The sequence below is a fragment of the Modestobacter versicolor genome, assembly GCF_014195485.1.
Lineage (GTDB): Bacteria > Actinomycetota > Actinomycetes > Mycobacteriales > Geodermatophilaceae > Modestobacter > Modestobacter versicolor.
Map to the genome: position 1 here is coordinate 113,868 of NZ_JACIBU010000001.1, position 56,018 is coordinate 169,885.

The following is a 56,018-nucleotide window of genomic DNA, read 5'->3' on the forward strand; positions in this document are numbered from 1 at the left end:
GGTGTGCCGCCGGTCGGTCAGCCCTGGCCCGCGCAGCCGCAGCAGGCGTTCGCGGGCGCGCCGAAGCCCAAGCGCCGGTGGCCGTGGGTGGCCGCAGCCATCGTCGTCGCCTTCGGGGTGGGCGCGGCCGCGAGCGGCAACGACAAGGCATCGGAGGCCGAGGCGGGTGCGGCCGCTCCGGCCGCCACGACCACGGTCACCATCACCGAGACGGCGCCTGCCCCCGCGCCTGCCCCTGCCCCTGCAAGCGAGACCGCTCCGGCCCCGCTGCAGGGCGCGCCGACGACCGCGGCGGACGTCGCGGCAGTCGTGGACTTCGCCATGCCGGACCTCGTGGGTCTCGACCTGCAGACCGCCCAGGACACGGTCCAGGGAAACGGCGTCTTCTTCAGCGTCTCGCACGACCTGCTGGGCACCCGTAACCAGGTCGTGGACTCGAACTGGATCGTCTGCTCGCAGAACGTCGCGCCCGGGCAGCAGGTGACCGGTGACGTGGAGGGCCAGATCGACTTCGGCGTCGTCAAGCGTGGCGAGGGATATCCCTGAGCCAGCGCTGACCGAGCTGCCCGGGGCTCGCTCCTCGGGCAGCTCGGCCGCGATGTCGGTACCCGATGGCACGGTGCAGCGGACGGGCGGAGGGCTGACGGGGGAGTGGCATGGACGAGGGCTGGATGCCGGGCGACGCGGGCCTGGCTGAGGCGCTCGGCGTGGACCCGCGGACGGCGCTGCGTGCGCTCGGCGGTGGCTGGCGACCCGCCGAGGTGCACGGACGCGCGTGGCCGCTCGACCGATGGAGCGACGCCCGGTGGTTCGTCACCGGCGAGCCGCACCAGGTCCTCGCCGGCATCGACCACGCCGCGCTCGTGCTGGCCCGGCCGGTCCTCCGCTGGGAGCCGCAGCCGGTGCTCGGCTGGACGGACGAGCGCGAGTTCTCCCGCGACGACGTCGTCTACCAGCCGGACCTGATCGCCGAGACGGTCGAGGAGATCGCCCGGCAGAGCCGCCGGCGCTTCCGGTGGTGCCGCACCTGCCACACCGTCCACGCCCCCGGCGAGATGGCCGACCGCGACGACTGCCTGAGCTGCGCAGCGGCCTACCGCGGCGTCGTCCTCCACACCCGGAGCGCCTGACCGTGCGCTTCCGGCTGGCCGACCTGATCGACCCACGGCTGCAGCCGCTCGTCGATGAGACGCGCGCCTTCTACGCGCAACGGACCCCGGGTCGCGGCCCCAGCAGCTGGGCGGACCTGCAGCAGGTCCGCGCAGCGACGCCAGCGCCCGCAGCGTCCGACCCGCCGGCGGTCGAGGAGGTCGTCACCATCGACGGCCGGAGCGTGCCCGTCCGCATCCACGTCCCGACCGGCAGCAGAGCAAGGGGCGTGCTGCTCGAGGTCCACGGTGGCGGCTTCTACCTGGGGTCGGCCGCGGCCAGCGACGTCCGCAACCGGCAGCTCGCGGACGCCCTGGGCATCGCGGTCGTGAGCGTCGACCACCGGCTCGCCCCGGAGCACCCGTGGCCGGCGGCACCCGACGACTGCGAGACGGCAGCCCGCTGGCTCGCCGCGCACGCCGAGCAGCGCTTCGGCACGACGACCGTCGCCGTCAGCGGCTTCTCCGCCGGCGCCACCCTGGCCATGACCACGCTGCTGCGGCTGCGCGACCGGGGCGCCGTCCCGTTCGCCGCCGCGGTGCTGCAGTTCGGCACCTACGACTTCAGCGGCCGCACGCCGGCCGGCCGGCTCATCGCCGACGAGTACTTCCTCGACGCCTACGCCGGGGTGGCGCCGGACCGCACGCACCCGGACCTCTCGCCGATCTACGTGGACCTGACCGGGCTGCCGCCGGTGCTCGTCGTCGTCGGCGCGGACGACGTGCTGCTGCAGGACGACCTGGCCATGGCGACGCGGCTGTCCGCCGCCGGGGTCGACGTCGACCTGCGGGTCTACCCGGCCGCGCCGCACGGCTTCACCGGCCACCCCACCCCGATGGCGCAGGCCGCGAACCAGGACATCGAGACCTGGCTGGACGCCCACCTCGACGCGGCGCGCTGAGCTCAGCTCAGAGGCGCAGGGCCGACTGGACCAGCTCTGCGACCGGCCTCGACCGGCTGTGCGGCGGCCAGGCGATCACCGTGGTGACGGGTACCGCGTCGACGACCGGGACGGCGACGAGGTCGTCGTGCAACTGCAACCGGCACGAGTCGGGCGCGACCATCAGCGCCCGGCCGAGGGAGACCAGCTGCAGCAGCTGGCTGTGGCTCTGCACCTCGGGGCCGGCGCCCGCCGGGTAGCTGCCGTCGACCCCCGGCCAGCGGGGCTGGGGCAGGTCCGCCAGCTCGCTCAGCTCGGCCAGGCGCAGCTCGCTGCGGGTGGTGAGCGGGTGCCCGGCCGGCAGCACGGCGACCTGCCCTTCGGTGACGAGCTCCTCGACGTCCAGCCCGGTCGTGTCGTCGAACGGCTGGTGCAGCAGCGCCACGTCGGCGCGGCCGGTGCGCAGCAGCCGTCCCTGCTCGCCGGGGCGGCAGAGCAGCACCTCGACGTGCACCGACCGGGGCTCCGCGGCGTAGGCGTGCAGCAGCTTCGCCAGCAGCTCGCTGGAGGCGCCGGCCTTGGTGGCCAGGACGACGCCCGGCGAGCCCGCCGCGGCGCGGGCCGCCCGCTGGGTGCGCTGCTCGGCCGCCTCCATCGCGTCCAGCGCCGCACGGCCCTCGTGCAGCAGCACGGCACCGGCGTCGGTCAGCGTCACCGAGCGGGGAGTGCGCTCCAGCAAGGGCACGCCCAGCCGGCGCTCGAGCTGGCTGATCGCCCGGGACAACGGCGGCTGCGCGATGCCCAGCCGCTCCGCCGCCCGGCTGAAGTGCAGCTCCTCCGCGACGGCGACGAAGTACCTGAGCTCGCGCGTCTCCACGGCCCGACCCTACGCGGCAGCCATACCCTCGCGGTATCGCTCCCGACCAGGACGGTCTTGGACGGTCCCGCGGCGCGCGCCGACGATCGACACCATGAACGAGAAGAGGACCGCCCTGGTCACCGGGGCGAACAAGGGCATCGGCTACGAGATCGCGGCAGGGCTGGGTGCGCTGGGCTGGCGCGTCGGCGTGGGGGCCCGGGACGACGACCGGCGGGACGCGGCGGTGACCCGGCTGCGCGAGAGCGGCGTCGACGCGTTCGGCGTGCCGCTCGACGTCACCGACGACGCCAGCGTCGCCGCGGCCGCCGAGCTCATCGCCGACCGCGAGGGCCGGCTGGACGCGCTGGTCAACAACGCCGGCATCACCGGTGGCGGGCCGCAGCAGCCGACCACCGTGGACCTGGACCTCATCCGCCGGGTGGTGGAGACCAACGTCATCGGGGTCGTCCGGGTCACCAACGCGATGCTCCCGCTGCTCCGCCGCGCGGCGTCCCCGCGGATCGTGAACATGTCCAGCAGCGTCGGCTCCCTCGCCCGGCAGTCCGGGCCGGGCGGCGAGACCACCACCGGCCCGATCGCGGTGGCGTACTCGCCGTCGAAGACGTTCCTCAACGCGGTGACCGTCCAGTACGCCCGGGAGCTGGCCGGCACGAACGTGCTCATCAACGCCGCGTGCCCGGGCTTCGTCGCCACCGACCTCAACGGCTTCCGCGGTGTGCGCACCCCGCAGCAGGGCGCCGCAACCGCCATCCGCCTGGCGACCCTGCCCGACGGCGGCCCGACCGGTGGGTTCTTCGAGGACGACGGCGTCGTCCCCTGGTGACGACGGGCTCCCGGGCGACTCGTGAGGTCCGTGTGGCGGGTGGGATGACGGCTCCGCAGCGTCGTCGCGTCGTGACCGTTTCCGGGCCGATCGGGCGCTGACGTCCTCCAGGATCCGCGCAGGGACCACCGAGAGAGACAGGACGTGGCGGGGATGCGCGGGATCGTCGTGATCGACCAGCCGGTCGAGGACCGGGTCGTCGGTTGGCAGGTCAACGTGGGCGTGGGGCGGCCGTCGGCCATGGCCGGGGCCTGGGTGCTGCCCGCTGACGATCCGCGGATCCCCAAGCTCCTCGACGGGCGGGTGCTGGTGACCACCGAGCGGGCTGCCCACCGGTTCGGCCGCGGCGCCGCCGTCCACCACCTCGCGATGGCCATCCTCGCGGAGACCAGCTGGATGACCGCTGTCGCGCCGCTGAACACCCCGCGGATCCCGACCCGGCCTCGGGCGCGGGCCGCCGCCGACCCGCGGGCCAGCGCCGCGCTCACCCTCGCCACCTGGGTCGCCGAGCTGCTGGGGGCCTGGGACCGGATCGAGCAGCAGCGCGTGGCCGAGCCGCTCCTCGTCGCGCGCGGCGGCGCGACCGCCCGGCCGCTCCCGCCGGGCTGGGCGCCCGCCGAGTCGGCCCCGCCGACCGAGGCCCCGCTGGCGGCCTGACCTCCCGACGCTCGTGCTCTGCTCCCGCCCGGTGAGCAGAGCACGAGCTCCCGGGAGGGCACCCGGTCAGCGCAGGGCGTGCTGCCCGAGGAACTCCGCCACCAGCGGCACGAACTCCTCGGCCCGCTCCATCCCCAGCGCGTGGCTGGACCCTGGGCCGGTGAACATCTCCAGCCGTGCCCCCGGGATGGCCTCGGCGACCTGCCTGCCGTGCCACGGCGGGGTCAGCAGGTCCTGCTCGCCGGCCACCACCAGGGTCGGCGCCGTGATCTGACCCAGCCGGTCCAGGGTGTCGTGCGCCAGGTCGGCGTCCCACTGCTCGGCGCAGGTCCGGATCTGCTCCGGCGTCGACGGGAACAGCGGCAGCACCTGGCCGATCAGCTCGCCGAACTCCGGGCTGTCCAGCAGCTGCGGGGAGAACGCGACCCCGAGCACGCCCAGAGCCGCCTCCAGGTCGCCGGTCCGCCACGGGTGGGCCAGCCCGGTCAGCATCGCCCGCTGGAAGCCGTCGGTGCGGGCCCAGGTGCAGTACAGGACCAGCGAGGCCACCCGCTCCGGCGCCGCCAGCACCAGCTCCTGGGCGATGGCACCGCCCAGCGAGTAGCCGAGCACGTGCGCGCGCTCGACCTCCAGAGCGTCCATCAGCGCCAGCGCGTCGGTGGCCAGCGACGCCACGCTGAACGGGTCGGCGCCGCGCTCGCTGCCGCCCATGCCGCGCAGGTCGTAGGTGATCACCCGGTGGCGGCCGGCCCACACCTCGGCCATCTCGCCCCAGAAGCCCAGCGACTGGCTGGTGCCGTTGATGACCAGCAGTGGTTCGCCCTCGCCGTACTCCTGCACCGCGACGGCGATGTCGCCGACCTGAAGTGTGCGCGGCGGGTGCGTCGTCGGTGTGCTCATCGGGACTCCCGAGCTCGGCCAGGAACGGACCCAGAGCACAGCACAGGACGCGCCGTCGCGGCTAGACAAAATGTGAGCCACGCCACAATCCGTCGGCCGACGGTGGTAGGAACGACCCCGGGACGGCGCACGACGAGGTGGGCCTCTCGCCGCGGACTGGGGGAACGGTCATGACGATGACGCAGCCGGCCAGGACGGCGCTCGACGAGCGGGTCGAGCACGTCGACGTGCTGATCGTGGGGGCGGGCATCTCCGGCATCGGGGCCGCCTACCACCTGCGCGAACGGTTCCCGGACCGGAGCCTCGTCGTCCTCGACGCGCTGGAGAGCCACGGCGGCACGTGGTGGACCCACCAGTACCCCGGCGTCCGCTCGGACAGCGACCTGTTCACCTTCGGCTACCGGTTCAAGCCGTGGCGCGGGCCCTCGATCGCGACGTCGGCGGAGATCCTGCACTACCTGGGCGAGGTCATCTCCGAGAACGGCCTGGACGCCTACATCCGGCACCAGCACCGGGTCACCGCGGCCAGCTGGTCGACCGAGGACCGCCGCTGGACCGTCGAGGTGACCCGCGGTGAGACGGGGGAGGAGCTGACCTTCACCACCGACTTCCTCTGGATGTGCCAGGGCTACTACCGGCACGACCAGGGCTACACGCCCCAGTGGCCGGGCGTGGACCGGTTCGGCGGCGACGTCGTGCACCCGCAGAAGTGGCCGGCCGACCTCGACCTCACCGGCAAGCAGGTCGTCGTCATCGGCTCCGGCGCGACGGCCGCGACGCTGATCCCGGCGATCGCCGACAGCGCGGCGCACGTGACGATGCTGCAGCGGTCGCCGACCTTCTTCTACGCCCGGCCCAAGACCCACGACCTCGCCGTCCAGTTGCGCGCCCTCGACGTCCCGGAGGACTGGACGCACGAGATCCTCCGGCGCGCCTACATCGCCGAGCTCAACGAGCTGACCCGCATCTCGGCGGAGTCGCCAGACCTGGCGCGCGAGTTCCTCATCGAGTCGATGCGCCCGCAGCTGCCGCCGGACGTCGACATCGACAAGCACTTCAACCCGACCTACCGGCCCTGGCAGCAGCGCATCGCCGTGCTGCCGGACGGCGACATGTTCACCGCCATGCGCGAGGGCAAGGCCTCCGTCGTCACCGACACGATCGAGACCTTCACCGAGACCGGCATCCGGCTCTCCTCCGGCGAGGAGCTGCAGGCCGACGTCGTCGTCACCGCCACCGGCTTCGACCTCAGCGTGTTCGGCGACATCGCCTTCACCGTGGACGGCGAGCCGGTCGACTTCGCGCAGACCGTCACCTACCGCGGGCTGATGTTCACCGGCCTGCCCAACCTCGCCTACGTGTTCGGCTACTTCCGGCACAGCTGGACGCTGCGCGCCGACCTGATCAGCGACTTCGTCTGCCGGCTGCTGGCGCACATGGAGCAGAAGGGGGCGTCGATGGTGGTGCCGCAGCTGCGGCCCGAGGACGCCGGCATGCCGCTCGGCCCGTGGGTCGACCCGGAGAACTTCAACCCCGGTTACCTCGCCCGCTCGATGCACCTGATGCCCAAGCAGGGCGACCGCGAGCCGTGGACCCACCTGCACGAGTACGCCGAGGAGAAGGACCTGCTGCCCGCCGCCGACCTGGACGACGGGACGCTCGTCTACCGCTGAGCGGAGCGGTCAGAGGTCGGCCCGCTGCCACTCACGCGGGGTCAGCCCGTAGGCGGCCTTGAAGCGGCGGGCGAAGTGGCTCGGGTCGGCGAAGCCGCAGGCGGCGGCGGTCGCGGCGATCGACCGCCGCCGTCCCGCGGGCGAGACGAGAGCAGCCCGGGCCCGCTCCAGCCGCGCGGTGATGACGTGCTGCTCCAGGCTCAGGCCGGCCTCGCTGCACGCCTGGTAGAGCAGCCGCACCGACACGGCGTGCGCGGCGGCGATCGTCGCCGGGGTCAGGTCGGGGTCGGTGAGGTGCTGCGCGACGTAGGCCCGCACCCGGCTGACCAGCGTCTGCTCGCGCACCGCCGCGGACAGCCGCGTCTCCCCGGCCGCCGAGACCAGCAGCGCCCGCACCAGCTCGACGGTCGCCGTCCCCAGCGCCGCAGCGCCGGTGGCCGCGGCGAACTCGTCGGCCCGGTTGCAGACCTGGTCCAGGTGCGCGCGCACCAGCCCGTGCAGCGGGCTGGACCGCAGCCGCGGGACCGCCCGGCGGACGACGTCCATCGGCAGGGCCAGCTGGTCCTGCGGCACCTGGAACGACCGCGACCCGCCGCCGGTCGCGCAGCCGAACGAGTAGGGCGCGGTGAGGTCGACCAGCATCAGGTCGGCGCCGCGCACCACCTGCTCGTGCCCCCGCTGCGCGTACTCGCCCCGACCGGCCTGCTGGAACGCCAGGGCCACCATCGGGACGCTCTCCTGGCGCACGTGCCGCGGCGTGCGGACCAGCCGGAAGCCGGAGGCGTCGGTGTTGAAGACCGAGGCGGCACCGAGGGGCACCAGCGTCATCCGGGCGTGCAGCCCGCCGGTGCGCGGGCGGTGCTCGACGCGGCACGGCACCGAGGCCTCCTGCATGGCCACCCGGAAGGCCTCGAGGCGGTCGGTCCGGGGGAGGGCGCTGGTGTCGAGGAGCAGCATCGGCGGTCCCTGGGTCGGCGACGTCCCCGTGATGGTGCTCAGCCTGGCAGCCGGCCGCGCGCCCGGGAACCACTCCTGGCACCCAGGGACCACAGCCGTGCACGCACAGCCGATCGGCCGCCCGGAGCCGCTGCCAGGGTCGCTCTACCTGACCCACCAGCAGAGGAGATGCCATGAGCGCGCCCGACACCATCGTCCTGGTCCACGGCTTCTGGGTGACCCCGCGCAGCTGGGAGGGGTGGCAGGCGCACTACGAGGCGAAGGGCTTCCGCGTGCTGGCCCCGGCCTACCCGGGGTTCGAGGTGGAGGTCGAGGCGCTGAACGCCGACCCGACGCCGGTCGCCGAGGTGACGCTGCCGCAGATCGTCGACCACCTGGCCGGCGTGATCGGTGCGCTGGACAGCCCGCCGGTGCTGATCGGCCACTCGGCCGGCGGCGCGGTCACCCAGCTGCTGCTCGACCGGGGGCTGGGCGCGGTCGGCGTCGCGCTCAACTCCGCGCCCACCGAGGGCGTGCGGGTGCTGCCGCTGTCGCAGCTGCGCTCGACGTGGACGGCGTTCAAGAACCCGGCGAACCGGCACCGCGCCGTCCCGCTCACCGAGGAGCAGTGGCACTACGCCTTCACCAACACCTTCGACGCCGAGGAGTCGCGGCGGCTCTACGAGCGGTACGCCATCCCGGCGCCGGGGAACATCATCTGGAGCGGGGTGCTGGCCAACCTGATGCCCGGGCCGCAGGACGCGCACGTCGACTACGGCAACGCCGCCCGCCCGCCGCTGCTGTTCGTCTCCGGCAGCGAGGACCACATCATGCCCCCGTCGGTGCAGCGCTCGAACGCCAAGCACTACCGCGGCGGCACGGTCACCGAGGTCATCGAGTACGAGGGGTACCCGCACCTGCTGCCGGCCTCACCGGGCTGGGAGCGGATCGCCGACGAGGTGCTCGAGTGGGCGCTGGCGCACGCGGCCCCGGCGAGGGTCACCGGCGCGCAGTGAGGCTCACCCACATCGGCGGGCCGACGCTGCTGGTGGAGGTCGCCGGCTGGCGGCTGCTGACCGACCCGACGTTCGACCCGCCGGGCCGGCGGTACGCGTTCGGCTGGGGCACCAGCTCGCGCAAGCTGATCGGGCCGGCGGTGCAGCCCGCCGACCTGCCGGACGTCGACGCCGTCCTGCTGACCCACGACCACCACGCCGACAACCTGGACGACGCCGGCCGGGCGTACCTGCCCTCGGTGCCGGTGGTGGTGACGACGGCGTCCGGGGCGGCGCGGCTCGGCGGGACCGCGCGGGGCGTGCGGCCGGGGGAGTCGACGGTGCTCGAGGCGCCCGGCCGGCCCGCGCTCACCGTGACCGCGACCCCGGCCCGGCACGGCCCGCCGCTCAGCCGGCCGGTCGCCGGGGACGTCGTCGGGTTCGCGCTGCGCTGGGACGACGGCTCGCTGTGGGTCTCCGGGGACACGGTGCTCTTCCGCGGGCTCCGCGAGGTCGCCGAACGGCTGCACGTCGACACCGCGGTGCTGCACCTGGGCGGGGTGCGGTTCCCGGTCACCGGGCCGCTGCGGTACTCGATGACCGGCCGCCAGGCGGTGCGGCTGTGCGGCGTGCTCGACGCGCGCACCGTCGTCCCGGTGCACGTCGACGGGTGGAGCCACTTCGCCCAGGACCGGGCCGGCGTCGAGCGGGACCTCGCCCGGGCGCCGGCGGACGTCCGGCGGCGCTTCCGCTGGCTGCCGGTGGGGCGGGCGGTGGAGCTGGAACCGGCCTGACCTGACGGCCCCGGCGGTGGGATGGTCTCGATCATGAGCATCCGGATGGTGGTCGCCGGCGGGACCGGCGTGGTGGGTCGGCACGTGGTCGAGCAGGCCCGGGCGGCGGGGCACGACGTCGTCCCGCTGTCCCGCAGCAGCGGGCAGGACGTCGTCGCCGGTACCGGGCTCGCCGAGGCGCTGGCCGGGGCGGACGTGGTCATCGACGTCACGAGCACCTCCACGGCGTCGGCGAAGGCGTCGGTCGCCTTCTTCCGCGCCGCGACGGAGAACCTGCTCGCCGCCGAGCAGGCCGCCGGCGTCGGCCACCACGTCGCGCTGTCGATCGTCGGCATCGACGGCGAGACCAGCGGCTACTACGCCGGCAAGGTCGTGCAGGAGCAGGTGCTGGCCGCCGGGCCGGTGCCCTGGACGCTGCTGCGGGCCACCCAGTTCCACGAGCTGGTGCCGCAGCTGCTGGGCCGGCTGACGTTTGGCCCGGTCGCCGTGGTGCCGGAGATGCGGACCGCGCCGATCGCGGCGGCCGAGGTGGCGACGGCGCTGGTCCGGCTGGCGGAGGGTGCTCCGCGCGGGCGGGTCGCCGACCTCGGTGGCCCGGAGGAGGCCCGGCTCGCCGACCTGGCCCGGCGCTGGTCGGTCGCCGGCGGGCAGCGCCGGCGGGTGGTGCAGGTGCCGCTGCCCGGGGGCAGCGGCCGGCGGATGCGGGACGGCTCGCTGCTGCCCGCCCCCGGCGCCGACCGCGGCCGGCAGACGTTCGCCGAGTGGCTGGCCGACCGGCGGCCGGGTCAGAGGTAGCCGGTCGGAGGCAGCCGGGTCAGAGGTAGCCGGTCGGAGGCAGCCGGGTCAGAGGTAGCCGCCCACCTCGTGCACCGATCTGCCGCCCGGCAGGCTGCGCTCCTCGCGCAGCGCGTACAGCTCCGCGAGGGTCAGCCGGCCGGCCGGTGCGGGGCTGTCCGGCCCGAGCCAGACCTGGGCCTCCGCCTGGGAGAGCGGGGAGAACTCCACCGCGCTGAGGCAGCGCCCGGGCCGGGTGATCGCCGGGTGCAGGCTGCCGACGTCCTCGTTCGTGGTGAGCAGCACGAGCACCTGCAGGCCGTGGCCGAGGATGCCGTCGCAGAGGTTGAGCAGGCGGCCGAGCGAGGCGCCCGCCCGCGCCTTGGCGTCGGTGCGCAGGTACTCGTCGCAGTCCTCGGCGACCACCAGCCGCCACGGCCGGGTGCGCGCCGGCGCCTCGTCCTCGTCGCCGCCGGCCACCTCCAGCAGGTACTGCGGGTTGGCGAAGAGCTGCTCGGGGTCGGTGACGTAGTGCGTCTCGCACCAGTCCGACCACTGCCGGCTCAGCGCCCGCACCGCGGTGGTCTTGCCGGTGCCCGGCGCGCCGTGCCACAGCACCAGCCGCCCACTGCGGCCGCGCACGTCCGACAGCCGCATCAGCGGCGCGAGCCCCGCCGCCGTCTCGCCGGTGTAGTTCGCCTGCACCGCCGCCCAGCCCGGTGCCGCGACCGTGCGGCTGGACTCGACCGGGTGGTCGCCGGAACCGGACCAGAAGCGCATCCGCACCGACCCGTCGGGGACGGCGACCGCGGCCCGGGCGGCGCCCACGACCTGCACGAGGGTCGCCTCGACCTCGGCGAGGTCCGGGCCGACGACGGAGACGTTGCTGATGCCCCAGCGCACCGAGATGTGCACGATGCCGCCGCCGACGTCGGCGAGGACCGCGCGCCACTTCTCGGCGCGCTGGTCCAGCCGGACGCGCGCACCGGCGGGCAGCAGCGAGCCCAGGTCCTCGATGGCCCCGGGGACCTCGGCCGCCCGGTGGTACGGCATGGCGCCGTTCCACTGCGCCTGGAGCAGCACGGCGTCGCTGATGTCCTCGACGTCGTTCAGCGAGAGGCTGGGGACGACGCCGTCCGGGGCGGGGGTCACGCGGGTCTCCTGTTCGAGCGGCAACGAGCCTGCCGGACGGTACGGGGCAGGTCGGACGGTCTCGACCCGTTTCCCGGTCCCGGGGGCCGCAGCACGCAGCCCCCGGGACGGGTGCGCGGTCAGGCCAGGCGGCGGGCGGAGTTGAAGCCGCCCATCAGGTCGACGTCGACCACGCTGACGACGGAGCCGCTGGTCGGTGCGTGCACCATCTGCCCGTTGCCGATGTAGATGCCGACGTGGCTGACCGGGCTGTAGAAGAACACCAGGTCACCGGGCTGCAGGTCGGCGCGGGCGACCGGCGTGCCCAGCGTCGACTGCATCCGCGACGAGTGCGGCAGCGAGATGCCGGCGGCGGCGTAGGCGAACTGGGTGAGGCCCGAGCAGTCGAAGGAGTCCGGGCCGGCCCCGGCCCAGACGTAGGGCTTGCCCTGCTGGGCCAGCGCGGTGTCGACGGCGACCTGGGTCGCCGCGGTGGGGGCGGCGACGGAGGCCACCGGGGCGGCGACCGGGGCGGCGGGGCCACCGGAGGCCTGGGCGGTCATCGGGGTCAGCACCAGACCGGCGCCGGTGAGCAGGGCGATGAGCGCCCCGCGGCCGGAACGGGCAGGGCGGGGGCGTGCGGACGTGCGCATGAGCGGTGCTCCTGGTTCTCCGGAACCGCCTACCGAGTTAGCTGACGGGTTCGGGCGGGGGAACTCGCCCGGCCGGCCCGCACCTGCGTGCGGGTCGCGCTTCACCCCAGGACTGCGATGGGTCCCCGGTCCGGGCACGCGCTGCCTTGCTCGGCAGCGCCCGGTTCGGCGGTGCCCGACGGGTGTCACCACGGGGGGCGGCGACGTCGTCCCCGGCAGGCGCGACGAACGTAAGCGCGGCCGCGAGGGGCTGCTGGCGCACTCTCGGTGACCGCCACGGCGGCGCCACGCCCGGCCGTCGAGGCCGTCCGGGCGACTCGCCGGACGCGACCTGCGAGCCGTTCCGCCGGGCCCGTGCTCACTCCGGGTGACCCTGCTGTGCAGCCCTGCTCGACCCATCTGCCAGTGCCTGCGCGTGGCTGGACGCTGCGTCACCGGAGGACGACAGGCCGCCGTCGGGTGCGGGCTCAGGCCAGGGCCAGGGCCTCGCGGACGCCGGCCACGAACTCCTCGGGGCGCTCCCAGGCGGCGAAGTGCCCGCCGGCGGTCTCGTCGCGCCAGCCGCGCAGGTCGAACAGCCGCTCGGCGACCGACCGCGGCGACCGCACGAGCTCGCCGGGGAACTGCTGCACCACGGTCGGCACGTCGATCCGCTCGAACGGCGGGCTCTGCTTGGCGTAGGGGGCGAACGACGTCCCGATCGACCCGGAGACCCAGTACGCGGTGACCCAGGTGAGCAGCTCGTCGCGGGTGAAGACCTGCTCGACGTCCCCGCCGCAGTCGCTCCAGCTGCGCAGCTTCTCCACGATCCAGGCGGCGAGGCCGGCGGGGGAGTCGCCGAGCGCGACCGCGAGGGTGTGCGGCTTGGTCGCGTGCTCGTGCATGTAGCCGCCCTCCGCCGCGCGCCACTGCGTCACCCGCTCGCGGAGGTCGCGCTCCTCGTCGCTCGCCGGCTCGGAGGTGAACGCGGCGAACAGCGGCACGTCGGTGAGGTGCAGCGCGGCGACGTCGTCGGGCCGGTGGAGCGCCAGCGACGTCGCGACGAAGCGGCCGATGTCGCCGCCCGAGACGACGTAGCGGTCGTAGCCGAGCTCGGTCATCGCGGCGGCCACGTACGGGGCCATCTCCGCCGAGGAGAGGTCCCGCTCCGGCAGCGGGGCGGCGAACGGGTAGCCGGGCAGCGCCGGGACGACCACGTGGACGTCGGTCAGCAGCGGCAGCACCCGCTCGTACCGAAGCACTGAGTCGGGCCAGCCGTGCAGCAGGACGACGGCGGGGGCGGCCGGGTCGGCAGCGCGCTGGTGCACCACCCGCAGCCCGCCGGCCAGCTGCCACGGGAGCGCGCGGATCCGCTCCTCGTGCGGCCGCCAGTCGTACTCCCCGGCCCAGGAGGCGAGCAGCTCGGCCAGGTAGCCGGGCTCGGTGCCGCGGTCCCAGCCGTGCTCCCCGGTGCCCTCGACCGCGCGGTACGCCCGGAGGCGGGCCCGCAGGTCGTCGAGGACTGCCTGGTCGGTGCGCGGGGGAGCAGCGTCGTCCATGGCGGCGATCATGCCGGGCCGCGGTCGTCGCCGCTCCCGACCGAGCGCTCGGGTCCGCGGGCGAGGACGACGACGAGCAGCACTCCCGTCACCGCGACGCCGGCCCACATCGCCTGCTGCCAGCCGTCGACGAACGCCTCCTGGGCTGCCCGGACCGCCGCCCCGGACTCCCCGCCCACTGCGAGCGCGTTGGCCACCCCGGCCCGGGCGGCCTCCGCGGCGCCGTCCGGCAGGTCGACCGCGTCGGCCAGCCGGGACTCCACGGAGCTGCGGTAGCCGGCGGACAACACCGCGCCGAGCAGCGCGACGCCGAGCGCGGTGCCGAGCTCGCGGGTGACGTCGTTGAGCGCCGAGGCGACGCCCTGGCGCTCGCGCGGCAGCGCGCTGGTGATCGCCTCGGTGGACGGGGTCATCGACAGGCCCATGCCGAGCCCCATGGCCAGCAGACCCGCCAGCACCGAGCGGTAGCCGCCCTCGACGGAGACGAACGTGGCCATCAGTGCCAGCCCGCCCTCGCCCAGCAGGATCCCGGCGGCCATGGTCAGCCGGCTGCCGATGCGTGCGGCGAGCCGCGGGGCGAGGCCGGAGGCGGCCATCATCAGCAGCGCCATCGGCATCAACGCCAGCGTCGAGCGCAGCGCCGACCAGCCGAGCACCGCCTGGAAGAACGGGAACAGCACCACGAAGACCCCGGCCTGCACGCCGAAGACGGTGAGCAGCGAGAGGGAGCCGCTGGCCAGACCGCGCTCCCGGAACAACCGGACGTCGAGCAGGGGAGCGGGCTGGCGCAGTTCCCAGCGGACGAAGCCCACCGCGGCGATGACACCGACGAGCAGGACGGTCAGCGTCTCGGGCGCCGTCCAGCCCCGCACCGGCCCCTCGTGCAGGACGACGATGAGCGCCAGGACGGCGACCACCGAGCTGAGCGAGCCGACGACGTCGAACCGGTGCAGCGACGTCTCCCTCGAGTCCGGCACCGACCGCACGGCCAGGCCCGCAGCGGCGAGCACCAGGGCGACCGGCAGCACGAACAGCCACCGCCAGCTCGCCACGTCGACCAGCACGGCCGACAGGTACATCCCCAGGATCCCGCCACCACCGGCGACCGCCGTCCACGCGCCGATCGCCGTCGAGCGCTCCTCGTCGGGGAACGACGAGGTGATGACGGCGAGGGTGACCGGCATGATCATCGCCGCGCCCACGCCGCTGAGGAACCGCGCGGCCAGCATCACCTCCGTCGTCGGCGCCAGCCCGGCGGCCACGCTCGCCAGCCCGAACACCGCCAGGCCCGCCAGGAGCACCGGCCGGCGGCCCCAGCGGTCGCCGACCGCGCCGAGCGGCAGCAGCAGCGCGGCCAGGGTGAGCGTGTAGGTGTTGATGACCCAGAGCACGGTGCTCTGCGTGGCGTCGAACTCGACGGCCAGCTCGGCCTGGGCGACGTTCAGCCCCGAAACCGAGGCGATGACGGCCATCAGCGCGACGCATGCCGCGACGAGCACGGCCCGGCGTCGACGGGGGTCGGTGACGATCGGTCCGTCGGCCTGGGCGGGCAGGTTCGTCCTCATGCGGTCTCCTCCGAGGGCAGCGGTGCGAGGCGCCGGAGCGGTGCGCCGGCGCCGGTGGTGCGGTGGGTCAGCGGCGCCGGACGGCGCGGACGACGACGTCGTGCAGCGGTAGCTCGCGGCCGGGGACCGTGCGCTGCTGCTCGTCGGCGGTGACGAGGTCCCACTGGGTGCCGTCGAGGCGTGCGGTGACGGCCGCCGCGGTGGCGGTCGCCTCGGCCGGCGGGTGGTCGTCGCTGTCGTGCCCGTGCCCGCTGTCGTGCCCGTGCCCGTGGCCGCTGGTGTGCAGGTGGCCGACGACCAGCAGCGTGCCGCCGGGGGCGACCCAGCCGGCGAGGCGGTCGTAGAACTCGAGCTGCGGCATCGCGGGGTGGGCGTAGGAGGTGGTCACCAGGTCGAACGGCGCGCTCGGCTCCCAGATGGCGAGGTCGGCCTGCACCCACTGCACGCGCTCGGCGGCTCCGCTGGTGGCCGCGCGACCCGCGGCGCGGACCAGCGCCTCGGCCGAGATGTCGGCCGCGGTGACCTGCCAGCCGTGCTCGGCCAGCCAGATGGCCTCGGCTCCTGCGCCGCAGCCGGCGTCCAGCGCCGTGCCGGGTGGTAGGTCGCCCAGCTCGCGGGCCAGGTACGGGTTGGGCGGGGCGTCGCCCATCCGGCCCTGCTGCCAGTGCTGCTCCCAGTACTCCTCGTCGAACGCGTGCGTCACGGGTCGGCCTCCCTCATCTCTGGTCCGCGACCGGTCGGTCGACGTCCTCAGGTGGCTCGACGGTGCCGGGTGGACGCCCTCTTGTGCAAACGTCTTTGCTGAATGGAAAATCAGCCCATGGGCGATGCGGTGGACCGAACGCTCGACGCGGTGGGCCCGCGGCTCAAGCAGCTGCGGCAGCGCCGTGGCATCACCCTCGTCGACCTCTCCTCGGAGACGGGCATCTCCATCAGCACGCTCTCCCGCCTCGAGGCAGGGCTGCGGCGTCCTTCGCTGGAGCAGCTGCTCCCGCTGGCCCGGGCCCACGGCGTCACCCTCGACGAGCTGGTCGACGCCCCGGCAACCGGCGACCCGCGCATCCACCTCAAGCCGATCACCTCCCGGGACGGCATGGTCGTGCTGCCGCTGACCCGTCGGCCCGGGGGCATCCAGGCCTACAAGTTCGTCCTGCCGACCGGGTCCGACGACGCGGTGCCGGAGCTGCGCACCCACGAGGGGTACGACTGGGCCTACGTGCTCAACGGCACGTTGCGGCTGGTTCTCGGCGAGCACGACCTGCGCCTCCAGCCCGGAGAGGCGGCGGAGTTCGACACCCGCACCCCGCACTGGTTCGGTGCGACCAGCGCCGGCCCGGTCGAGTTCCTCAGCCTGATCGGTAAGCAGGGGGAGCGGGCGCACGTGCGCGCCGCTCCGCGGTCCTGACGATCGATGGGGCCGTCAAGAGCTGCATGTGATCTGTGGACAAGCGTCTGACCTGCGGATACGGGTGGTCGCGGCGCTCCTGTTCGGCTAGACTTCGTACGCGTGTTCGAGTCGGTCGGGAGGTGTCGTGAGCGAGCTGCGGTCGGTGCTGGACGCGCTGGCCGGCGACGACCTGCACGGCCTCGCCGACGGTGAGGTGCTGGAGCGGGTGGCGTTGCTGGTCGCTGTGGTCAACCAGGCCACCGCTGAGTTGACCCGGACGGTGCGCCACGCGGAGACGACGCAGGCGGCCGAGCACGACGGGCTGAAGTCGATGCGCTCGTGGCTGATCGGGCACCGGCGGCTGGCGCCGGCGGAGGCGTCGCGGGTAATCCGGTCGGGGCGGGCGCTGGAGCACTTCCCGGCGTTGGCTGCTGGGTTCGCCGAGGGTGCGGTCACCGCGGCACAGGTGGACGTGGTCGCCGGCGCGGTGGGCGAGCGCGAACGGGCGCAGGCGGTCGAGCAGGGCATCGACCTGGCGCCGTTCGACCAGGCGTGGACCGCGGTCGCGGTCGAGGCACCGCACGACGTGCTGAAGACCGCGGTGCAGGCCTTCGCGGCCGCCCTCGACCCCGACGGACCCGAACCGGACCCGACCGAGGGACGGCGGCTGTCGATCGCCAAGCACGCCGACGGCTCGGTCACCGGCCGCTTCGACCTGGACGCCGTGGGCGGCGAGAAGGTGCAAGCCGCGATCGAGTCGATCGTGCAGGCCTCCCGCCCGAAGGGCGATGACCGCACCCGCGGGCAGCAGAACGCCGACGCCCTCGTCCAGCTCTGCGACAACCAACTGGCCGCCGGCACCCTGCCCACGCTGCGCACGGTGAAGCCGCACGTGGTGGTCACCCTGGACATGGACGACTTCGCTGACTCAGCGGCCAGCCCCGGTGCGGCCGCGACCGGCTTCGGGGCACGCATCTCCGCCGCCCGCGCCCGCTGGCTGGCCTGCGACGGCACCATGTCCCGGATCGTGATGGGCCCCGACGGGCTCCCACTCGACTTCGGCCGCACCCACCGGGTGGTGCCCGCACACATCCGGCGGGCGGTCGAGCAGCGCGACGGGCACTGCGTGTTCACCGGCTGCACCGCCCCCACGCACTGGTGCGACGTGCACCACCTCGTGCACTGGCTGCACGGTGGAGAGACGTCGCTGCACAACTCGGCGCTGCTGTGCGAGCGCCACCACACCAAGGTCCACCACGGCTTTCGGGTCGAGCGGGATCCCGGCGGGCGGTGGCGCACCTGGCGACCCGACGGCACCGAGATCCTGCTCGCCCAGCCACTACTCGGCCCACCGCTGCTAGACCCACCGCTGCCAGACCCACCGACGACAGAGGTCAGAAGTCGACGCGCATCACCACGCGCCGTGGTGTCGGTCGGCTGACCTCGGTGAACCCGGCATCGACGAACACGCTGTGGACGCCGACGTGCAGCTCGGTCAGCAGCGCGCTCGTCGTCGTCATCGGGTAGCCCTCGATCGCTCGGGCGCCGTTCTCCCGGGCGTGGTCCACGGCGGCCCGGGCCAGCGCCCGGCTGACCCCGCGCTTCCGGTAGCCGACCCGAGTGACGAAGCAGGTCACCGCCCACACCCCGCTGTCCGCCTTGTCCTCGGTGCGGTCCACCCACGGGACGCGGTTGTTGCGCAGCAGACCCTCGTACGCAGTGCGCGGCTCGACGGCACACCAGCCCACCGGCTCGCCGTCCAGGTACGCGACCAGCCCCGTGGTCTCGGCGGTGCCCGGGCGGTCGGGATCCGTCTGCGCGCGCAGCCGGTCCGCGCGCTCCGCCACCGGGAACCCGGCGAAGAACTCCCGCGGCCGCAGCTTGTACCGCTGGCACTGGCAGCGGGCAGGCTCGCCGCGCGTGCCGAGCACGGTCTGCAGGTCCGTCCAGCTCACCGCGTTGGCCGGCACGACGGAGATGGCGGGTCCCGGAGGCGTCACCCGCTCGATCCTGCCCGTCGACCAGGCGTCGGACAGCTTGTCGGAGCGCCGCCGGCCACCGAGGATCGCCGCATGCCGACCGTCGTCGACGCGACCGCCGAGCGGTGGGACGACCTCGCCGCCGTCTTCGGCAGCCGGGGTGATGCCTCCCGCTGCTGGTGCCAGTGGTTCCGCCACCAGCGCCCCGGCTTCTACGCCACCACCTCGGAGCAGCGCCGCGCCGACCTGCAGCAACAGCTGGCGGCCGAGCCGCCACCCGGTGTGCTGGTCCACGACGACGACGGTGCCCCCGCCGGCTGGTGCGCGATCGCCCCGCGCGCCGCCTACCCGCGGCTGAGCAGCTACCCGGTCGCCGCCGCGTCCGCCGACGAGGACGGGCTCTGGGCGGTCACCTGCTTCGTGGTCCGGGTCGGCAAGCGCCGGCAGGGGCTGGCGGAGGTTCTGCTCGACGGCGCCGTCGACCTCGCCCGCCGGCACGGCGCCCGGACTGTCGAGGGCTACCCGCTCGACACCTCCGTGCGCACCGCCTCCGCCGCCGAGCTCTTCCACGGCCCGCTGTCGGTCTTCCTCCGGCTCGGCTTCACCGAGGTCGCCCGCACCAGCAAGGCCCGCCCGGTCGTCCGGCTCGCGCTGGAGGAAGGGCAGCGGTGACAGTGGGCCGGTGAGCCTGCAGATGCGCGCCGTCGAGGTCGTCATGCGGCTGGCCTTCAAGCCGCGGATGGCCACCGTCGAGCGCGCGCGGCGGCGGATCGCCGCCCCGAAGGGCAGCACCGAACCACCGGCGAAGCTGCGCGCCCGGCACGACGTCAGCAGCCGCCAGGTCGAGGGCTTCCCGGTGCACACCGTCGCCCCGCGGGGGCGGGCCGCCCGCCGCGCCGCGGTCTACCTGCACGGCGGCGCGTACATCAGCGCGATCGCCCCGCAGCACTGGGCGCTGATCGGCAGGCTCGCCGACGCCGGCGTCCGGGTCGAGGTGCCGCACTACGGCCTCGCCCCGCAGCACACGCACCGCGAGGCGTACCCGCTCGTCACCGCGGTCTACCGCCAGCTGCTCGAGCAGTACGACCCCGGTGACGTCACCCTCGCCGGCGACTCGGCCGGGGGCGGTCTGGCGCTCGGCGTCGCCCAGACGCTGACCGACCTCCCGCGGCCCCGGCAGCTGGTGCTGCTCTCCCCGTGGCTCGACCTCACCATCAGCAATCCCGACGTCCCCGCCGTCGAGGCCCGCGACCCGTGGCTGAGCAGCGCCGGTCTGCGGGTGGCCGGCGAGGCGTGGGCCGGCGGCGACGACCCCACCGCCCCGCGGCTCAGCCCGTTGAACGGTCAGCTCACCGGGCTGCCGCCGGTGCACGTGCACGTCGGTACCCACGAGATCTGCCTGCCCGACGTCCTCGCGCTGCAGGCCCGCGGCGAGGAAGAGGGCGCCGACGTCGACGTCACCGTCTGCGCGGGCGCCGTGCACGTCTACCCGCTCGTCCCGACGCCCGAGGGCCGGGCCGCCGCCCGCGCCATCGTCGCGACCATCGCCGGCTGACCGGGGACAGCAGCGGGGCCGGACACCCGTCGGTGCCCGGCCCCGCTGGTGGTCAGGCGTCAGGCCGCCTGGTGGTGGCCCTCGTCGTGGCCGTGCCCGTGGCCGTGCCCGTCACCGGAGCCGTGTCCGCCGCCGTGCCCGCCGCCGTGCCCGCCGCCGTGCCCGCCGCCGTGGCCATTGCCCCGGCCGTTGTCGGTGAGGTCCAGCGGCGTCGGGTCCTGCGCGAGCGACAGCGTCGCGTAGGCGATCGCCCGGCTGTTGATGCCCAGCGCCGTCGGGTCGACGTTGGTGAGGTCGTCGGCGGGGGAGTGGTAGTTCGGGTCGTAGGTGATCCCCGCCGTCCCGCCGAAGAGCGCGACCTCCTCCTCGGTCTTCACGCCGTCGGCACCGGTGAACAGCCCGCTGGCCGGGATGCCGGCCTCGATGAACGCCTGGTAGTCCGACCGACCGGAGAACTCCGTGTCCACCCACGGCTGGCGGGTCCGGTCGAAGTAGTCGGTGAACACCTGCTCCAGCGACGCCGAGCCCTCGGGCACCTCGACCGGCGCCTCGTAGGTCGACTGGTCAGCGTCGTAGACGCCGATGATGTAGTTCGGCGACCCGATCATGTCGAAGTTGAGGTAGCCGGTGATCTGCGCGGCCTCCTCCTCGGTGAGCGACGCGACGTACTCCGACGAGCCGATCAGGCCCGACTCCTCGGCACCCCACCAGGCGAACCGGACGGCGTTCCGGGTCGGCTTGGTGTCGGCCAGCTCCAGCGCGGTCTGCAGGATCGCGGCCGAGCCGGTGCCGTTGTCGTTGATCCCCGGGCCCTCGGGCACCGAGTCCAGGTGCGCACCGAGCATGACGACGTTGTCCGGGTCGCCGTAGGGCGTCTGCGCGACGAGGTTGAACGTCGACGTCTCGGTGATCTCCACGACGACGTCCAGCACCACCGGCTGGCCGACCTGACCCAGCAGGGCCTGCCCGGCGGCCTGGGTGACGCCGCCGGCCGGGATGCCGCCGACCGCTCCGCCGAGGGTGCCGTTGAGCGGCGCGTCGGGGACGTTGTTGTAGACGACGATGCCGGTCGCCCCGGCCGCCGTGGCGAGCTGCTGCTTGACCCCGAACGCGCAGGAGCCTCGGGAGACCAGCACCACGGTGCCGACCACGGCCGCCGGGAAGTCCGTCGCCTCGCAGCCGGGGGTCGTGTCGTCGGTGGCCAGGGCTGACAGCAGCCCGGTCGCCGTCCCGGACGGCGAGTACTCCATCGCGACGACCTCGACGGCGGTGCCGCCGACGGTGAGCTCCTCGGTGACCGTGGTGGAGGAGGTGAAGTCGAAGGCCTGCCGTTCGACCAGGTAGCCGGCCTCCTCGAGCAGGCCCTGCACGTGGTCACCGGAGGCGTCGTAGCCCGGCGTGCCGCTCGCCCGGGTGCCGCCGTTGGCGTCGGCGATCTGCTGGAACGCCTCCAGGTGCGCCATGACCTCGGCGGTCTTCACCCGCTGGGCGAAGCCGTTGGGGTTGGGGTTGCCGCCTGCGCCGGCGGGTGGCGCGAGCAGCACCGAGCCCGCGAGCGTGGCGGCAGCAGTGGCCAGGGTGAGACCTGTCCTGCGCGTACGGAGCGACATCGACGTCCTCTCGTCAGGCCGCGGGTTCCGTCCCTGCGGCCGGTCCCGGGAACGTAAGCGCGGCCGCGCGCCGCCGTCGAGGGTCGGGCCGGAGCCGGGACGCCGGCTCCGCCCTGTGTCGCGGGTCAGCACCGACTGTGAACCCGCAGGTGGGGCAGGTGTCTGCTCGGCCCCGGAAGCACGTTGATCGTCCGGACACGCCGCGTGACGACACGCCGAGCGAGGTGACGGAGCAGTACCGGTACGACCACGGGCCAGGCCCGCCGATGACGACAGGTGACCGACCACGGTCGCGCGGAGAGCCCCAGGCGACCGCGTCCGCACCGACGCAGGAGCCCGCACGTGAACGCACGTCCCGCTCGTCGCCGTCTCGCCGCCGTCCTGCTCGCCGGGGCCGCGCTCGGCGGCACCGTCAGCTGCGGCGCCGACATCGTCCCCACCTCGTCCGCCGCGCCCGCCCCGTCGACCACCCCGGCGCCGCCGCCTCCGCCCCCGCCGCCGGTGCTGTGGCCGCTCACCGGGCTGGAGAGCGGCCCGGTCGTGCCGCACCCCGCGCTCGCGGTGAAGATCGAGAACTCGCTCGACGCTCGCCCGCAGACCGGGCTGAACTCCGCCGACATCGTCTGGGAGCAGGTCGTCGAGGGCGGCATCTCCCGCTTCGTCGCCGTCTACCACTCCGTGCTGCCCGCCGAGGTCGGCCCGGTGCGCTCGGTCCGCCCGATGGACCCGGCCATCGCCGCGCCGCTGCACGGGGTGTTCGCCTTCTCCGGCGGCCAGGCCGGCTACGTCGGCGCCGTGGCCGAGGCCGGCATGCAGGTGCTCAGCTTCGACAACGGCAACGACGGCTTCTACCGGATCGACACCCGCTACGCCCCGCACAACGTCTACGCGGCCCCGCTCACGCTCGTCGCGCAGGCCGACGCCGAGCACCAGGCCGCCCCGGTGCCGCAGTTCGACCTGGCGCCGACGCCGGCCCAGGCCACCGGCGCCACCGCGGGCACCCCGGCGACCCGGCTCGACCTGCGCCTGTCGCCGTCGGCCCGCCCGAACTGGACGTGGGACCCGACCTACCAGGTGTGGGTGCGCGCCGAGGGCACGATGCCGGCCGTCGAGGCCGACGGCACCCCGCTGCGCGCCACCAACGTGGTCGTGGTCCGGGTGGACGTCGTCGCCACCAGCGCGGTCGACCCGGCCGGCAACCCCGTGCCGGAGACCGTGGTCGAGGGCCGGGGCGAGGCGCTGGTCGCCAGCGGCGGTCGCACCCTGCCGGTCACCTGGGTGAAGAACTCCGCCACCGACCGGCTCGTGCTGCTCGGGGCCGACGGCAACCCGGTGCTGCTCGCACCGGGCACCACCTGGGTCGAGCTCGTGCCCAACGAGGGCGGCGCCGTCACCGTCGGGTGACCGGCGCCGCGCCCCAGCGGACTCAGGTGCGCGACATCGCCGGGCGGGCCTTGGCCCACTGCAGGAAGCGCGCGGCCTGCTGCAGGTCGGGGATGTCGTTGCCGACCAGCGAGCGCAGCAGGTCGTTGCTCCACACGGCCAGGCGGCCGATCGTGTAGGCGCCCTTCTCCACCGGCGGCAGGTCGAGGTCGAACACCAGCTTGGCCAGCTCCTTCTTGCCGCCGGCGGCCGCGGTGTACTTGACCACCGGCAGGAAGCGCTCGGGCTCGACGACGCACAGCACCTTGGTGAGCAGGGACTCCTTGAACGACGGGAAGCCCAGGCCCTTCTTGCTGCCCTCGACGAGGTGGGTGAACCGGTCCTCCAGGGCCAGGCTCTCCGGCCCGAAGAGCAGGTAGTCGATCGTCGCCCGCACCTGGGTGGCTGCCTTGTCCGGGCCGGCGGTCTTCCACGCCCGGTTGAAGCCGGACATGTTGGCCGGGTCGGCGACCGTCGTGGAGTTGGCGAAGTGCAGCAGCTGCTCCGGCGTGGCCGAGCGCAGCCCGTCCTGGGTGAACAGCGCCGCGTAGCGCGACCGGTACGCCTCGACGTCCGGGTCGGGCTCCGGGCGGTCCATCAGGAACTCCGACGTCAGCAGCATGACCCGCTCGCGCACGTCCGGGCGGACGTCGGCGGCGGTCGGGAACGACGCGTGCAGCGAGTCGCTCGTGCGGACGGCGGGCCGGGCCGGGTCGCGCCGGGCCTCGCCACGCAGCCACTCGTGACCGCAGTCGTTGCAGTGGATCAGCAGCCGGCTGTCCGGCTGCGGCGTGCCGTTGATGTCCTCGGATGAGCAGGTGGGGCAGTTGATCAGTGCCAAAGGGAGCCCCGTTCGTCGGCGACGAGTCGGCGAGCGCGTCGTCGTCGGTCGGTACCAGGGTCCCACGCCGGACGTCCCTCCCGCGTCGCGGCGTGCGCGACTGGGACGATGGACGGCGATGGCACGCACCCCGGACGACGGCGACCAGCTCTCCCTGCCCTTCCCCACCAGCCGCACGGCCCGGGCCCGGCACGCCGCCCGCCGCGCCGGCGCGGTGCTCGGCCGGGTGCTGCAGGGCGCCGTGCGGTGGCTGCTCCGGCTCGTCCTCCCGCTGCTCGCCGCGGCCGCGATGCTGCAGGCTTTCCCGTACCACGCGACCGTGCAGGGCGTCCCGTTCGAGGTGCAGGGCACGCTGTTCACCCGCCCGGGCCTCTCCGCGGACACCACCCTGGGCAGCTGGGAGTTCCCCGACGTCAGCGGGGTGCCGTTCGGCGTGCACGTCAGCCCCGAGGACGTCGACGTCCTGGAGCTGACCCGGCTCGCCGACGGCGACCTGCCCGGGTTCGTGGAGCGGCTGCAGGCCGACTTCGCCGCCCAGCTGCCGCGGATCGCCGCCTGGCTGGTCGCCGAGTTCCTGCTCGGGCTGGCGATCGGGCTGACCGCGGCCGCGGCGATCAACATGTCGGTGCGCTACCTGCGGGGCCGGCCGCGGCGGGAGCACGAGCTGCGGTACCGGGCGCTCGAGGCCGGGGTGGCGGTGCTGGTCACCGTGGCCGTCGCGGCGTACGGCGTCCTGACCTACAACCCGGACTGGGTGCGCGACTCCCGGCTCACCGGCACGCTGGCCGCCGCGCAGCTGTTCCCCGACCAGCTGTCGGCCTACTACTCGCAGCAGTCGAAGGCGCTGGACGTGCTCGGCTCGGTGGTCGGCATCCAGGCGGCGCTGCAGGCGCAGATCGAGGACGACCAGACGCCGGAGACGGCGCTGCGGATCATGTACGTCTCGGACATGCACCTGGCCGCGAACTGGCCGCTGGTCGGGCAGTACGCCACCAACTACGACGTCGACCTGATCATCAACACCGGCGACGAGAGCGCGTTCGGCACCGAGCTGGAGCTCACGCCGACCTACCTGGCGAGCATCGCCGCGGTCACCTCGACCACCCCGATGCTGTGGATCCCCGGCAACCACGACTCCCCGGCGACGGCCACGGTGATGGCCACCGTCCCCGGCGTCACCGTGCTGGGCACCAAGACCGCCACCGCGGACGGCTACCGGGTCACCGCCGGGGTCGTGCAGGCCTACGGGCTCACCATCGCCGGCCTCGGCGACCCGCGGGTGTACGGCGGCCCGGGCCCGTACGGCTCCGACGACACCGCGGTGACCGAGCCGCTGGAACGCGAGTCGGTCGCGGACGCGGTCGGCCGCCCCGACGAGGACGAGGAGGACGGCGACACCACGTCCTCCGCTCCGGCGGACGGCGCGGCGGTCGAGCGGCCCGACCCGATCGACGTCTTCGCCGTCCACGAGCCGGTGCAGGCCGAGGCGGTGCACGAGGAGCTGCCCGGGCTGGTCCGGCAGACGGTCTCCGGGCACGTCCACGCCCAGAACGACAGCGCCGACATCCAGGACGACGACACGATCGACCTGGTCGAGGGGTCGACCGGCGCGGGCGGCCTGGACAACATCGTGCGCGGCACCGAGCGGCCACCGGTGGAGTTCAGCATCGGGTCGGTGGGCGCGGACTGCCAGTTCACCCGGGTCATCCGCTTCTCGATCGCGCCGAAGGCGGACGCGGCGATCCTGGTCGAGGGCGCGACCAGCGGGGACACCCCGCAGGCCTACGGCGACGACGTCACCGCCTCCACCGTGTACTTCCGGCCGCAGGACGTCGAGCCGGACCGCACCTGCGGCACCCAGCTCGGCATCGGCACCGAGCAGCCCTGGCCCGGGTCGGGCTGAGGGGCACCGCACCGGAGCGGCGCGGGTTCAGGGCAGCGCGGTCAGCCGTACCGCCCCGCTGTCGGCCGCGGGCGCCGGCGGCAGCAGCGCGACCGACGACCTGAGGTACCGCGGGCCGGTCGGCAGGCGACCGGCCGCCTGACGATGGGCGGGCAGCGGCGGGACGCTGCGGAGCAGGGGGCGGGCAGCTCGGGGCACGGGGTCTCCTCGGTCGGCACGGCGGGCACGCGGCGGGGTCAGGGCCGCGCTCGGACAGATGAGCGGCGCAGGGGGCCCGGTGATACACCCGGGCCCCCGCGACTTCGGGCGTGCGCGGTTCAGGCCACCGGAGAGAGCCGCACCGGCTCGTCGCCCGGCGCCCGGGGGGCCGGTGCGACGGGCGCCGGGGCGGCCGTGCCGAGCGGGTTGATGACCTCGGCCCGGCCGTCGGCGGCGTGCAGCAGCAGGTCGACCATCCGGAAGGTGTCCTCGTCCGGGCCCAGCGCCGGCCGCCAGCCGGGCTCGCGCACGATCGAAGTGCAGCTGCCCTCCATCGCCCGGTGGAAGACCTCCGCCACGATCCGCGCACCCACCCCGGCCAGCCGGCCGCCGTTGAGCTCGGCCTCGCGCAGCACGTAGAACCACAGCGGCGTCCGCTCGACGAGGGCGTCGGCCTGCTCGGTGCTCAGCCCGGTGACCACGACGTCCCCGGCCCCGGTGAGGACCTGCTCCCGGGTCAGCGGCTCGACCTGCATCATCGCGGCCAGCTGCGGCCCGCTGGCCAGGTCGACCATCGCGGCGCGCTTGAGGTTGCGGAAGGCCAGGTTCCGCTGCATCGCCGTGCTCGGCGCCTCGGGGGCGCGACCGCCGAAGCTGCCGGCGGGCAGCTGGGCCAGCGGGTCGACCAGGCCGGTGTCGATGCGCTTGGCCCGGTCCGGTCCGCCGTCCGGCGTCAGCTCCGGGCGCTGGGCCTCGGCGAAGTCGTAGAGCCGGCCGAAGTCGGCGATCCAGTTGCTCGGCAGCCGCAGCGACTCCGGCGAGGCGTCCGGTTCGTCCAGCTGCTGCAGCGACAGGTTGTCCAGCGCGCCGGAGACGCCGCTGAAGGCGAAGAGCTGGAGCAGCGTCGCCGGGCCCCCCGGGCCGCCGGTGCTGAAGACCCGGTTCCACTGGTACCGGCCGCGGACCTGGCTGTGGCCGAGCCGGAACGCCGCGACCGAGAACTCGATCGGCATCGTCGGCCGGCAGGCCGGGTAGGGCGCGTCGGCCTCGAAGAACCGGCGGCCGTGGGTGAACACGTCCTCGACGACCGCGGGGTCGCAGATCCGCGGCAGGTAGTCGGTGGCCATCATCCACTGGTAGTGCCGGACGACGATCCGGCGTGCCTGCTCGAACAGGTCGTCCTCCGCGACGCCGTCCGCGGCGAGGGTGTCGACGACCCGGTTGTGGAACCGGATGAACGCCAGGTGCGTCTGCGCGACGGCCAGGTTCTCGTCGTTGCGCGCGTCCGGGATGAGCGGGGCGCGCTTGTCCGCCGCCGTCTGCGGCCGGGTCGGGTCGACGCCCACCCGGGGCAGGTCGAAGCCGGGCTGGTCGGCCTGCGCCACCGGGTCGGCAGGCGGGAACGGGCTGCCGGCGGTGACGCCCATCCGCAGGTGCGCGTCGCCGGAGTAGTACTTCCGGTCGTAGAGGTGCCACGGACCCCGCCCGTACAGCGAGTCGAGGTCCAGCGTCGGCGAGCGGCCCTGCAGCAGCGCCTCGACGGTGAGCTCAGTGCCCAGCGCCTTGCCGGTGACGTCCTTGGTCAGGTCGTGGTCGACGAACTGGCCGAGGTAGGTGTAGCCGGCCGGCACACCGTCGGCGTCGGCGTGCTCGACGGTGGGCGCGGTCATCGCCTCGGCGACCGCCTGCAGCACGGCGTCGTCCAGGTCGGCACCGCCCTGCGGGCCGAGCCGGGAGAACTGGAACCGGCGTTCCCGCTCCACCGTGGTGGGCCGGCGGCGGCACGGCGCGCCCTGCCCGTCCTGGCCGACGATCCCCTCGCCGACGACGTGGTACTCCTCCTGCGCGTGACGGTGCACGGTGCTCTCCTCCATCGGGTCGCTGGACGCGGCGGGGGCACGGCCGCGCTGCAGAGGAGAGCGCCGCGGCCCGCCCGGTGATACGGGCGGACCGCGGTGGGTTCAGGCGGCGGTCGGGGCGGCCTGCTGCTGGTCCCAGGTGGCCAGCCGGACCACCGGGACGGCCGGGACGGCGCCGTCGGGACGGGTCCACCCGGAGGAGTACGCGCCGCTGCGCAGCGCCGCGACGGCCTCCTTCGCGGTGAGCGGCCGGCGACCGGTCATCAGCCGGGCGATCGCGCCCGCGGCGACGGCGGCGGCGAACGACGTCCCCGACCACCGGGCCCAGCCCTCGTAGCGCAGCTGCTCGCCGTCGGTGGTGGCGACCGTGCCCTCGACGAACGTGCTGACCAGCCGGGACCCGGGTGCGGCCAGGTCGACCCAGCGGCCGCGGTTGCTCCACTCCGCCCACCGCGTCGACGTGGGCGTCTCCACGGCACCCACCGCGACGACGTCGCGCAGCGCGGCCGGCCAGAAGTCCTCCGGCGTCGCCGGCTCGCCCGGGCCGCCGAGGTTGCCCGCGGCGGCGACGACCACCATCTCCGGGCTCACCGCGTGCAGGTCGTCGACCAGCTGCTGCATGACCTCGCGGGAGTTCGGGTCGTCGGCGAAGCAGCCCAGCGACAGGTTCAGCACCTGCACCCCGCGCCGGGCCAGGGTCATCGCCGCCTCGGCGACCTGGCTGGACAGCGCCTCGCCGGTCGGGCCGAGCGCCCGCTCCACCCAGACGCCGGCGGCGGGGGCCTGCTGGAGCACCAGCCCGGCGATGAACGTGCCGTGCCCGACCTCGAGCGGCTCGGTCGGGCCGGCGCCGTCGCCGGCGGCGGGGTGCGGCTCGAAGTCCGACGGTGCGGACAGGTAGCCGCCGGCCAGCCACGGGTGCGGCTGCACACCGGTGTCGACCGTGCCGACCAGCACGCCCTCGCCGGTCCACGCGCCACCGGGGGAGTCGCGGCGGTCGCGCAGCTGGGCGCGGGTGGGCATCGGTGCACCCTCGCCGCGCATGTGCATCGGTGCGCCGGAGACCGGCACGGCCATGACCCGGTCCTCGTCCACCCCCGTGCAGCGCTCCCGCGCCGAGGCGTAGACGGCGTCGGGCAGGTCGATCCGGCGGAGCCCGCCGGTACCGACGGACGTCCAGCCGTCGCGCCGGCCGATCACGTCCCGGACGAGCGGGACGGCGCGGTCGACGACGAGGAGTGCGGGCACGGGGACCTCCGGGGTCTCGAGGGGTGGGGGAGACGTCGGCTGCCACCGTGGCACCGGGGGCCTCGTCACCGGGGGAACGGCGGCGTGGCACGTGCCGGTGCCACGGGGCAGGCCGGGTCGTGCGCGAGGGAAGAGCGACGAGATCGGCCGCTGATACACCGGTGACCGAACCGCGCGCGACCCCTACGCTCGGCGGCACCCCCGTCCCCTGGAGAGGTGATGACCGCAGCGCGCACGCTCGCCGAGCAGGCGCTGCGGGAGTACCTCGCCGACCCGGTGGCCGGACGGGCCGCGGCGACCCGGGCGCGGGACGAGGCGCTGGCCGAGCGGGACTGGTCGACGGCGTCGCTCGCCGAGCGCGTGCTGGCGCTGATCGCCGGTCACCTCGCCGACAGCGTCGCCGCCCAGCGGCACGGCGAGGCCGCCGTACGGCACGGCACGCGGGCCGGCGACGCCGGGGCGGTGGCGCTGGCGCGGGCCGACCTCGCCTACGTGCACGCCCGCTGCGGGCGCACCCAGGCGGCGCTGCGCGAGCTCGCCCGGGTGCCGGACGTCCCGGGCCCGGACGCCGGCAGCCTGCTGATGAAGCGCGCGCTGGCCCTGGAGACCCTCGGCCGCTGGAACGCCGCGCTGGAGACCTACGAGCGGGCGCTGCGCGTCGTCCGGAGGTCCGGCGACGGGCAGGAGCTGGGCCTCCTGCTGGCCAACCGGGGCGTGCTGCACATCCGGCTCGGCCGGGCCGGCGCGGCCGAGCACGACTTCCTGGAGGCCGACGCGCTGCTGGCGACCGTCGGCTCCGGCATGCACCGCACGATCGTCCAGCACAACCTCGGCTACGTCGCCGCGCTGCGGGGCCACGTACCGCTCGCGCTGTCCCGCTACGACGACGCCGAGCGCGGCTACCTGGAGCACCGCGAGGTCCCGCTCGAGCTGTGGATGGACCGCTGCGAGCTGCTGCTCGCCGCCGGTCTCGGTGCCGAGGCGCGGGCGGCCGCGCAGCGGGCCGTCGAGCTGGCCACCGCGCGCCGCGAGCCGGCCGAGCTGGCCGAGGCCCGGCTCCGGCTGGCCCAGGCGGCCCTGGCCGACGGCGACCCGGCGGCCGCCCAGGACCTCGCCGACTCCGCCGCCCGCGCGCTGTCCCGGCAGCGGCGGCCCGGCTGGGCGGCGCTGGCGTACTGGACCCGGCTGCAGGCCTGCGCCGTCCAGCAGCCGGACGGCGTCGACGTGCCGCTGCTGCGCCGGGCGGCCACCCGGCTGGAGCGGGCCGGCTGGCCGGGCACCGCGCTGGAGGCCCGGCTGCAGGCGGCGCAGGTGGCGCTGGCCCTCGGCCGCCGGGACACCGCGCTGGCCGACCTGGCGCAGGTCCGGGCGGCGCGCTCGACCGGCCCGGTCTGGCACCGGCAGCTGGGCTGGCACGCCGAGGCGCTGCACCGGCTGTCCACCGGCGACCGCACCGGTGCGCTGCGGGCGGCGGCCCGCGGCATCGCCCTGGTCGACGAGCACCGGGCCACCCTCGGCGCCACCGACCTGCGGGCGGCGGCCTCCGGGCGGGCCGAGGCCCTCGCCGCCCTCGGGCTGGAGCTGGCCGTGGCCGGGGGCCGGGCGGAGACGGTGTGGTGCTGGACAGAGCGCACCCGGGCCGCGGCGCTGCTCCGGCCGCCGGCGCAGCCCCGCGACACCGAGGACGTCGAGACCGACCTCGCCGAGCTGCGTGCCCTGGTCCGGCAGCACCAGCAGGCGGCGCAGGCCGCCGAGCCCGACCCGGCGCTGGTGCGCCGCCAGGTGCAGCTGGAGGAGCGCATCCGGCGGGCTCCCCGCCGGGCCGACGGCGACGGCGGGCCGGGGCAGCGGTTCGAGCCGCGGCAGGTGCTCGCCGCGCTGGGGGAGCGGGCGCTCGTCGAGTTCGCCGTCGTCGACGGCCGGCTGACCGCGGTGGTCGCCGTCGCCGGTCGGGTCCGGGTGCACCGGCTGGGGCCGGTCGACGCGGTCGCCCGGGAGATGCACCACCTGTTCTTCGCGCTGCGGCGGATGGCCGGGCCGGTGGCCGGGCCGGGGCTGCGGAGCCGGCTGGCCACGGCGGCCGCCCGGATCGACGCCGCGGTGCTCGCGCCGCTGGCCGCGGAGTTCGGTGACCGCGACCTCGTCGTCGTCCCCACCCAGCCGCTGCACGCGCTGCCCTGGTCGGTGCTGCCCTCCTGCCGGGGCCGGGCGGTGTCCGTGGCGCCGTCGGCTGCGCTCTGGCTCACCGCGACCGGCCGCCCGATGCCGGCCGGCGGGCGCACCGTGCTGGTGGCCGGGCCGGACCTCGTGCACGCCGAGCTGGAGGTCAAGGAGCTGGCCGAGCTGCACCCGGGCGCCACGGTGCTCACCGGCGACCGGGCCCGGGTCGCCGACGTGCTCACCGCGACGGCCGGCGCCGCGCTGGTGCACCTGGCCGCGCACGGCCGCTTCCGGGCCGACGCCCCGCAGTTCTCCGCGCTCGACCTGGCCGACGGTCCGCTCACCGGGCACGACGTCGAGCGGCTGCCGGTGGCCCCGGGGTGCGCCGTGCTGTCGGCCTGCGAGACCGGCACGACCGCCGTCCTGGCCGGCGGCGAGCTGCTCGGGCTGGCCGCCTCGCTGCTCGCGATCGGCGTGCGCACGGTGATCGCCCCGGTGCTCCAGGTGCCCGACGCGGAGACCGCCCCGCTGATGACCGGGCTGCACTCCGGGCTCCGGGCCGGGCAGCCGGCCGCGGCCGCGCTCGCCGCGGCGGCCGAGCGGGCGGCGGCGGGTTCCGACGCCGACGCCGCCACCGCGGCGGCCTTCATCTGCGTGGGTGCGTGACCGGTGTATCAACCGGCGCCCCCGCTGCTCTCCTCGTCGTGCAGACAGCTCCCGACCCGCCGCCGCGCGCGGCCTGGCTCGTGACCGCGCCGGAGGTCTCGACGGCGGACCTGGTCCGGGCTGCCGCCACCGGCGACCGCGGCGCCTGGGACACGCTGGTCGGGCGGTACGCCGGGCTGGTCTGGTCGGTGGCCCGCGGCCACCGGCTGCAGGGGGAGGACGCCGCCGACGTCTTCCAGACGACCTGGCTGCGGCTGGTCGAGCAGTTGCCGCGGATCCGCGAGCCCGAGCGGGTCGGCGCCTGGCTGGCCACCACCGCGCGGCGGGAGTGCCTGCGGGTGCTGCGCCGGTCGGGCCGGGAGACCGTGAGCCGGGCCGAGGTGCTGGAGGCGGTGCCCGACGACGTGCCGGGGTTCGACGAGAGCCTGGTGCGGGCTGAGCAGCGAGAGGCCCTGTGGCACCACCTGCAGACGTCGTCCGACCGGTGCCGGCGGCTGCTGCGAGTGCTGGTCGCCGACCCGCCGCTGAGCTACACGGAGGTGGCGGAGGTGCTGGAGATGCCGATCGGCAGCATCGGGCCGACCCGGCGCCGCTGCCTGGAGCAGCTGCGCCGGCGGCTGGAGGAGGCGGGCGTCGATGTCGACCTCTGACCTGCCCGACGACGAGCTGGTGCGCCGGCTCGCCCGCGCCGTCGCCGTCCACGACCCGGTGCCGCCCGAGCTGCTCGCCTTCGCCCGCGAGGCGTTCACCTGGCGCACGGTCGACGCCGAGCTGGCCGAGCTGGTCGCCGACTCCCGCGAGACCGCCGGCGCCGGGCTGCGCGGGCCGTCCGACGTCCGGCTGCTCACCTTCAGCGCCGGCGACCAGCAGCTGGACCTCGAGCTGCTCGTCGACGGCGCCACCCGGCGGCTGGTGGGGGAGCTGACCCCGGCCGGCCCGGCGCACGTCGTCGTCGAGCACGCGGGCGGCACGCTGACCGAGGACGCCGACGAGCTCGGCCGGTTCCTGGTGGCCGGCGTCCCGCCCGGCCGGATCCGCGTGCGCTGCGAGCCGGCCGGCGGCACCGCGGTCGTCACGCCCTGGCTGGACGACTGACGGCCGGTCTCCCTCGCGGGAGACCGGCCGCTGCTCAGTTGCCCTTGACGTTCACGATCTGGCGCAGCGTGTGCCGCACCTCGACGAGGTCCGCGGCGTCGGCCATCACCTGGTCGATCGGCTTGTAGGCGTCGGGGTGCTCGTCGAGGAACGCGTCCGAGTGCCCCCAGGCGATGCCGCTCATCCGGGCGTCCAGGTCGGCCCGGCTGAACAGCCGCCGGGCGGCGTTCCGCGAGTGGTTCCGGCCGGCGCCGTGCGGTGAGGACATCAGCGAGGGCACGTTCCCCTTGCCGGTGACCACGTAGGACGCCGTCCCCATCGACCCCGGGATCAGCCCCGGCTGCCCGGCCCGCGCGGAAATCGCGCCCTTGCGGGACAGCCACACGTCACGGCCGTAGTGCCGCTCCCGCTCGGTGTAGTTGTGGTGGCAGTTCACCGTCTCGAGCCGCTCGACGTCCCGCCGCAGGAACCGGCCGACCTGGTCGACGACGCGGTCCATCATCTCCTCGCGGTTGAGGTAGGCGAACCGCTGCGCCCAGCGCAGTGCCTCGATGTAGGCGTCGAACTCCGGGTCGCCCTCCACCAGGTAGGCGAGGTCGGGGTCGGCGAGCTCGATGAAGCGCTGCCGGCAGAGCTCCTGGGCCTTCCGGATGTGCCGCTGGGCCAGCTTGTTGCCCACCCCCCGGGAGCCGGAGTGCAGGAACAGCCACACCTGGTCGGTCTCGTCGAGCGACACCTCGATGAAGTGGTTGCCCGAGCCCAGCGACCCGAGCTGCTGCGGCCAGTGCCCCACGGCCGTGTCGGCCTGGTGCGCACCGGGCATCGCGCGCAGCTCGGCGATCCGCGGCTCGGCGCTGTGCCGGATCTTGGTGTTCCGGCCACCGGCCGACAGCGGGACAGCCCGGGAGATCTGGCCGTGCAGCACGTCGAGGTCCTGCCCGGCGAGGTCGCCGGCGCTGAACTGGGTGCGGACGGCCATCATCCCGCAGCCGATGTCGACCCCGACCGCCGCCGGGATGATCGCGCCCTCGGTCGGGATGACCGAGCCGACGGTCGCGCCCTTGCCGAGGTGCGCGTCGGGCATCAACGCCAGGTGCGGGTGGATGAAGGGCATCGCCGCGGTGCGCTCGGCCTGCTCGCGGGTGGTGGGCTCGAGGATGGACGCCCAGTTCAGCAGGCGTCCGTTGATCTTCTCCATGGTCCTTTCTCGTCTCTGGGTGCGGCGCCCTCGTGGCCACGAGCGCGCCGCCGGGGGAGTGGGTGGTGCCCCGGGGCCGGTGCAGTCAACGCGCCAGGCGCCGTCCGCGCACCTGCTTTACCCCGGGGGCCGCCGTGGAAAGCTGCTCCGGTGCCAGTCACCAGGAGCGCCGGGGTCCTGCTCTACCGGCGCGCGGGCGGCGGCGGCGTCGAGGTGCTCATCGGGCACATGGGCGGGCCGTTCTGGGCGCGCAAGGACGCCGCCGGGTGGTCGATCCCCAAGGGCGAGGCCGGTCCGGACGAGGAGCCCTTCGACGTCGCCCGGCGCGAGTTCGCCGAGGAGCTGGGCTCGCCGGTGCCGGCGACGGAGTTCCTGGACCTGGGTGAGCTGCGGGTCTCCGGCGGCAAGCTGCTCACCGTGTGGGCGGCCGAGGGCGACCTCGATGCCGCCGCCACCGTGAGCAACACCTTCGCGATGGAGTGGCCGCCGCGCTCGGGCCGCGTGCAGGGGTTCCCGGAGATCGACCGGTCGGCGTGGTTCCCCGTCGACGCTGCCCGGGAGAAGCTGGTCCGCGGCCAGGTGCCCTTCCTCGACCGGCTGCTGGTGGCCCTCGGGTCGTGAGCGGCGTCAGGGCCCGAGCGGGTCCGGGCCGACGTCGCCGACGTTGCGCGCGATCGCGGACAGCAGGTCGGTGAGCCGCTGCCGGTCGGCGCTGCTGAGCCCGACGACGGTGCGTCGTTCGAGCTCGGCCCAGATCTGCTCGACCCGCCCGCGCAGGTCGCGCCCCTTCGGGGTGAGGGAGACCAGCACGACCCGGCGGTCGTCGGTGGACCGCTCGCGGGTGAGGAAGCCCGCCTCCTCCAGCCGGGCCACGGCCTTGACCGCGGTGGGCGGCTCGACGCCGAGCTCCCTGGCCAGCTCGCCTGGGGAGCGGGGTTCGTGCGCCCACAGCAGCATCAGCAGCAGTTCCTGGCCCGGATAGAGGCCGACCTCGCGCAGCAGCTGCCCGGCGAGGGTGCGGTGCGCCCGGGCGACCGCGGGGATGAGCGCGCTGATCGGACCCACCCGCTCGACCGGTCCTGGAGCCAGTTCGTCCACCCCCGGAATGTATGTGGTCGGCTATCAGTTAGTCGGCTACAGAAACCGCACGAGGCGGCTTCCACCCGAGGGAGTACAGCATGAGCACCGATCAGGACACCCCGCTCGTCGCCGTCGTCGGCGCCACCGGGCAGCAGGGCGGCGCGACCGCCCGGGCGCTGCTGGCCGACGGCGGCCGGGTGCGGGCCCTCGTCCGCGACCCGGCGAAGCCCGCCGCCCGCGCGCTGGCCGAGCGCGGCGCCGAGCTGGTCCGCGCCGACCTCACCGACCCCGCGTCGCTGCGCGGTGCGCTCTCCGGCGTCGACCGGGTCTTCGCGATGACCACGTTCGCCGGCAGCCGCGGCATCGAGGGCGAGGTGGCCGACGGCCGCAACCTGGCCGACGCCGCCGTCGCAGCGGGCGTGCGGCACCTCGTCTACAGCAGCGTCGGCGGCGCCGAGCGGCACACCGGCGTGCCGCACTTCGAGAGCAAGCGCCGGGTCGAGGAGCACGTCGAGGCCCTCGGCGTCCCGCACACCTTCCTGCGGCCGGTGTTCTTCATGGAGAACCTGGGCGCCACCGTGGAGGACGGCGTCGTCGTCCTCCGGCTGCCCCTCCCCGGCGACGTGCCGCTGCAGATGGTGGCGGTGCAGGACATCGGGGCCGCCGCCGCGACCGTGCTGACCGACCCGGGCCAGGTGGCCGGCGGTGCGATCGAGCTCGGCGGTGACGAGCTGACCGGCGACCAGATCGCCGCCCGCCTCGGGGCCCGGGCCGGGCTGCCGGCGCGCTACGAGGAACTGCCGCTGTCCGTGCTCGGTGGCGACGAGGACATGACCCGGATGTTCAGCTGGTTCGCCCAGCGGCCGGCCTACCAGGCCGACCTGGCGGGGACCCGGGCGCTGGTGCCCGGCGTGCACGACCTGGCCGGCTGGCTGGAGAGCACCGGCTGGGCGCCGGCGGCCTGACGGCCCCCGCTGCCTCGTTCCGCCGCTTTCCTGCCATCCGTTCGGCGGAGGAGCATGCGGGGCACGGGCGGGCGGCAGACTCCGCCCGTGCCTCCCGCTCTCCTCGATGCCGTGCCCGACACGGCCGCCGCCCGGTCCGCCCTCCAGGTCGCCGGGGCCTTCCACTCACCCGCCCTGCTGCACCACTGCCGCCGGTCCTACCTGTGGGCCGCGGAGTACGGCCGCTCGCGTGGCATCGGCTTCGACGACGAGCTGCTGTTCGTCTCCGCGATGCTGCACGACATCGGCCTGGTGCCGGTGTTCGACAGCGCCAACGTGCCGTTCGAGGAGGCCGGTGGCGCGGTCGCCTGGGTCTTCGCCGCGGGCGCGGGCTGGGACGCCGACCGGCGCCGGCGGACGGCCGAGGTGATCGTCGCGCACATGGCCGACGAGGTCGACGTCGCCGTGGACCCGGAGGGGCACCTGCTGGAGCTGGCCACCGGGCTGGACATCTCCGGGCGCAACCCCGGCGACTGGCCCGCGGAGTTCCGCGCCGCCGTGCTCGACCGGTTCCCGCGGCTCGGGCTGATCGAGGAGTTCGTCGGCTGCTTCGAGAGCCAGGCCCGCCGCAAGCCGACGTCGCTGGCCGGCCGGTTCGTCGGCTCGGGCTTCGCCGCCCGGGCCCGGGCCAACCCGCTCGACGCCGGCTGAGGGGACCCCGGCGCGAGTAGTGCTCTGCTCCCACGTGGGGAGCAGAGCACTACGTTCGGCAGGGCGGGGTGGTCCTCCGGCTCAGGCGGTGACCAGGCCGTTCGGCTGCTCGGTGAGCCGGCCGCGGGCGACGGTCGCGACGAGCGCGGCCTCGAGCAGCGGGAGCAGCGCCGGGGTGCGGCGCCGATACCCGAACACCTCGAGCGTGCGCAGGTGCAGCTCGTCGCGGGCCATGCCGGCGCTGGCCCGGCAGAGCGCGACCATGGCGTTGCCGATCTCCTCCGGCGCGACCTGGTCCAGCGGCCGGTCGGCGCTGGTGGCCTGACGGCGGAAGAACGTCCAGGTCTCGCGGTCCAGCCCGGGCGGCCACACGAAGTCGCCGTCGGCCGTCGCGTTCTTCGGCAGCAGCGCGAGCAGCGCGTCGCGCCGGGCCTCGGTGACCCGGGTGAGACCGAACGCGGCCGCGGTCAGCCGGGTGAGCCGGTCGCGGTGCACCGGGCCCTCGGCCTTGACCCCGGCGGTCAGCACCCGGCGCACCAGCCGGGCGACGGCGGGGTCGGACAGCTGGTCGAGCTGCTTCTTCACCCCGGCCGGCTTTGGCGCCCAGGGGAAGAACGGCAGCTCCTCGTCCAGCGGCGCGGCCACCGTCGTGGCCGGGGCCTTCGGAGCGGCCTTGCGGGGAGCAGGCGGCGCCGGGACGGCGGCCGGCTCGGGCTCGACCACGGCGACGGGCTCGGGCTCGGTGGGCTCGGGCTCCACGGCGGCGACGGGCTCGGGCTCCACGACGACGGGCTCGACCACGGTGACCGGCTCGACGACAGCGACAGGCTCCACCGGCGCGGGGCGCAGCTGGATGACGTCAGCGAGCGGGCCGTCGTAGGCGGGCTCGGGCTCCACCGCGGCCGGCTCGGGCTCCGGGGTGATGGGCTCGGTCGGCTCAGCAGCGGTCGGCTCAGCAGCGGCGGGCTCAGCAGCCGACTCGACGGCGGCCGGGCCCGGGGACACGGCCTGCACGGTCGCGACCAGCCGGTCCAGCACCTCGTCGCGCTCGGCCAGCCAGGTGGGCAGCCAGACCCGCTCGACCGCCGGCCAGCGCAGCAGCTCGCCGAGCACCTCGACCGGCAGGCCGTCGCGGTCGCCGACCGTCTTCCGCCGCGCCCAGGCGGGGCCGTCGAGCAGCACCGCGAGCAGCGGGGCGTCCGGGGCCTCGGTGCGGGCGACGGTCAGGTCGACCCGGAAGTCCGACAGCCCGACGTCCGTGCGCACCACCAGCCCGCGCTCGCGCAGCGCGGCGGCGATCTCGTCGCGGTGCCGGTCGCGGGCACCGGCGGCCCGCGGCGGACGCGGCAGCGCGTCGGCGCCGAGCGCGGCCACGTCCAGGTAGGCGCGCAGGTGCTTGATGCCCACCGAGGCGGTCTCCTCGGCGCGCAGCTGCTCGGGGTCGAAGGAGGTGAAGACCACGACCTGGCGGCGGGCCCGGGTGATCGCCACGTTGAGCCGCCGCTCGCCCCCGCTGCGGTTCAGCGGGCCGAAGTTCAGCGGCAGCCGGCCGGAGCGGTCGGGGCTGAAGCCGGTGGAGAACAGCACGACGTCCCGCTCGTCGCCCTGCACGTTCTCCAGGTTCTTCACGAACAGGCCCTCGCCGTCGCTGCGGTCCAGCGCCTCGGTCACCCGCTCGTCGCCGGAGTCGCGCAGCAGCGTCTCGATGAGGGTCCGCTGCGGCGCGTTGAAGGTGACCACGCCGATCGAGGGGACGGCGGAGCCGGCCAGCGAGAAGCGGTGCAGCACCTCGGCGACGACCGCCTGCGCCTCGACCGGGTTGGTGCGCAGGCCCGGGCCCGAGCGCAGGAAGGTGCCCTCGACCCGGACCAGCGAGACGCCGCGGCCGTCGGGGCCGGGGGAGGACGGGCCGTGCACCGGCGCCGGGAACGAGGACAGCCGGTTCTCGTAGTACTGGGCGTTGCTGAAGGCGATCAGCGTCTCGTCCTGGCTGCGGTAGTGCCAGGACAGCCACTGCCGGGGCACGCGCGCCTGCACGCACTCGGACAGGATGCTCTCCTCGTCGGGCACGGCGTCCTCGCCGGTGCCCTCGACCGCCTCGGCCGAGGCGTCGTCGTCGGAGCCGGTCGACTCACCGAAGCTCGTCGGCGGCATCTGCTTGCTGTCGCCGACGACGACCGCGGCGTGCGCCCGGCCCAGCGCGCCCACCGCGTCGGCCACCCGGATCTGCGAGGCCTCGTCGAACACGACCAGGTCGAACAGCCCGGCGGTGGCGGGGAAGAAGCGGGCCACCGAGTCGGGGCTGACCAGCACGCACGGCATGACGGCGGTGACCAGCTCGCCGTAGGTCGACAGCAGCCCGCGCACGCCCAGCCCGCGACGCTGCTTGCCCAGCTCGCGCTGCAGCGCGCCGACCTGGCCGTTGCCGGTGGCGGCGTCGAACGGCCGGGCGGCGAGCACCCCGGCGGGCAGCGCGGCGGTCAGGTGCGAGCGGACCGCGCGGGAGGCGGCGGCGAAGCGGTTGATGGTGCGCTCGTGCAGCCCGGCGTCGAAGGCGTCCAGGCCGGTGGCCGCCAGCCGCTCGGCCACCGACGCCTCGGCCAGCCCGCGGTCGAAGGCGCGCACCGCGTCGTCTGCCCGCACCAGGCCGTTGCGCAGCCGGCTGCGGGCCTCGACGAGCCCGGCCAGCCGGAGCGGCTCGAGGGTGTCCAGCAGGCTCACCCAGCGCCGCAGCGACATCGGGTGCACGTACTCCACCCCGCGCTCCGGGCGGGTCATCGTCCAGCGCAGCACCAGCCCGTGCTCGCCGCACCAGGCGGCGAGCAGCTCGGAGTCGCTGGAGCAGGCGGTGAGCAGGTGGGTGACGGCGTCCCGGAGCTTGGCGACGACCCGCGCGCTGGAGGCGTCGGCGACCGGCCCGGCGGCCAGGAACCGGCGCAGCGCACCGGCGAAGCCGGACGTCCCGTCGACGGAGGCGGCCGCTCGGCGCAGCCAGCGCATCTCGGCGTCCAGCACGAACCGGCCGCCATCGGTGAACGGGTTCCACGACGCGGGCACCTGCAGCCCCGGGACGGTCGCCGCGCGGGCGGCGATCCCGTGCACCGCGGCCTGCACGCGGCCCAGCGACTCCAGCAGCGCCGGCACCTCGCGGGGCTTGAGCGAGGAGCCGGGCAGCAGCACCGGGGTGAGCTCGTCGCGCAGCGCGGCGAGCTGACCCCGTCGGGCCCACCAGCCGGCGTCCGAGGCCGCCTGCGCCCGGGCGGCCAGGTCCGCCAGCGGCAGCGTGAGCGCCTCGGGGCCGACCACCTCGAACGACGGGTGCAGCGCACCGGTCAGCGCCGCGACCTCGCCGGACACGTCGGCGGTGGCCGCCGCCCAGCGCTGGGTGCGCACCTCGTCGAGCACGTCGAGCCCCACCCGGGGCCCGGCGAGCAGGTGCACCAGGGCGTCGAGCTCCTCCGGCGTCCGGGCGGCGCGCACCGCGGCGGCCAGCCCGCCCTCGCCGGGCACGTCGCGCACCGCGGTGTCGACGGCGACCGCCGCCTGCTGCACCTCGGTGATGTCGATGTCGATGGTGTCCAGGAAGCCCCAGGCGTGGCCGGCCGAGGGGCGGGCCAGGTCGGCGATGTCGGGCAGCAGCGCGAGCGCGCGGCGGACGGCGGTCACCACGTCCGCGTCCGCGCGGCCGGCGAAGGCGGCGGTGACCGGCAGGGCGTCGATGCCCTCGCCGGCGGCCAGCACGGCGGTGCGCGCCGAGTAGAACGACAGCCCGGCCGGGTTCAGGGCGTGCAGCCGCTCGGCGTAGCGCTCCAGGCTGCGGGAGGCCGAGCGCAGGTCCTCCGCGTCGGCGGCTAGCCCCTGGTCGTCGACCTCCACCGCGTGCTCGAGCGCCGCGCGGATCTGCGCCCGGACGACGGCCGGCCGGCTGCCCTTGTCGTGCAGGTCCAGCGCGAACGGCCCCATGCCCACCGCGTCCAGCCGGCGGGCGACGACGTCGAGGGCGGCCCGCTTCTCCGCGACGAACAGCACCCGTTTGCCCTCGGCGACCGCGCGGGTGAGCAGGTTGGTGATGGTCTGCGACTTGCCGGTGCCGGGCGGGCCCTCGAGCACGAACGTGCGCCCGGCCAGCGCCTCGGCGACGGCCCGCAGCTGCGAGGCGTCGGCGGGCACGGGGCACTGCGCGGCCAGCTCGTCGAGGTCGACGCTCCCCGCGGTGTCCGGTGCCGGGTCGGCGAACGGCTCGTCGGGGTCGGTCAGCAGGTGGGCGACGAGCGGGTTGGCGGCGAACTCCGACCAGTGCTCGTCCAGGTCCTTCCAGAGCCGGAACTTGGCGAACTGGAGGACGGCGAGGTCCGCGGTCGACTCGACCCGCCAGGGCAGCTGGTGCTCGGCCAGCACCGTGCGCACCGCTTGCAGCGCCGCGGTCAGGTCGATGCCGGCGCCGTCCTCGGCCGGTGCGGCCAGGCCGGGCACGCTGAGGCCGTGCAGCTGGCGGAGCTTCTCCAGCAGGCACCAGTTGGGGGTGGCCGCGCCGGCCTCGTCGGCGGTGAGCCGGTAGGCCCCGGTGCGCGAGGCGGGGGTCAGCACGACGGGCACCAGCACCAGCGGCGAGCGCAGCGGGCGGCCGTCGAGCTCCCAGACCAGGCTGCCCAGGGCCAGGTAGAGGTTGTTGGCGCCGGTCTCCTCGACCACGGTGCGGGCCCGGTGGGCCAGCCCGCGCAGTCGCGGCAGGTAGCCGGCCTCCGGGACGTCGACGTGCACCGACCGGCGCTCGGTCAGCAGCTCGGTCAGCTGCTGGGGCGGCAGGTCGCGGGCCGAGCGCAGCCCCCGCTCCACCTGCACGCCGGCGATCCGGTCGCCGGGCAGCAGGGTGACCGTCGCCCCGTTGCCGACCAGGTCCTCGAGCGTGGCGAGGGCGTCGTGCGGCACGGTGAGCGGCAGCCCGGAGCGCTCGGTGTAGTTGATCAGCCGGTTGCGCAGGCTGAGGTCGAGCAGCGCGTTCTTCCACTGCTGCACCCGGGCCGGGGCCTGGGGGGCGGCGTCCGGCGCCGGGGCGGCCGGCCGGGCCGGCTCGTGCGCCGGGGCGCTGTGCTCGGCCGGCCGGTACTCCACCACGTGCACGGTGCCCTCGTCGTCGCGGGTGCGGGCCGGCAGCGGCAGCACGCCGTCGCGCCGGGCGCGGTGGACGTCGGTGACGCCCAGGACCCGGGAGAGGTCGCCGGACAGCCAGGCGTAGGCCGGGCCGTGCAGGTCGGTGCGGGTGTCGCCGCGGTCGGTGAGCAGCGTCGTCTCGACCAGCCGGACCAGGCCCAGGTCGACGAGGTTCACCAGGGCGGAGACGTCGGTGGTGGCGGCGGTCTCGGCGCTGCGCTCCTCGCGCCAGTAGCCGAGGAAGGCGTGGCCCTCGACGATCCAGAGCAGCGGGCGGATGCCGGCCTGCTCGAAGGCGGCGGCCAGGGTGACCACGGTGTCCAGGCAGGTGCCCACCCGGCCGTCGAGGACCTCGCCGGGGGTGCGGACCTGCTGGCCGGTCTCGCCCCAGCTGGCCGGCGGCTCGCTGTAGCGGATGCCGCGCCGGCGGACGGCCCAGGTGAGCGCCTCGGCCACCTCGTCGACGCGCTCGGCGTCGTCGGCGTACCCGGCCATGCTGCCGCTGCCGGTGCCCTCCTCGAGCAGCTCGGCGGCCTCGGCCAGCAGGGCCTGCACGGCGGGGTGGTTGGGCTGGACGTGCGCGGCGAGCATCTCCAGCGCGAGCGGCAGGGGGGTGGCCAGCCACTGGGCGGCGGCCAGCACCTGCACCGGGACCCGCTGCTCGGCCAGCACCCGCCCGTCGGCCACCAGCTCGACCCGCACCGAGCCCGGGCGCGGTTCCTCCAGCTGCAGCATCGCGGCCGGGTCGAGGGTCAGGCCGACGTCGTTGAGCACCGTGGTCTGCCCGGCGTCCAGGTCGACCAGCCGCTCGACGCCGGCGCCGATCGCGCCCTCGGCGTCGGCCACGGACAGCCGGAGGGTGGCGCCGCGCAGGGTCGCGGTGCCGCTGGTCAGCGTGACCCGGGAGACCACCGGGACCGCGTTGTGGGCGAGCGCGTAGCTCACCACCGGGGTGGCCGTGACGTCGACCGAGACGACCGGAGACGACGGTGGCACCGGGCCCTCGGTTGCCCACTGCAGGTCGGCGGCGTTCCCCATGGGGCCTGTCTACCCGCTCGGACGGACCGTTCCCGTCAGGCCGGGTGGTCGGGTGGGGCTGCTGTGACAGCAGGGGTCCGGTGGTGACGGAATTCGCCGGATCGCCCCCGGCCGGAGCGGTCCGGCCGGCCGGTCAGAGCCGGGCGAGCTGGTCGCAGTCGGGGCAGAGCGCGGTGCTGGCCTCGCTCTGGGGCGGCCAGGGGACCTCCTCGTCGCGGGCCACGTAGGCGCCGCAGAGGGCCTTGCGTCCCCGTGCGCCGGAGAGGCCCAGCGTGGCGTGCGCGGGTCCGATCAGCCGGGCCGTCTGGCCGGCCGGGTCGCTCAGCGACCCGACCATCATCACGGCGCGTGCCGTGCGGTACGGAAAGCCCATGCCCCCACCATGGGAGGCGGGGGCGGCATCGTCGGCGCAACACGCTCATCGCGCCAGTGCTGCCGCCCCACTCGCCTCACGGGTCACGCTGCGGGGCAGGTGGCCCCGGACGTGCAGGAGCCGTACCGCCGCCGCTGGCCTTCCCCCAGGCCAACGGTGACGGTACGGCTGGTGTGCACCGGTCAGGCGTCGAAGCCCGCCCGGTCGACCTTGCGGTGGAACCGCTCGCCGAGCTTGCCGCCGAGGACGGCGCCGATCAGCGTGACCACCAGGACGGCGACCAGCGCCACGATGCCTGCGGTGGTGGCGGTGCCCTCGTCGATCGGGATGCGCGGGAGGTTCAGCTGCGACAGCACGTTGTACTTCGCGCCCAGCACCGCGCCGAGGACGGCGAGGGCGATGACGACGAGCAGGCCGATGACCCACACCGCGATGCCCTGGCGGATCCCGTCGAAGCGGGACATCCGGCCGGCGACGTAGCCACCGGCCAGGTAGGCCAGGAAGAGGATGACCAGCATCGCGATGCCGCCACCGATGCCGATGCCGCTGGCGTTGTCCGTCGCGGTGTCGGCGGCGGTGTCGGCCGACGGCAGGCCCTGGGTGAGGCCGATGGCCACCCCGCCGGCCGACAGCGCGGCGATGAGCAGCACCGCCAGACCGTTGGCGGACAGCCAGCCGAAGAACGCGGCGCCCCACTTGATCCCGCCGAAGCGCTCGTGCTGGGCGTCGACGGCGTCGCGCGCGACGCCCTTGCTGGCGCGGGCGCCCGAGCTGGCGGTGTTGTTGCGGAACGTCGTCTCACGGGCGCTGGTCGCGCTCGAGGACTCCGGGGACGAACTGGTGGCCATGGGTCTCTCCAGGGAAGGGGGTGAGGTCGGCGCGGCCGGCGGGCGAGCAGCCGCTCGCCGGCCGCGCCGAGATCAAGGGGCCGGTCAGCGGCGGTTGATGTCCGTGATGCCGTCGGTGTCGGCCTCGATCTGCTCCTTGCGGACCGTGTCGGTCACCGTCTCCTGCTCCGTGACGACCTGGGTGTCCAGCCGCACGCGCTCGACCGGGACGGCCTCCTTGGCGACCACCGGGCGCTCGGCGTGCAGGACGACCTCGTGCTCCTCCTCGGAGATGGCCGGGCCGTCGAGGGCGTCGCCGATGTTGGCGTCGGTGATCGGCTCGCGCTCGATCCGGACCTCCTCGTGGGAGACCGGGACCGTGGTCGTGACGTTCTCGGTCACGATGAACTTGCGGAGGCGGGCGCGGCCGGCCTCGACCTGCTGGGTGCCGACGCGGAGCTGCTCCTCGGAGCGGGTCATCGCGCTGTCGGTCGTCGGGCCGGAGGTGTCGTGGCCGACGGTGCCGTGGCGGTTGGTGTCCGTCGTGGTGTCCGTGTAGCCGGCGGTGGTCGTGTCCGTGTAGCCCGCGGTGCCGGTCGTGGTGTCGGTCGTGGTGTCGGTGTAGCCGGCGGTGCCGGTGCCGATGCCGTAGTAGCGGTAGAGCTCCTCCTCCTCGGCGGGGGAGAGGTGGCCCTGGTCGGCGTCCACGCGCGGGGCGTCCTTGACCTTGGCCTTCTCGTAGGGCACGCGGAGGGTGCCGCCGCTGACGGTGGCGTCGGTGAGCGGGACGAAGGTCTCCGAGGTCCCGAACAGGCCGGTGCTGACCGTGGCCCACTCCGGGCGGCCGGTCTGGTCGTCCAGGTAGACCTGGCCGACCTTGCCCAGCTTGTCGCCGTCGTTGTCCACGGCGTTGCTGCCGATGATGCTGGTGATGTCCTGCTGGCTGATCACGGGGTTTCCTCCAGGGGGGTCTGGGTGGGGTGCAGGCCTCCGCCGTGGTGCGCGGTGGCCGCTGGACCCCCCTGTGCCCCCGCCGTTTACAACGTAAACGGCTTCTGGACGACGATTCGGTGAACGCCGCTCGATGCCGGGCGGCGGCGGACGTCCTCCTGGTGGACTCCCCGCGCACGACCCCGGGGGGACCACCGCCCGGGTCCATGGTCAGGCGAGGTCGCCGACCTCGCCATCCGAGTTCTTCGCCTCGTGCAGCACCCGCTCCAGCCGGTCCAGCAGGTTCTCCAGGGACTCCTCGAACTCCGCGGCCGACTTGTCCTGGCCGAGCAGCTGCTCGGTGCGCAGGAGGTTCGGGTACTCGGTGAGATCGGTGCGCTCCTGGGCCTCCGGGTCGCCCTCGGGCTGGTCGAGCAGGCTGACCTGGGCCCCGATCTGGGTGACCTCGAGCAGCAGGTGGCCGAGCAGGAAGCTGGAGTAGGCGCGGTAGGCGGCGACCGCGGCCGGGTCGGAGAAGCCGGCGTCGTGCAGCGTGCCCAGGAAGGACTCGACCAGGCGCAGGCTGCGCAGCGGCGGGCGCACCCACGGGGCGGCCGGCGGGCGGCTGGCGATCAGCGGGAAGACCGCCGGGTGGGCCAGGGCGATCCGGCGCATGCCGTGGGCCAGCCGGACCAGGTAGTCCTGCCAGCCGTTGTGGTCGGTGATGAAGACGTCGTCGCCGTCCTGGTCGTCGAAGAGCGTCTCGACGACCCGGTCCACCACGCCGTCCAGCAGGTCCTCGCGACCGGGCACGTAGCGGTAGAGCGCCATCGCCTCGACACCGAGCGAGGAGCCGAGGCGACGCATGGTCAGCGCGGCCAGACCCTGGTCGTCGATGAAGTCGATCGCCGCCTTGAGGATGCGCTCGCGGTCCAGCCCGGCCGGGCGGGTCAGCTCCTGGGCTGCCTGCGGGCCCTCCTGGACGGCGATCAGGTCCGGATCGCGCTCGTCGTCACTCGTCGTCGCCATGGTGCACCTCCTGGTGTCGGCCCCACTGTCCTCGTCGTCCCGCGTCGGTGGGCAGGCCGCCCTGGGCGGCTACCCCCCGTGAGGTAGACGTGCGCCGATCGGGTGTGACGACGGACACTGCTAGCACCACGCTTGCTGGAGTTAGCAGTGGGCCGCGAGTGGGCAGTAGGGAGGAGTCAGGTCACACCCGACCCCTTGGAGTCCCCATGACCGACGCCACGCTCATCACCCAGCTCCGCGTACTCCTGACGCTGACGCAGACCGAGGAGCAGATCGCCCGCATCCGGGTCGGCCAGGCCCGCACCGACGCCGTCCGCCGCGAGCTGCAGCAGAACGCCGACAACGCCGCCGAGCGGTCGACGGCCATCACCGAGCAGCTCCGCGAGCTGGCCGGTTTCGGCGACGTCGTCGCCCCGGTGCTCGGCCGGCTGACCGCCCTGGTCAAGGGCACGCTGGAGCAGGCCGAGCCCATCGACGAGGCGCTGCTGCAGGACCTGCAGCTGGAGCACCAGCTGCTCGACCGGGCCACCTACGTCAAGGTGCTCGCCGAGGCGGCGGGGAAGCCCGCGGTCAAGGCGCTGGCCGAGCGGTTGATCGTGGCCCACTCGGCCACCGTCGAGTGGTTGACCGTCGTGCTGGCCGAGCAGGCCCTCGGTGGCCCCGCCGCGCTGCAGGCCACGCCGTTCCAGCGCGTTGCCGGCGGGGCGACCAAGCTGGCCAACCTGCCGGTCCGGTTCGCCGCGAACACCGTCAACCGCGCCATCGGCAGCACCCAGCAGGCCGGCGGCACGCTCAACTCGGTCGTGGACGACGTCGCGCACCGGGCGACGGCGTTCTCCGGCGCCGTCCGGGAGACGCTCACCGTCGGCCGGGTCGCCTCGCTGCGCCGGGCCGAGCGGATCGCCGAGCGGGAGGGCAACACCACCGCGGCCGAGGCCGTGGCCGCCACCCGGCGCGAGCTGGGTGACGTCTCCGCCGACGAGCTGCCGATCAAGGGCTACGACTCGATGTCCACCGCGCAGATCGCCGCGGCAGTGAAGCAGCTCGACGACCCCGCCGACATCACCACGGTCATCCGCTACGAGGAGGCCCACAAGGCCCGCTCGAGCGTCGTCAGCGCCGTGCAGACCCGGCTGGCCGCGCTCGCCAAGCAGGCCGTCGGCGTTCCCGACTGACCGAGCGTCACCACGGGGGGCCGGCACCCACCCAGCCGGGTGGCGGCCCCTCGCGTGCCGTCCCAGGTCGAGCACGCGGAGCGAGCGAGGCCCGGCACGGCGCCGAGAGGAACCTCACGTTGCGTTACAACTCGTCGACTTCCGGCAATGCTGTGCCTCATGACCACTCTGCCCGAGGTCGCCACCACCCCCGAGGTGCTGGAGAGCGAGTTCTCGCTCCTGACCGCAGTGACCCGGCTGGACTTCCTCAGCCGTCGTGACAACGTCGTCGTCGACGAGCCGAACGACAGCGCGGACGACGACGACGACTGGATGCGGATCAAGGACGTCACCACCACGCTCGACGTGGAGGAGGCGCTGGAGCTGCTGGCCCTCGGCGAGGTGGTCGCCCGCAAGGCCCACGAGCACCGCCAGCTGGGCATCCGAGCCGCCCTGCGCGGCGGCGCGGACTGGGCGCAGGTCGGCCGGGCGATGAGCATCTCCGCGCGGGCGGCCTGGGAGCGCCACGTGAGCTGGCTCAACGAGCAGGCCGCGGCCCGCCGGGCCGGCGACCCCACCGCGCTCGACGAGGCGGAGCTCGCCCAGGCCCGGGAGCTCGCCGGCCGCCGTCCCGCCTAGCCCGGCTCGAAGTACCGCCGCGGGGCCTCCACCAGCATCTGGTCCAGCTGCTCCGCGGTGACCCCGTGCTCGGTCAGCATCGGCAGCACGTCGCGGGGCACGTGGGTGTACGTCCAGTTCGGCATCGCCCGGGCCACCGCCGTCCGGGCCTCGCCGGGGAACCAGTCGATGTAGCAGCTGGCGTCCTGGGAGAGCACCATCCGGTCGGCGTAGCCCTCGCCGGCCAGCGTGGCGATCGTGGCCACCCGCGCCGGGGTGGGGTTGTAGACGTCGAGGCCGAAGCGGTCCATGCCGAGCAGGCAGCCGGCGTCGGCCAGCTCGCGCAGGTAGTCCAGGTCGTTGCTGTCCCCGGCGTGCCCGATGACGACCTTGGTGAGGTCCGCGCCCTCCTCGCGCAGCACCCCGACCACCAGCCGGCCGGTGCGCGCCGCCGCCGAGGTGTGCACGGTGATCGGCGCCCCGGTCTCCCGGTGCGTGGCGGCCACGGCGCGCAGCGTGCGCTCGACGCCGGGGGTGAGCCCCTGGGCCTCGACGGCGCACTTGAGGAAGGCGGCGTGCACCCCGGTGTCGGCGATGCCGGTGACGACGTCGCGGGTGAAGTCCTCGACCATCGGGTCCGTCGGGGTGTCGACGAGCGTGCCCGGGCCGCGGTGCGCGTACTGGAACGGGACGTCGGCGTAGGTGTAGAGCCCGGTCGCGACGACGATGTTGAGCTCGGTCTGCGCCGCCACCCGTTGCACCCGGGGCAGGTACCGGCCCAACCCCCACACCGTCGGGTCCACGATCGTGTCGATGCCCAGCGCCTTGAGCTCGTCGAGCTTGGCGACCGCGTCGGCGACCCGTTCCTCCTCGTCCCACCAGTCGCCGGTCCCGTAGTTCTGCTGGTGCTCGGTGGACAGCACGAAGACGTGCTCGTGCATGAGGGTGCGGCCGAGGTCGGCGGTGTCGATCGGGCCGCGGACGGTCTGCACGGTGGGCACGGCTGCCCCAGCTCAGCGGTGGAGCACGGCGAAGGTGGCGACCGCGTGCACCAGGGTGCGGCCCTCCTGCTCGACGTCGGCCTCGCAGACCGTGAGGTGGTCACCGGACTTGCTCACCCGGCCCGTCACCTCGAGGAGGCCGGGTCGGCCGGGGCGCAGGTAGGTGACGGTCAGCTGGCTGGTCGCCGGGACGTCGGCGTCACCGGTGGTGCTGCGCACCGCCTGGCCCATCGCGGTGTCGACCAGGGTGGCGAGGACGCCGCCGTGCACCGTGCCGGCCTCGTTGAGGTGCTGCTCGGTCGCGTCGAGCTCCAGGCGCGCCGTCCCGTCGTCCGCCGTCCGGCCCCGGACGCCGAGGGTGTCCGCGAAGCTCGCGTCGTCTGCCATCCGCGGCAGCTACCCGGAGTCGACTCGTCGACACGTCGACCGGGCACCCGCGTGGTCTGATGGGGCACGCGACGTCGAGGAGGACACCGTGCAGGCAGTGACGCTCGCCTACGGGCGCGGAGGGCTGACCGTCGAGCTGCCCGACGACGCGGCGGTGATCACCCCGGTGCAGCACCCCGCCGCCCCCGACGTGGCCGCCGAGCTGCGCCGGGCGCTGCGCGAGCCGGTGGGCGGCCCACCGCTGCGCGAGCGGGTGCGCCCCGGCCAGACCGTGGCGATCTCCGCCTGCGACGGCACCCGCGCCCAGCCCCGGCACCTGATGATCCCGGCGGTGCTCGAGGAGCTCGACGGCATCGTGCGGCTGGAGGACGTCGTCGTCCTGGTCGCCACCGGCACCCACCGGGCCAACACCGACGCCGAGCTGCGGGCGATGTTCGGCGACGAGGTCGTCGACTCGGTGCGGATCGTCAACCACGACTCCCGCGCGGGCGACACGCACCGCTGGGTGGGCACCTTCGGCGACGGGGTGCCGGTCTGGCTCAACGAGCAGTGGGTGGACGCCGACGTCCGGCTGACCACCGGCTTCGTCGAGCCGCACTTCTTCGCCGGGTTCTCCGGGGGGCCGAAGATGGTCGCGCCCGGGCTCGCCGCGCTGGACACCGTGCTGGTGCTGCACGACGCGAAGCGGATCGGCGACGAGCGGGCGACCTGGGGCGTCACCCAGGGCAACCCGGTGCACGACGACGTCCGGGCGATCGCCGCGGCCACCGACGTCACCTACTCCTTCGACGTCGTGCTGAACACCCGGCAGGAGGTCATCGCGGCGTTCGGCGGCGACGTGCTGGAGATGCACGCGACGGCGATCGAGCGGGCCCGCGAGGTGGCGATGGCCCCGGTGGACGCCCCGTTCGACGTCGTCGTCACCACCGGCTCGGGCTTCCCGCTGGACCAGAACCTGTACCAGTCGGTGAAGGGGATGTCCGCCGCCGCGCAGGTGACCAAGCCCGACGGGCTGATCGTCTGCGCCGCCGCCTGCGAGGACGGCTTCCCCGACCACGGCTCCTACCGCGAGGTGCTCACCTCCGCGGCGTCCCCGGAGGCGCTGCTCGAGCTGATCAGCGCCCGCGAGCAGACGGTGCCCGACCAGTGGCAGGTGCAGATCCAGGCCCGGATCCAGTCCGCGCACCGGGTGGTCATGCACACCGACCACCTCAGCGACGCCCAGCTCGCCGAGGCGCACCTGGAGCAGACCGCCGACATCGCCGCGACCGTCGCCGAGGCCGTGGAGAAGGCCGGCCCGGGCGCCCGGGTGTGCGTGCTCCCGGAGGGCCCGCAGACGATCCCCTATGTGAGGAGCTGAGAAAGGACCCCGTCGCCCCCACCCCTCGCTCCGCTCGGGCCGGGCCCCTGCGACGGGGCCGTCAGAGCTGGGACGCGGGGAGGAGCAGGGCGCTGTCGGGGTAGCACCACGCCCAGTGCTCGCGGGGCTCGGCGGAGGCGACCACCGGGTGGGCGGTCGCGCCGGCGTGAGCGGTGGCGTGCCGGTGCGGTGAGGAGTCGCAGCAGCCGACGTGGTCGCAGGTCAGGCAGCGGCGCAGGTGCACCCACTGCCCGCCGGTGCGGAGGCAGTCCTCGCACGCCGTCGCCGGACCCGGGGCGGGCGGTGCGTCGGCGGCGTGCGCGCAGGCCACCCCGTCCTGCACCGCCCAGCGGCTCACCCGCGGGTTCGGCTGCGCGGCAGCCGCACGCAGAACGTCGTCCCCTCCGGCCCGGTGGTGTAGCTCAGCGAGCCGCCGTGCCGGCGCTCGACGATCCGGCGGGCCGTCTCCAGGCCGAGCCCGCTGCCCTCACCGGCCGGCTTGGTGGTGACGAAGGCGTCGAACAGGCTGGTGCGCACCGACTCCGGCACGCCCGGCCCGTCGTCGCCGACCTCGACGAAGACCGCGTCGGCGTCGGCCCGGGTGCGCAGGGTGAGCAGGCCACCGCCGGCCATCGCGTCGGCGGCGTTGTCGATGAGGTTGGTCCACACCTGGTTGAGCTCGGCCGGGTAGCCGGGGACGGTGGGCAGGTCGGCCGCGTACTCGCGGTGCACCTGGATGCCGTTGAGCTTGCGGGCCAGCATCACCAGCGTGCTCTCGATGCCGGGCTTGACGTCGAGGTCCTGGTGCTGGGCCTGGTCCATGTGCGAGTACTGCTTGACCGCGCCGACCAGCGAGGAGATGCGGGTGGCCGCCTCCTCGATCTCGTCCATCAGGGTCTCGGTCTCCAGCGTGTAGCGCAGCCAGCCGAACGCCGCGCTCCACTCCAGCCCGGAGTCGACCTGCTCCACGACGTCGTCGACCCACTGCGCGTCCATGCCGGCGGTGGCGAACACCGGGGCCAGGTCGTAGGCGTTGTCCACGCCGACCTCGTCGAGCCGCTCGGCGATCGACTCCTCGAGGTCGCTCTCCTCCAGCGCGGTGAGGTCGGGGCGGGGCTTGCTCGCCCGCTCGACCGCGATCTCCTGGGCCTTGACCAGCCGGCCGACCAGCTCCGGGGACAGCCCGCTGCCGGCGAGCAGGCCGAGCTTGTGCCGGATGCCGCTCAGCCGGCCGCGCAGCTGCTCGGTGGCGCGCACGGCGGCGGCCGCGGGGTTGTTCAGCTCGTGGGCGAGGTTCGCCGACAGGTGCCCGAGCTGGACCAGGTGCTCGCGCTGGCGCATGGCGGACTCTGTGGCCCGCACCCCCTCGTACAGCCCGTCGAGCAGGTGGACGGCCATCGGGCACTGCTGGGTCACCAGCGTCGCGAAGTCGGCGGCGGACAGCCAGAGGAAGCGGCTGGGCCGGGTGGTGCGCAGCGTGGTCTGGTACTCCTCCGGGTGGCCGGTGGCGTAGGCCCGCACCGCGCCGGAGTACGCGCCGCGAAACGTGGTGTCGTTGATGACGACGTCCTCGCCGTCGGCGTGCTTGGTGAGCAGCAGCCCGCCGTCGAGCAGCATGTACAGCGCGTCGGCCGGCTCGCCCTCGGCGAAGACGACGACGTCGCCGTCGAAGACCCGCACCTCGGCCCGCTCGGCGACCCACTGCAACTCGGGGTCGCCGAGGGACTCGAACAGGAACAGCGTGCGCAGCTCGGCGATGTCGACCTGCGGGGTGGTGGCGGTCATGCGTGGGCCTCCAGGTAGCGGTGCACGAGCGTGACGGCCATGGCGCCCTCGCCGACCGCGGACGCGACGCGCTTGACCGAGTCGGCCCGCACGTCGCCGGCGACGAAGACGCCCGGCACGGAGCACTCCAGGTGGAACGGGGCCCGGGACAGCGGCCAGTCCGCCGGCGGGCGGCCCTCGGCGTCCAGCAGGTCGGGGCCGGTCTGCAGGAAGCCGCGCTGGTCGCGGGCGAAGGCGTCGCCCAGCCAGCCGGTCGGCGGCTGGGCGCCGATGAAGACGAACAGCCGGGACGCCGGCACGGTGTGCGTGGCGCCGCTCTGCGAGTTGGCCAGCACCAGCCGCTCGACGTGGTCGGAGCCCTCGACGGCGACGACCTGGGTGCAGGTGAGCACCTCGATCGCCGAGTTGGACTCGATCCGGCTGACCAGGTACTCGGACATGCTGCGGCGGATGTCGGTGCCGCGGCACAGCATCACCACCCGGCTGGCGAACTTGGCGAAGTGCAGCGCCGCCTGGCCCGCGGAGTTGGCCGCGCCGACCACGTAGACCACCTCGCCCTTGCAGTCGGCCGCCTCGTGCGCGGCGGCGCCGTAGTAGACGCCGCGGCCGGCGAACTCGGTGGCCCCGCGGGCGGGCAGCATCGTCCAGGAGACGCCGGTGGCCAGCACGACGGCGTGCGCGGTGACCTCGCTGCCGTCGGCGAAGTGCAGCGCCCGGCCGTCGCCGTTGGGCGAGATCGAGGTGACCTCGCTGGCGGTGAGCACCTCGACGCCGAAGCGGACCGCCTGGTCGCGGGCGCGCTGGGCGAGCTCGGCCCCGGAGACGCCGTTCGGGAAGCCGAGGTAGTTCTCGATCCGGCTGCTCTGCCCGGCCTGGCCGCCGGTCGCGGTGCGCTCCACCAGCAGCGTGCGCAGGCCCTCGCTGGCGGCGTAGACCGCCGCGCCCAGCCCGGCCGGGCCGGCGCCGACGACCACGACGTCGTAGAACGGGCTGCCCGCGGTGGTGGCCAGCCCGCACTTGTTCGCCACCTCGCGCAGCGACGGGCGGCTGAGCACGGTGCCGTCGGGGAAGACGGTGGCCGGCAGCTGGGCGTCGTCCTCGAGCTCCGCGGCCTTGCGGATGCCGGCGGCGTCCTCGCCCTGCAGGTGCCGGTAGGGCACCTGGTTGCGGGCCAGGAACTCCTTGAGCTCCTGGGTCTCCGCCGACCACTGGTGCCCGAGCAGGGTGAGCCCGTCGAAGGGGGCGCGGGCCGCCCGGCTCCAGGCCTCCAGCAGCTCGTCGAGCACCGGATAGAGCAGCTCCTCCGGGGGGTCCCACGGCTTGAGCAGGTAGTGGTCGAGGTCGACGTCGTTGATCGCCCGGATGGCGGCGTCGGTGTCGGCGTAGGCGGTGAGCAGCACCCGCTTGGCGGTGGGCACCAGGTCCATCGCCTGCTCGAGGAACTCGACGCCGGTCATCCCGGGCATCCGGTGGTCGGCCAGCAGCAGGGCGGTGGTCTCGCCGCGGGCGGTGAGCTCGCGCAGCACGGCCAGCGCGTCGGCGCCGCTCTCGGCGCGCACGATGCGGTAGCGGTCGCCGTAGTGGCGTCGCAGGTCACGGGCGACGGCGCGGCTCACCGCGCGGTCGTCGTCGACGGTGAGCAGGACAGGTCGAGCGGGCACAGCACCTCCGGTCAGCGCCGTCGGGGGTGGCCGCCCGGGTGAGCGGGCCCCCGGTGGCCCCTCCATCCAACCCGGGAAAGGTGAACAGCGGTAGTCCCGCGGTCAGGCCGCCGGACGCGCCTGGCGGGGCATCGCCAGGGCGGCGAGCAGGCCCAGCCCCAGCACGGCCGCGCTCACCGCGAACGCCACCTGGAAGGAGAACGCGTCGGTGAGCCAGCCGGCCACCAGCGGCCCGACGACCGCGCCGAGGTCGGCGACCATCTGGAAGACCGCCACCACCCGGCCGCCGCGGGCCGGGCTCACGTCGCCGACCACCGCGGCCGGCACGCTGGCCAACAGCGAGGCGCCCAGCCCGAACGTGGCCATGGCCAGCAGGAACGCGCCGGTCGCCGGGGGGAGCACCAGGACGGCGATCGACGCGGTCGCCAGCCCGGTGCCCACCACCAGCGACGGTCGCCGCCCCCAGGAGTCCGACAGCCGGCCGGCCCGCAGCAGACCGACCGCCTGCGCCACCGACCCGGCGAGCAGCCCGGCGCCGGCCCAGGCCACCGTCTGGCCGAGCTCCTCGGTCACGTACAGCGGCACCAGCGAGTTGCGCACCCCGAACAGCACCCAGCCGACGCCGAGGTTCGCCACCAGCGCAGCGACGTAGGCGCGCGAGCGCAGCGCCGACCGCAGCCCGCCGTCCCCGGCGCCGGGCGGCGGGACGGCGGCGGTCGAGGGCTCCGGGCCGCCGCCGTCGTCCACCGCGGGGCCGGCCGGCGGGTCGGCCGGGGGCAGCGCCGCCGGCCGGAGCAGCACCAGGGCGACCGCCCCGGCGATCAGCAGGAACCCGGCGTAGACGAAGAACGGCACCCGGGGGGAGATCTCGGCGAGGAAGCCGCCGGCGGCCGGGCCGGCGATGCCGCCGAGGATGAAGCCGCCCTGGTACGTCGCCGCGGCCCGGCCGCGCTGCGCCGCCGGCGCGGTCCGCAGCAGCAGGGAGAGGGCTGCCACGGTGAACATCGCGCTGCCGATGCCGCCGGCGGCGCGCAGCGTGACGAACAGCGGGAAGTTGCCGGCCAGGCCGGCCAGCCCCGTGGTGACGGCGACGACCGCCAGCCCGGCGGCCAGCACGGCGCGCTCGCCGGCCCGCTCGACCAGGGCGCCGCTGCCGAACGCGGAGACGAACCGGAAGAAGGCGAAGGCGCTGACCGCGAACCCGACCGCCGTCGTCCCGACGCCGTAGTCGCGGACGAACAACGGGATCGCGGGGGCGACGACGCCGAAGCCGAGCGCCACCACGAAGGCGACGATCGCCAGCACGCCGACCTCGCGGGGGAGCGAGCCGTCCTCGCCGCGTCGTCGCACGAGGGCCGATCCTCACACGCGCCGGCGCGCGCCCGGTCGGCGCCTGCCGGCCCGGTCGTCCTGGCACGCTGCACGGGTGTCCGGAGTGCAGGCGTGGGCGGTCACCGCCCTCGGCGCGGCCGTGCTGGCCGTCGGGTTGCGGGACGTCTT

General features: G+C 75.0%; 52 protein-coding genes and 1 riboswitch (2 of these 53 cut by a window edge). Of the genes, 25 read left to right on the plus strand and 27 right to left on the minus strand.

Features of this window, described 5'->3' with window-relative positions; translation table 11 throughout:
- The 3 genes from FHX36_RS22360 to FHX36_RS00530 all read left to right on the plus strand — a co-directional run.
- On the plus strand, positions 1-546 hold the 3' portion of the coding sequence (locus FHX36_RS22360; RefSeq protein WP_220035791.1) for a PASTA domain-containing protein. 150 nt of this gene lie to the left of the window's left edge; 546 of the gene's 696 nt are visible here — the last part of the coding sequence; its start codon lies beyond the left edge, outside the window; the stop codon is at positions 544-546.
- 110 nt (positions 547-656) lie between these two features.
- Positions 657-1,130: a hypothetical protein gene (locus tag FHX36_RS22510; protein ID WP_110550598.1), complete on the plus strand. Its 474-nt coding sequence runs from the start codon at positions 657-659 to the stop codon at positions 1,128-1,130.
- 2 nt (positions 1,131-1,132) lie between these two features.
- A complete protein-coding gene (locus tag FHX36_RS00530; RefSeq protein ID WP_110550597.1) occupies positions 1,133-2,050 on the plus strand; it encodes an alpha/beta hydrolase in 918 nt (305 codons plus the stop codon).
- Between the two features lie 7 nt (positions 2,051-2,057).
- Here FHX36_RS00530 and FHX36_RS00535 read toward each other — a convergent pair whose 3' ends face one another.
- On the minus strand, positions 2,058-2,906 hold the full coding sequence (locus FHX36_RS00535; RefSeq protein WP_183513414.1) for a LysR family transcriptional regulator: 849 nt from the start codon (positions 2,904-2,906) through the stop codon (positions 2,058-2,060).
- Positions 2,907-3,000: 94 nt separating this feature from the next.
- On the opposite strand from FHX36_RS00535, the gene FHX36_RS00540 reads away from it, so the two are divergent.
- Both FHX36_RS00540 and FHX36_RS00545 read left to right on the plus strand, forming a co-directional pair.
- Complete coding sequence (locus FHX36_RS00540) at positions 3,001-3,732, plus strand: SDR family oxidoreductase (protein WP_110550595.1); 732 nt, start codon at positions 3,001-3,003, stop codon at positions 3,730-3,732.
- 153 nt (positions 3,733-3,885) lie between these two features.
- On the plus strand, positions 3,886-4,389 hold the full coding sequence (locus FHX36_RS00545; protein ID WP_183513416.1) for a hypothetical protein: 504 nt from the start codon (positions 3,886-3,888) through the stop codon (positions 4,387-4,389).
- 66 nt (positions 4,390-4,455) lie between these two features.
- Here the strand turns inward: FHX36_RS00545 and FHX36_RS00550 are convergent, their stop codons facing one another.
- A complete protein-coding gene (locus FHX36_RS00550) occupies positions 4,456-5,289 on the minus strand; it encodes an alpha/beta fold hydrolase (RefSeq protein ID WP_110550593.1) in 834 nt (277 codons plus the stop codon).
- 170 nt (positions 5,290-5,459) lie between these two features.
- Here FHX36_RS00550 and FHX36_RS00555 point away from each other — a divergent pair, with 170 nt between their 5' ends.
- On the plus strand, positions 5,460-6,962 hold the full coding sequence (locus tag FHX36_RS00555; RefSeq protein ID WP_110550592.1) for a flavin-containing monooxygenase: 1,503 nt from the start codon (positions 5,460-5,462) through the stop codon (positions 6,960-6,962).
- A 9-nt stretch (positions 6,963-6,971) separates the two neighbouring features.
- Here FHX36_RS00555 and FHX36_RS00560 read toward each other — a convergent pair whose 3' ends face one another.
- The gene (locus tag FHX36_RS00560; RefSeq protein WP_110550591.1) at positions 6,972-7,919 is read right to left on the minus strand and encodes an AraC-like ligand-binding domain-containing protein; all 948 of its coding nucleotides are present in this window, start codon (positions 7,917-7,919) and stop codon (positions 6,972-6,974) included.
- Between the two features lie 173 nt (positions 7,920-8,092).
- Here FHX36_RS00560 and FHX36_RS00565 point away from each other — a divergent pair, with 173 nt between their 5' ends.
- The 3 genes from FHX36_RS00565 to FHX36_RS00575 are packed head-to-tail and all read left to right on the plus strand — an operon-like array spanning position 8,093 to position 10,482.
- Positions 8,093-8,914, plus strand: coding sequence for an alpha/beta hydrolase (locus FHX36_RS00565; RefSeq protein WP_110550590.1), 822 nt, complete (start codon positions 8,093-8,095; stop codon positions 8,912-8,914).
- Positions 8,911-9,687 (plus strand): MBL fold metallo-hydrolase, encoded by a 777-nt coding sequence (locus tag FHX36_RS00570; protein ID WP_110550633.1) that lies wholly within the window; start codon positions 8,911-8,913, stop codon positions 9,685-9,687. Before FHX36_RS00565 ends, FHX36_RS00570 begins: the two co-directional genes overlap by 4 nt.
- A gap of 33 nt (positions 9,688-9,720) precedes the next feature.
- Positions 9,721-10,482: an SDR family oxidoreductase gene (locus FHX36_RS00575; protein WP_221202732.1), complete on the plus strand. Its 762-nt coding sequence runs from the start codon at positions 9,721-9,723 to the stop codon at positions 10,480-10,482.
- A 48-nt stretch (positions 10,483-10,530) separates the two neighbouring features.
- On the opposite strand, the gene FHX36_RS00580 is transcribed toward FHX36_RS00575, so the two are convergent.
- The 5 genes from FHX36_RS00580 to FHX36_RS00600 all read right to left on the minus strand — a co-directional run bounded on the left by FHX36_RS00580 (position 10,531) and on the right by FHX36_RS00600 (position 16,051).
- Positions 10,531-11,613: a DUF5925 domain-containing protein gene (locus FHX36_RS00580; protein ID WP_258372681.1), complete on the minus strand. Its 1,083-nt coding sequence runs from the start codon at positions 11,611-11,613 to the stop codon at positions 10,531-10,533.
- 119 nt (positions 11,614-11,732) lie between these two features.
- Positions 11,733-12,245, minus strand: a complete 513-nt coding sequence (locus tag FHX36_RS22515; protein WP_309147305.1) for a C40 family peptidase — start codon at positions 12,243-12,245, stop codon at positions 11,733-11,735.
- 12 nt (positions 12,246-12,257) lie between these two features.
- Positions 12,258-12,426, minus strand: a riboswitch (cyclic di-AMP (ydaO/yuaA leader).
- Positions 12,427-12,712: 286 nt separating this feature from the next.
- A complete protein-coding gene (locus FHX36_RS00590) occupies positions 12,713-13,783 on the minus strand; it encodes an epoxide hydrolase family protein (protein WP_110551964.1) in 1,071 nt (356 codons plus the stop codon).
- Between the two features lie 8 nt (positions 13,784-13,791).
- The gene (locus tag FHX36_RS00595) at positions 13,792-15,348 is read right to left on the minus strand and encodes an MFS transporter (protein WP_110551954.1); all 1,557 of its coding nucleotides are present in this window, start codon (positions 15,346-15,348) and stop codon (positions 13,792-13,794) included.
- A 67-nt stretch (positions 15,349-15,415) separates the two neighbouring features.
- Positions 15,416-16,051: a class I SAM-dependent methyltransferase gene (locus FHX36_RS00600; protein ID WP_110551955.1), complete on the minus strand. Its 636-nt coding sequence runs from the start codon at positions 16,049-16,051 to the stop codon at positions 15,416-15,418.
- Positions 16,052-16,168: 117 nt separating this feature from the next.
- Between FHX36_RS00600 and FHX36_RS00605 the strand changes: the two genes are divergently transcribed.
- Both FHX36_RS00605 and FHX36_RS00610 read left to right on the plus strand, forming a co-directional pair.
- On the plus strand, positions 16,169-16,753 hold the full coding sequence (locus FHX36_RS00605) for a helix-turn-helix domain-containing protein (RefSeq protein ID WP_110551956.1): 585 nt from the start codon (positions 16,169-16,171) through the stop codon (positions 16,751-16,753).
- A 127-nt stretch (positions 16,754-16,880) separates the two neighbouring features.
- The gene (locus tag FHX36_RS00610) at positions 16,881-18,176 is read left to right on the plus strand and encodes an HNH endonuclease signature motif containing protein (protein ID WP_110551957.1); all 1,296 of its coding nucleotides are present in this window, start codon (positions 16,881-16,883) and stop codon (positions 18,174-18,176) included.
- Here FHX36_RS00610 and FHX36_RS00615 read toward each other — a convergent pair.
- On the minus strand, positions 18,130-18,735 hold the full coding sequence (locus tag FHX36_RS00615) for a GNAT family N-acetyltransferase (RefSeq protein ID WP_110551958.1): 606 nt from the start codon (positions 18,733-18,735) through the stop codon (positions 18,130-18,132). The two genes, FHX36_RS00610 and FHX36_RS00615, sit on opposite strands and share 47 nt — an antisense overlap.
- A gap of 72 nt (positions 18,736-18,807) precedes the next feature.
- On the opposite strand from FHX36_RS00615, the gene FHX36_RS00620 reads away from it, so the two are divergent.
- Together FHX36_RS00620 and FHX36_RS00625 are read left to right on the plus strand one after the other, a co-directional pair.
- Positions 18,808-19,386: a GNAT family N-acetyltransferase gene (locus FHX36_RS00620; RefSeq protein ID WP_110551959.1), complete on the plus strand. Its 579-nt coding sequence runs from the start codon at positions 18,808-18,810 to the stop codon at positions 19,384-19,386.
- Between the two features lie 10 nt (positions 19,387-19,396).
- Positions 19,397-20,269: an alpha/beta hydrolase gene (locus FHX36_RS00625; protein ID WP_258372682.1), complete on the plus strand. Its 873-nt coding sequence runs from the start codon at positions 19,397-19,399 to the stop codon at positions 20,267-20,269.
- A gap of 59 nt (positions 20,270-20,328) precedes the next feature.
- Here the strand turns inward: FHX36_RS00625 and FHX36_RS00630 are convergent, their stop codons facing one another.
- On the minus strand, positions 20,329-21,879 hold the full coding sequence (locus FHX36_RS00630; RefSeq protein ID WP_220035916.1) for a M28 family metallopeptidase: 1,551 nt from the start codon (positions 21,877-21,879) through the stop codon (positions 20,329-20,331).
- Positions 21,880-22,221: 342 nt separating this feature from the next.
- On the opposite strand from FHX36_RS00630, the gene FHX36_RS00635 reads away from it, so the two are divergent.
- The gene (locus FHX36_RS00635) at positions 22,222-23,283 is read left to right on the plus strand and encodes a DUF3048 domain-containing protein (RefSeq protein WP_258372683.1); all 1,062 of its coding nucleotides are present in this window, start codon (positions 22,222-22,224) and stop codon (positions 23,281-23,283) included.
- Between the two features lie 22 nt (positions 23,284-23,305).
- Here the strand turns inward: FHX36_RS00635 and FHX36_RS00640 are convergent, their stop codons facing one another.
- A complete protein-coding gene (locus tag FHX36_RS00640) occupies positions 23,306-24,142 on the minus strand; it encodes a hypothetical protein (RefSeq protein ID WP_110551960.1) in 837 nt (278 codons plus the stop codon).
- Between the two features lie 118 nt (positions 24,143-24,260).
- Here FHX36_RS00640 and FHX36_RS00645 point away from each other — a divergent pair, with 118 nt between their 5' ends.
- Positions 24,261-26,045, plus strand: a complete 1,785-nt coding sequence (locus tag FHX36_RS00645; protein ID WP_110551961.1) for a metallophosphoesterase family protein — start codon at positions 24,261-24,263, stop codon at positions 26,043-26,045.
- A 27-nt stretch (positions 26,046-26,072) separates the two neighbouring features.
- Here the strand turns inward: FHX36_RS00645 and FHX36_RS00650 are convergent, their stop codons facing one another.
- The 3 genes from FHX36_RS00650 to FHX36_RS00660 form a co-directional block, all read right to left on the minus strand.
- Complete coding sequence (locus FHX36_RS00650) at positions 26,073-26,243, minus strand: hypothetical protein (RefSeq protein ID WP_181428742.1); 171 nt, start codon at positions 26,241-26,243, stop codon at positions 26,073-26,075.
- 119 nt (positions 26,244-26,362) lie between these two features.
- Positions 26,363-28,102 carry a peroxidase family protein gene (locus FHX36_RS00655; RefSeq protein ID WP_220036080.1) on the minus strand — a complete coding sequence of 580 codons (1,740 nt, stop codon included), beginning with the start codon at positions 28,100-28,102 and terminating at the stop codon, positions 26,363-26,365.
- A 102-nt stretch (positions 28,103-28,204) separates the two neighbouring features.
- Positions 28,205-29,350, minus strand: coding sequence for a S8 family peptidase (locus FHX36_RS00660; RefSeq protein WP_146251716.1), 1,146 nt, complete (start codon positions 29,348-29,350; stop codon positions 28,205-28,207).
- Between the two features lie 219 nt (positions 29,351-29,569).
- On the opposite strand from FHX36_RS00660, the gene FHX36_RS00665 reads away from it, so the two are divergent.
- Genes FHX36_RS00665 through FHX36_RS00675 form a run of 3 tightly spaced genes read left to right on the plus strand, consistent with a single transcriptional unit; the run spans position 29,570 to position 33,271 of the window.
- Positions 29,570-32,176, plus strand: coding sequence for a CHAT domain-containing protein (locus FHX36_RS00665; protein ID WP_183513417.1), 2,607 nt, complete (start codon positions 29,570-29,572; stop codon positions 32,174-32,176).
- Between the two features lie 38 nt (positions 32,177-32,214).
- A complete protein-coding gene (locus FHX36_RS00670; protein ID WP_258372868.1) occupies positions 32,215-32,826 on the plus strand; it encodes an RNA polymerase sigma factor in 612 nt (203 codons plus the stop codon).
- Complete coding sequence (locus tag FHX36_RS00675; protein WP_110553073.1) at positions 32,813-33,271, plus strand: hypothetical protein; 459 nt, start codon at positions 32,813-32,815, stop codon at positions 33,269-33,271. The genes FHX36_RS00670 and FHX36_RS00675 overlap by 14 nt, the downstream gene beginning before the upstream one ends.
- Positions 33,272-33,305: 34 nt before the next feature.
- Here the strand turns inward: FHX36_RS00675 and FHX36_RS00680 are convergent, their stop codons facing one another.
- Positions 33,306-34,469: an RtcB family protein gene (locus FHX36_RS00680; RefSeq protein ID WP_110553074.1), complete on the minus strand. Its 1,164-nt coding sequence runs from the start codon at positions 34,467-34,469 to the stop codon at positions 33,306-33,308.
- A 150-nt stretch (positions 34,470-34,619) separates the two neighbouring features.
- Here FHX36_RS00680 and FHX36_RS00685 point away from each other — a divergent pair, with 150 nt between their 5' ends.
- Complete coding sequence (locus tag FHX36_RS00685) at positions 34,620-35,090, plus strand: NUDIX hydrolase (protein WP_110553075.1); 471 nt, start codon at positions 34,620-34,622, stop codon at positions 35,088-35,090.
- A 6-nt stretch (positions 35,091-35,096) separates the two neighbouring features.
- Here FHX36_RS00685 and FHX36_RS00690 read toward each other — a convergent pair whose 3' ends face one another.
- On the minus strand, positions 35,097-35,567 hold the full coding sequence (locus FHX36_RS00690; protein ID WP_146251650.1) for a MarR family winged helix-turn-helix transcriptional regulator: 471 nt from the start codon (positions 35,565-35,567) through the stop codon (positions 35,097-35,099).
- Positions 35,568-35,647: 80 nt separating this feature from the next.
- On the opposite strand from FHX36_RS00690, the gene FHX36_RS00695 reads away from it, so the two are divergent.
- The gene (locus tag FHX36_RS00695; protein ID WP_110553077.1) at positions 35,648-36,514 is read left to right on the plus strand and encodes an NmrA/HSCARG family protein; all 867 of its coding nucleotides are present in this window, start codon (positions 35,648-35,650) and stop codon (positions 36,512-36,514) included.
- Positions 36,515-36,625: 111 nt separating this feature from the next.
- Positions 36,626-37,204 carry an HD domain-containing protein gene (locus FHX36_RS00700; protein ID WP_258372869.1) on the plus strand — a complete coding sequence of 193 codons (579 nt, stop codon included), beginning with the start codon at positions 36,626-36,628 and terminating at the stop codon, positions 37,202-37,204.
- Positions 37,205-37,285: 81 nt separating this feature from the next.
- On the opposite strand, the gene FHX36_RS00705 is transcribed toward FHX36_RS00700, so the two are convergent.
- From FHX36_RS00705 to FHX36_RS00725, 5 genes are all read right to left on the minus strand, one after another.
- Positions 37,286-43,393: a DUF3320 domain-containing protein gene (locus tag FHX36_RS00705; RefSeq protein ID WP_183513418.1), complete on the minus strand. Its 6,108-nt coding sequence runs from the start codon at positions 43,391-43,393 to the stop codon at positions 37,286-37,288.
- A 133-nt stretch (positions 43,394-43,526) separates the two neighbouring features.
- Positions 43,527-43,766, minus strand: coding sequence for a hypothetical protein (locus tag FHX36_RS00710; protein WP_110551444.1), 240 nt, complete (start codon positions 43,764-43,766; stop codon positions 43,527-43,529).
- Positions 43,767-43,948: 182 nt separating this feature from the next.
- A complete protein-coding gene (locus tag FHX36_RS00715) occupies positions 43,949-44,614 on the minus strand; it encodes a hypothetical protein (protein ID WP_110551443.1) in 666 nt (221 codons plus the stop codon).
- Between the two features lie 84 nt (positions 44,615-44,698).
- Positions 44,699-45,544, minus strand: coding sequence for a DUF2382 domain-containing protein (locus tag FHX36_RS00720; RefSeq protein ID WP_110551442.1), 846 nt, complete (start codon positions 45,542-45,544; stop codon positions 44,699-44,701).
- Positions 45,545-45,754: 210 nt separating this feature from the next.
- On the minus strand, positions 45,755-46,552 hold the full coding sequence (locus FHX36_RS00725) for a TetR/AcrR family transcriptional regulator C-terminal domain-containing protein (RefSeq protein ID WP_110551441.1): 798 nt from the start codon (positions 46,550-46,552) through the stop codon (positions 45,755-45,757).
- 206 nt (positions 46,553-46,758) lie between these two features.
- Between FHX36_RS00725 and FHX36_RS00730 the strand changes: the two genes are divergently transcribed.
- Both FHX36_RS00730 and FHX36_RS00735 read left to right on the plus strand, forming a co-directional pair.
- Entirely contained in the window at positions 46,759-47,727 is a 969-nt protein-coding gene (locus FHX36_RS00730; protein ID WP_110551440.1) for a DUF8129 domain-containing protein, read from the plus strand.
- Positions 47,728-47,886: 159 nt separating this feature from the next.
- Positions 47,887-48,345, plus strand: coding sequence for a hypothetical protein (locus tag FHX36_RS00735; protein ID WP_181428692.1), 459 nt, complete (start codon positions 47,887-47,889; stop codon positions 48,343-48,345).
- Here FHX36_RS00735 and FHX36_RS00740 read toward each other — a convergent pair.
- Both FHX36_RS00740 and FHX36_RS00745 read right to left on the minus strand, forming a co-directional pair.
- Positions 48,342-49,325 carry a phosphotriesterase family protein gene (locus FHX36_RS00740; protein WP_110551439.1) on the minus strand — a complete coding sequence of 328 codons (984 nt, stop codon included), beginning with the start codon at positions 49,323-49,325 and terminating at the stop codon, positions 48,342-48,344. The genes FHX36_RS00735 and FHX36_RS00740 overlap by 4 nt on opposite strands.
- 12 nt (positions 49,326-49,337) lie before the next feature.
- The gene (locus FHX36_RS00745) at positions 49,338-49,712 is read right to left on the minus strand and encodes a PaaI family thioesterase (protein WP_110551438.1); all 375 of its coding nucleotides are present in this window, start codon (positions 49,710-49,712) and stop codon (positions 49,338-49,340) included.
- An 88-nt stretch (positions 49,713-49,800) separates the two neighbouring features.
- On the opposite strand from FHX36_RS00745, the gene larA reads away from it, so the two are divergent.
- On the plus strand, positions 49,801-51,072 hold the full coding sequence (gene larA / locus FHX36_RS00750; protein WP_110551437.1) for a nickel-dependent lactate racemase: 1,272 nt from the start codon (positions 49,801-49,803) through the stop codon (positions 51,070-51,072).
- Positions 51,073-51,133: 61 nt separating this feature from the next.
- Here the strand turns inward: larA and FHX36_RS23250 are convergent, their stop codons facing one another.
- From FHX36_RS23250 to FHX36_RS00770, 4 genes are all read right to left on the minus strand, one after another.
- A complete protein-coding gene (locus FHX36_RS23250; protein WP_258372628.1) occupies positions 51,134-51,430 on the minus strand; it encodes a UBP-type zinc finger domain-containing protein in 297 nt (98 codons plus the stop codon).
- Complete coding sequence (locus tag FHX36_RS00760; RefSeq protein WP_110551436.1) at positions 51,427-52,857, minus strand: ATP-binding protein; 1,431 nt, start codon at positions 52,855-52,857, stop codon at positions 51,427-51,429. Before FHX36_RS00760 ends, FHX36_RS23250 begins: the two co-directional genes overlap by 4 nt.
- Positions 52,854-54,518: an NAD(P)/FAD-dependent oxidoreductase gene (locus FHX36_RS23255; RefSeq protein WP_110551435.1), complete on the minus strand. Its 1,665-nt coding sequence runs from the start codon at positions 54,516-54,518 to the stop codon at positions 52,854-52,856. Before FHX36_RS23255 ends, FHX36_RS00760 begins: the two co-directional genes overlap by 4 nt.
- A 102-nt stretch (positions 54,519-54,620) precedes the next feature.
- Positions 54,621-55,868, minus strand: a complete 1,248-nt coding sequence (locus FHX36_RS00770) for an MFS transporter (protein ID WP_110551434.1) — start codon at positions 55,866-55,868, stop codon at positions 54,621-54,623.
- Positions 55,869-55,944: 76 nt separating this feature from the next.
- Between FHX36_RS00770 and FHX36_RS00775 the strand changes: the two genes are divergently transcribed.
- On the plus strand, positions 55,945-56,018 hold the beginning of the coding sequence (locus FHX36_RS00775) for a potassium channel family protein (RefSeq protein ID WP_220035860.1). The gene runs 823 nt beyond the window's last position; only the first 74 of its 897 coding nucleotides appear in the window; its start codon is at positions 55,945-55,947; the stop codon falls past the right edge of the window.

Excerpts from the sequence above, each read along its gene's own strand:
- FHX36_RS00715 (WP_110551443.1), bottom strand. The coding sequence starts at position 44,614 with ATGGCCACCAGTTCGTCCCCGGAGTCCTCGAGCGCGACCAGCGCCCGT.
- FHX36_RS00710 (WP_110551444.1), bottom strand. The coding sequence starts at position 43,766 with ATGGGCTTTCCGTACCGCACGGCACGCGCCGTGATGATGGTCGGGTCG.
- FHX36_RS00645 (WP_110551961.1), top strand. The coding sequence starts at position 24,261 with ATGGCACGCACCCCGGACGACGGCGACCAGCTCTCCCTGCCCTTCCCC.
- FHX36_RS00730 (WP_110551440.1), top strand. The coding sequence starts at position 46,759 with ATGACCGACGCCACGCTCATCACCCAGCTCCGCGTACTCCTGACGCTG.
- FHX36_RS00545 (WP_183513416.1), top strand. The coding sequence starts at position 3,886 with ATGCGCGGGATCGTCGTGATCGACCAGCCGGTCGAGGACCGGGTCGTC.
- FHX36_RS00550 (WP_110550593.1), bottom strand. The coding sequence starts at position 5,289 with ATGAGCACACCGACGACGCACCCGCCGCGCACACTTCAGGTCGGCGAC.
- FHX36_RS00735 (WP_181428692.1), top strand. The coding sequence starts at position 47,887 with ATGACCACTCTGCCCGAGGTCGCCACCACCCCCGAGGTGCTGGAGAGC.
- FHX36_RS00665 (WP_183513417.1), top strand. The coding sequence starts at position 29,570 with ATGACCGCAGCGCGCACGCTCGCCGAGCAGGCGCTGCGGGAGTACCTC.
- FHX36_RS00555 (WP_110550592.1), top strand. The coding sequence starts at position 5,460 with ATGACGATGACGCAGCCGGCCAGGACGGCGCTCGACGAGCGGGTCGAG.
- FHX36_RS00595 (WP_110551954.1), bottom strand. The coding sequence starts at position 15,348 with ATGAGGACGAACCTGCCCGCCCAGGCCGACGGACCGATCGTCACCGAC.
- FHX36_RS00695 (WP_110553077.1), top strand. The coding sequence starts at position 35,648 with ATGAGCACCGATCAGGACACCCCGCTCGTCGCCGTCGTCGGCGCCACC.
- FHX36_RS00540 (WP_110550595.1), top strand. The coding sequence starts at position 3,001 with ATGAACGAGAAGAGGACCGCCCTGGTCACCGGGGCGAACAAGGGCATC.
- FHX36_RS00620 (WP_110551959.1), top strand. The coding sequence starts at position 18,808 with ATGCCGACCGTCGTCGACGCGACCGCCGAGCGGTGGGACGACCTCGCC.
- FHX36_RS00575 (WP_221202732.1), top strand. The coding sequence starts at position 9,721 with ATGAGCATCCGGATGGTGGTCGCCGGCGGGACCGGCGTGGTGGGTCGG.
- FHX36_RS00565 (WP_110550590.1), top strand. The coding sequence starts at position 8,093 with ATGAGCGCGCCCGACACCATCGTCCTGGTCCACGGCTTCTGGGTGACC.
- FHX36_RS00760 (WP_110551436.1), bottom strand. The coding sequence starts at position 52,857 with ATGACCGCCACCACCCCGCAGGTCGACATCGCCGAGCTGCGCACGCTG.
- FHX36_RS00675 (WP_110553073.1), top strand. The coding sequence starts at position 32,813 with ATGTCGACCTCTGACCTGCCCGACGACGAGCTGGTGCGCCGGCTCGCC.
- FHX36_RS00745 (WP_110551438.1), bottom strand. The coding sequence starts at position 49,712 with ATGGCAGACGACGCGAGCTTCGCGGACACCCTCGGCGTCCGGGGCCGG.
- FHX36_RS00630 (WP_220035916.1), bottom strand. The coding sequence starts at position 21,879 with ATGTCGCTCCGTACGCGCAGGACAGGTCTCACCCTGGCCACTGCTGCC.
- FHX36_RS22515 (WP_309147305.1), bottom strand. The coding sequence starts at position 12,245 with ATGCGCACGTCCGCACGCCCCCGCCCTGCCCGTTCCGGCCGCGGGGCG.
- FHX36_RS00605 (WP_110551956.1), top strand. The coding sequence starts at position 16,169 with ATGGGCGATGCGGTGGACCGAACGCTCGACGCGGTGGGCCCGCGGCTC.
- FHX36_RS00560 (WP_110550591.1), bottom strand. The coding sequence starts at position 7,919 with ATGCTGCTCCTCGACACCAGCGCCCTCCCCCGGACCGACCGCCTCGAG.
- FHX36_RS00680 (WP_110553074.1), bottom strand. The coding sequence starts at position 34,469 with ATGGAGAAGATCAACGGACGCCTGCTGAACTGGGCGTCCATCCTCGAG.
- FHX36_RS00725 (WP_110551441.1), bottom strand. The coding sequence starts at position 46,552 with ATGGCGACGACGAGTGACGACGAGCGCGATCCGGACCTGATCGCCGTC.
- FHX36_RS00590 (WP_110551964.1), bottom strand. The coding sequence starts at position 13,783 with ATGGACGACGCTGCTCCCCCGCGCACCGACCAGGCAGTCCTCGACGAC.
- FHX36_RS00705 (WP_183513418.1), bottom strand. The coding sequence starts at position 43,393 with ATGGGGAACGCCGCCGACCTGCAGTGGGCAACCGAGGGCCCGGTGCCA.
- FHX36_RS22510 (WP_110550598.1), top strand. The coding sequence starts at position 657 with ATGGACGAGGGCTGGATGCCGGGCGACGCGGGCCTGGCTGAGGCGCTC.